Here is a 55,868-nt window from a genome sequence, read left to right as displayed (position 1 = left end):
ACGTCCAGCTGTCGTCGCTGCCGAACGTGTGGACCTGACCGTCCTCGGTGGTCACCTCGAGCTGAGCGAGGACGGCGAGCCGGCTGCCGTACACCTGGCTCTGGTCGCGGAAGCCGATCCGGCCGCGGAACCAAGCGTTGCCGAGCAGGAACTCCAGCTTGTTCTCACCCGCGCGAACAAGCTCGGTCACGTCGTACGTCTGGTAGCGCAGCCGGTACTGGTACGACGTCCAGCCGGGCGCGAGCTCCTCCGTACCGACGCGTTGTCCGTTGAGCTCCGGAAGGTAGATGCCGTGCGCAGTGGCGTACAGGCGTGCCTTCACGATCCCGTCCGGGAGATCGGCCGTACCGGCGACCAGGGGAGCGGGGGAGCCGTGCGGGTTGTCCCGCGGGCTGACGAAGCGAGCGGTCCAGTCGTCCGGCGCGAGCAGGCCGGCCTCGATGACAGCAGGCTCACTCCACGCGCTCCAGTCCTCGGCGCCACGGACGCGGACGCGCACCTGCGCGGACTCACGGGAGGTGAGCGCGTCACCCGGCCACGGGACCAGGACCTGTTCAGGGGACTCGACGGTGTAGCTCTGGGTGGTGTCGCGGGCGATCTCGATCTCGTACGCCGTCTGCGCGTAGCCGGCGTCCGCGGCCGGGACCTGCCAGGAGATCCGGGGGCTCGCGGTACCACCACCCAGAACGGGTGCGGTCCGGTGCTCGAAGCGGAGAGATGTGGGTGCGGCGAGTTCCGACATGAGACTCCAACCGAGTGAAACGATTCATTGGTTGCTCCGATCCTGCGACCGGGCGTCGCCGGCAGCTAGCCCGATGTGCACTCGCCCTAGCACGATCTGCACCTCGGCTCGTATCGTGAAGCATGGTCGACGAGCCGGTGACGACCCGTGGAACGGTCCTGCACTTCATCGAGGGAACGGTGGTGCACGCGGGTACGCACGTGCACGAGAAGGCGCATCCGCTGCACACGCACAGCTTCTTCGAGCTGGCGCTCGTCACCGGCGGTGAAGGCGTCCACCACAGCCTCGCGGGACGTCAGCGGATCGGCGCGGGCGACGCGATCCTGCTCCGTCCGGGCGTCTGGCACGAGTATCTCGAGTGCGACGCACTGGAGGTCTACAACTGCTGCTTCGCCGCCGACCTGGTGCGCCGCGAACTCGCGTGGGCGCGCGAGGATCCGTTACTGGGTTACCTGTTGTGGACTGGACCGTTCTCCGCTGACCGCCGCGGGATGCTCGCAACGCATCTTGATCCGGCGACCCTTCAGGAGGCGATCGGGCACCTCGACGGACTGCGCCAGCTGCGCAACCAGCCGTTGAGCCGCCATCGCGGAGAGGTGATCGGCTGGCTGTCGCTCTACCTGAGCTGTGTCGCGCGGACCGTGGCGGACCGAGATCAGCGCCGCGAGTACACGCATCCGGCGGTCGTCGACGCGATGCGGATGATGGAGGCCGACCCGGCCCGGCACTGGACGTTGACCGATCTGGCCGGCGAGCTGCATCTCGCGCCGGGCTACCTGGTCCGGCTGTTCAAGTCGGTCACCGGCCTGCCGCCGATGGCGTACCTGTCACGGCATCGCGTCGAGCTCGCGGCCGACCGGCTGCTGCACACCGACCTGCCGATCAACCGGATCGGCGAGTCGGTCGGTTGGCCCGACCAGAACTACTTCGCCCGCCGATTCAAATCGCACTACGGGCTGTCTGCGTCGATCTACCGACAACGTTTCAACGACCCGAGGCTGACGCCCTCCGGTCATTGATCAGCAGTTCCAGCCCGTCCAGGATCCGTTGCAGGCCGTACTCCAGGCCCTGGTTCTCGCTGCCCGCCGTCGTGCTCATCGCGGCCACCAGGTGCGGGAAGCGGGCCGCCTCGGTGCTGAGGATCTCCGCGAGCGACTGCTGCATGTCCTCCTCGGTGAGGCCGGTGCTGAGGCCCGGGTAGGTCGTGGACTGCTGCACGATGTTCCGTACGTGGCTGGTGATCACCAGCATCGAGTCCATTTGCTCGCCACCGCTCAGCCCGGTGCCGGCCAAGGAGCCGATGCCGCGCTCGATCCAGGCGAGCTCGTTCGGGCCGAGCAGGCGCCGGCCGATCGTCGACAGGACCAGCCACGGGTGGCGCAGGAAGCCCTCGTACAGATCGATGGCCCAGGTGTGCAGTACGTCGCGCCACGGCCCGTCGGGACGCTCCGGCGGACCGCCCATCGCCAGGTCGCTCATCACCGCGACCAGCTCGCTCTTGCCGGGGACGTACCGGTAGAGGGCCATCTTGGTGACCGGCAGCTCGCCGGCCACGCGCTGCATGGAGACCGCGTCGAGGCCCTCGGCGTCCGCGATCGAGATCGCGGCCTGCGCGATGGCGGCCAGCGTGATCGCGGGTTTGGGTCCGCGGCTCGGGGCCGGCTGGTTGCTCCAGAGGAGTTCGGTCATCCTTCGATCCTTTTCGAAATCTCTTGCACTGTGTCTACCATACACATTACTGTGTCCGGCAGACACAGTTACTTCGAAGGAGCTGAAAATGAAGGTTCTGGTTTCGGGTGCGAGCGTGGCGGGGCCGTCGGTGGCGCTCTGGCTCGGACGGGCGGGGCACGACGTGACGGTGGTCGAGATCGCACCGGCGTTGCGGCAGGGCGGGTACGCCGTGGACTTCCGTGGGGAGGTGTTCACCACGGTCCTCGAGCGGATGGGCGTGCTGGAGGAACTGCGCTCGCGGCAGACCGGCGGCAGCGCGATGCGGTTCGTCGACGCGTCGGGGCGCAAGCTGATGCGGCTGCCGGCCGAGTTCTCGGGCGGCGAGCTGGAGGTGCTGCGGGCCGATCTGTCCCGGGTGCTGTACGAGCACAGCTGCGCGCAGGCGACGTACCGGTTCGGTGACTCGATCGCTGCGCTGCACGAGCACGCCGACGGGGTGGACGTACGGTTCGAGAGCGGCATCGAGGAGACGTACGACCTCGTGATCGGTGCGGACGGGATGCATTCGGTTGTCCGGCGGCTGGCCTGGCCGAAGGAGCAGGTGCGGGAGAAGCACCTCAACTACTACGTCGCCGGCTGGGAGGTCCCCAACACGCGGGGCATCTCGGAGGACTCGTTGTTGTACAACGTGCCGGGCAAGGTCGCGAGCGTTGCACCGGACACGCGAGACCCGAAGCTGGCCCAGACGCTGTTCGTGTTCAAGGCGCCGGTGCTCGAGTACAACCGGCGGGACCTCGCTCAGCAGAAGGAGATCATCCGGCAGCACTTCGACGGCCTGGGGTGGTGGGTGCCGGAGCTGCTCGACGGGTTGCCGGCGGCAACCGAGTTGTACTTCGACTCGATCAGCCGGGTGCACGTGGATCGCTGGTCCACCAACCGGATCGTGCTGCTGGGCGACGCGGGGTACGGCGCGACGTTCGGTGCGCTAGGCACCGGTACAGCGGTTGTCGGCGCCTACGTACTGGCGGGGGAGCTGTCCCAGACGCCGGACCTGCGCACCGCGTTCGACCGGTACGAGGCACGGTTGCGCAAGTCGACGTCGACCACCCAGGACGGGGCCCGCGCAGGCACGTTCATGGCGCCGGCGACCCGGTTCGGGATCACGGCGCGGAACAAGATCCTCGACCGGCCGTTCTTCCTGAAGCAGATGCTGAAGCTGGCGCAGAACATGAGCGAGCTGATCGAGCTGCCGCCGTACTCAGTCAAGGAGGGGCAGTCTGTGCAGGAATGACTCCCACCCGTCGGGCAGCCAGCCCGGTACGCCGAGCAGGGCGAAGTAGAGCCAGATGCCGACGAGCACGCACAGGAACAGTGCGAGGGTCCCGAGGGCCTTCAGCCAGGCGGGCTGCTTGCCGGTCCAGGCAGTGAGTGCCTTCACCCACTCCTTGACCCGGTACAGCAGTCGCTGGGCCCACTCGAACTCGCTGGCCAGCACGGCCAGGCCCGCGATGAACAGCGGGATCCCGCCCGGCCCCGGCAGCCAGCCGGTGAGCGGTGCGGCGATGATGAGCAGCCCACCGAGCACGCCCACGCCGATCCGGTAGAAGAGCAGCTTCCGGGGGTTCTCCCGGATCCGCCGCCGCCACTCCCAGCGGTCGTCCGCAGCATCGAGCGTGATGTTGTCATCCGTGCGGTCGGGACTCTGTTTCTCGGCCACGCCCCCAGACTACCCAGACCGGTCAGGCGCTGGCCGGATTGCCGAACTCCCAGTGCCAGGGCTCTTCGCGGTTGCTGCCCTGTTCCGCCCAGGCGGGGTGCATCCAGCCGTACGAAGGGGCGTGCGCCTTCATCCACTGGTACTGCGCGGTGTTGTAGCGGTCGATGCCGCCGCAGAGGTCGACGGCTACGCCCCAGCCGTGGTTCGACGTACCAGGGAGGGCTGCCAGGGACGGCTTGCGCTGGTACAGGCTGACCTGAGACGTGTAGGAGCGGTACGAGTCGGTGATGCACAGGGTCTTGCCGAACTGAGCGCGGTAGGCCGTCGCGAGCTTCCCGTACGCGGCTGCGGCGTCGCAGCGGAGCATGTGGCCGGAGGCGATCGGGCAGAGCTTGTTCGCGGGGATCATGCCGTTGCTGTAGCCGCCCCAGCCGGTGCTGGCTGACCCGGTCGCGAGGAAGGGCATCGGGTTCACCGGCTCGCCGCCCAGGCGCACCTCGAAGTGCAGGTGCGGACCGGTGGAGTTGCCCTCCGTACCGACGGCACCGATCTGCTGACCCGCCTTGACCTGCTGACCGTCGACCACGTCGATGCGGCTCAGGTGCGCGTAGAGCGTCTCCAGGCCGTTCCCGTGGTCGATCCGGACCAGGTTGCCGGCCCAGGCCGGGTGCTCGATCCGTACGGCACCGGACGTGACGGCGCGCACCGGTGTGCCGACCTTGGCGGGGAAGTCCTGGCCGGTGTGCGAGCCGGTTGACCACATGGCGCCGGCCTGACCGAACGGCGTGCCGATCTCGTACGTGCCGTCCGGCAGCGGCCAGGTCCAGGAGTTCGAGCCGACGTCGTACGAGGTGGCGGTGTTGCCGCAGCGGAACGCGTACGCGTCACTCGTCGCCACAGGCGCGATCTGCGGCTTGGCCGGGGCGCCGAGCGTCGGGCGCAGGGCCGCGTACAGGTTGTCGGGGACCGTGGTGACGACGACCGCGCCCTTGGCCTCGTCGGCGGCGATCATCTCGCCGTTGTCGAGCGCGACGCCGATGTGGACCAGGCCGAGGGACTTGCTGCCCATCACGAGCAGGTCGCCGGGCTGGATCTGCGCGGTCGGGACGGCCTGGTAGTCCGGGTAGACCTTGCCGACCAGGTTCGGGAGGGTGGTGTACGGCTGCCACGCGACGCGGGCCGCGCCGAGGCATCCGTACTTGTCCGGGCCGGTTGCAGCGACACCGTACGGCTTGCCGACCAGGCTGAAGGCCTGGTTGACCGCCCGGATGGTCTCCGCAGACATCACCTTGACGGTGCGGCCGGCGGTCGTGGCGGACGCGACGCCGGGGACGGCGGCACCGCGGCGGGTCAGCGGCGCGAGACCGGCAGGAAGCTTGCTAGGGTTCTTGAGCAGGGCAGCGGCCGGGGGAGTGATCTTCGTGGTCGTGAGCTCGGCGAGGTACGTCTGCCAGCGGGCGAGCGCCTGCGCGTCACGGATGGTCTGGAGCTCCTTCGAGACTCCGGACGCCACATCGAGGTCAGCCGTCTGGTCCGCCGCCGCGGCCGCCGCGTCGGAGGCCTTCTGCTGGACCTGCTTGCTGAGCTCCTGCGCCTTGGCGGCGGCCTCGTTCGCTGCGGCGCGCTTGCCGGCCGCTTCGGACTTCAGCCGGTTCGACTCGGACTCGGCATTCATCGCGGCCTTGTACTGCGCGACCTGGGTGTTGCCGAGCTGGGTGATCGCGGTCTGCCGGTCGGCGATCTCCTGGAGGTTCTCGGCGACCGGGGCGAGCGACCAGAGGATCGACTCGGTGCCCATCACGGTCGGGATGCCGAGCTGGTACGCCTGGGCGGTGATCACCCCGAGGCGCCGGCGCTGCTCGTCGGCGCGGCCCCGCGACGTACTGGCCGTGGACTCCGCCTTCTTGGCGGCGGCCTCGGCGGCCTGCGCCTGCTTGAGAGCGTTCGTGTACGCGATCGTCGCCTTCGCGAAGTCGGCCTGGACGGCTGCGGCCTCGGCCTGGAGCTGCTCGAGCGAGCGGTTCACGTCGGTGACCGACGCGGGCGGCGGCTGGGACGTCGCGGGGGAGGGATCGTCGGCGTACGCGGGCAGCGCGACGACCGCCAGCAACGTGCCGAGTGCGGCGAATCGCAGCCCCCGGCGTCTCCCCAGATCCATCCGTCCCCCATGCGCATCTGTCCCGCGGCGCCTCACGCGCGTGCCCAGCGTAGGCGGCGTACGGTCCTTACGGAACCCCGGCTAGCATTCACTGCATGGCCTCGCACTTTGACGTTGTTGTCCTCGGCGCAGGCCCGGGTGGGTACGTCGCGGCGATCCGCGCCGCCCAGCTCGGGCTCAAGACCGCCATCATCGAGAAGAAGTACTGGGGCGGTGTCTGCCTGAACGTGGGCTGTATCCCGTCCAAGGCGCTGCTGCGGAACGCCGAGCTGTCGCACATCTTCCGCAAGGAGGCGAAGACCTTCGGCATCAGCGGTGAGGTCACCTTCGACTTCCCGACCGCGGTCCAGCGCAGCCGCAAGGTCGCCGACGGCCGGGTCAAGGGCGTTCACTTCCTGATGAAGAAGAACAACATCACCGAGCTCGACGGCTGGGGCTCGTTCACCGACGCGAACACCCTCGACGTCACGCTGAACGACGGGTCGTCCGAGACCGTCACCTTCGGCTCCTGCATCGTGGCGACCGGCGCGACCACCAAGCTGCTGCCGGGCACCCAGCTGAGCGAGCGCGTGGTGACGTACGAGGAGCAGATCCTCACCGAGGAGCTGCCGGGCTCGATCGTGATCGCCGGCGCCGGCGCGATCGGCGTCGAGTTCGCGTACGTCCTGGCCAACTACGGCGTCAAGGTGACGATCGTCGAGTTCCTGGACCGGATGGTCCCGCTGGAGGACCCCGAGGTCTCCAAGGAGCTCGCCAAGGCGTACAAGAAGCTCGGCGTCGACGTGCTGACCTCCACGCGCGTCGACTCGATCGACGACTCCGGCGCCTCGGTGAAGGTCACCGTGACCGGCAAGGACGGCGTCCAGCAGACGATCGAGGCCGACAAGGTCATGCAGGCGATCGGCTTCCAGCCGCGCGTCGACGGCTACGGCCTGGACAAGATCGGTGTCGCGCTGACCGAGCGTGGCGCGATCGGCATCGACGGCTTCTGCCGGACCAACGTGCCGAACATCTTCGCGATCGGCGACGTGACCGCGAAGCTGATGCTCGCGCACGCGGCCGAGGCGATGGGCGTGATCGCGGCCGAGACGATCGCGGGCCACGAGACGATGGAGCTCGACTACGCGATGATCCCGCGGGCGACGTTCTGCCAGCCGCAGATCGCCAGCTTCGGGTACACCGAGGAGGAGGCCCGCAAGCTGGGCCACGAGGTCAAGGTAGCCAAGTTCCCGTTCACCGCGAACGGCAAGGCACACGGCCTCGGCGACCCGACCGGCTTCGTCAAGGTGATCAGCTCCGCCAAGTACGGCGAACTGCTCGGCGCGCACCTGATCGGCCCCGAGGTCACCGAACTGCTCCCGGAGCTGACCCTGGCCCAGAAGTGGGACCTGACCACCAAGGAACTGGCCCGCAACGTGCACGCGCACCCGACGCTGAGCGAGGCCCTCCAGGAGGCCTTCCACGGCCTCGAAGGCCACATGATCAACTTCTGATCAGCTTGGGATCGGCTTTTGGGCGGTGGCGGACACTTTGTCTGCCACCGCCTGTCGATTTCTGGGGGGTTCGTCCGACGCTGGCGTATGACAAACCAGCGCAAGGTCGTCGCGGCCTACTTTCTGTCCCTTGACGGTGTCGCCGAGAAGGCGGACCAGTTCCTGACCGGATGGGACGACGAAACCGACGCCGCCGGATCGGACCTGATCGCGACGCAGGACACCGTGATCCTCGGTCGGCGGACGTACGACGAGTGGTCCGGCTACTGGCCGACGAGCGACGTCGAGCCGTTCGCATCGTTCGTGAACGCGGCCCCGAAGTACGTCGCCACGTCGACACCGCTCGACGACACGTGGGCCAACTCGCAGGCGATCACGGGCGACCTGACCGCGTTCGTTCGCGACCTGAAAGCCCAGTCCGGTGGCGACATCGGCATCCACGGCAGCATCTCGGTCACCCGCGCCCTCCTGACCGCCGGCCTGGTCGACGAACTCCACCTGGTCATCGTCCCCACCGTCGTCGGCACCGGCCAGCAACTCCTCACCACCCTCGGCCCGATCCGCCTTGAGACAATCCACGCCACAAAGACCCCCGCCGGGCACCTCCTCGCCAACTACCGCGTACTCCACTGATCTCCAGCCCTCGAAAGCCGGTCCGCCGGCCGGCTTTAGACCTGATCGCCGATTTGGTAACGGGATGATCACGGCGTAGAATCAAACACATGTTCGAAGGTGATCTGAGGGACCTCGCGACCGCGGAGCTACTGTCCGCGGCGTCGGAGTTCGCCCAGATCCAGGACCGTGCCGCCGTGCGCATTCTGGAGTCCGCTCTGACGTTCGCGGACCGTCATGCCGTCGTGCCCGGCTATGAATCATTGCCGGGGTATGAGCGGCTTCAGGTATACGGCGGTGACGGTTGTCCTGGGGTTGCGGAGTTCGCCCCGATCGAGTTCGGTGCGGTGCTGAGCATGTCGAGCGGCGCGGCTGCCGCCCTGATCGGTGAGGCCCTGGCGTTGCGGCACCGGCTGCCGCGGATCTGGGCGAAGGTGCTGGCCGGTGATGCGGTCGCCTGGCGTGCCCGTAAGGTCGCGCACGCCTGCCTGGCGTTGTCGCTGGAAGCGGCCGCGATCGTGGACCGGCGCGTGGCCCGGATCGTGAACACGGTCACTCCAGGTGCCCTGGGGAAGATCATTGCCGCGGCCGTGTGGGACGCCGATCCCGAGCAGGCCAGGGCCCAGGCAGAGGCGACCGCCCGCGAACGCGGCGTGTTCGTCGCCCCGTCCGACGACCACGGCACGAAGCGTTTCTGGGTCCGTGCCGCCGCCGGCGACGTGATCCGCTTCGACGCCACCATCGACGACCTCGCCCGCGCCCTCAAAACCCTCGGCGACACCGACTCCCTCAACGAACTCCGAGCCAAAGCCATCGGCTGGATAGCCGACCCCGCCGCAGCCCACCAACTCCTAGCAGTAGCCCGCCACCTCGCCCAAACTGCCCGGTCCACCCCCACACCCGCTCCCGCCGGCCCCGCTCCTGCTGGTCCGACGCCCGCCCGACCCGCACCTGTACGCCCAGTACCGGTACGCCCCGTGCCAGCCGACTCCGCCTCAGAGCGCGTCGAGCCAGCCGGCACCGAGCCCGACCACGCCGCACCCGACCACGCCGCACCGGACCACGCGGCGTCGGACCGCCCTGGGCCGGAGCCGGCGGGGGACTCGGATGATGGCCCGTCCCAGACGGAGCCGTCCTCCCCGTCGCGCGTCGAGCCAGACTCCGGCCGAAGGGTCGTACGCGACAGTGCCCAGGACGGACGATGCGCCGCCGGCGGAGCGGCTGACGAGGCCACGGAACCCGCCCACGACGACCGGCTGGACGACGGACTGGACGACGCCGGAGCGTGGGCAGGCGAGGGCGAATGGGCGCCGTCAGAGGACTCTGCCACGCAGGACTCTGCCAGGGCGGACCCGCCGGCTGCGAACGCTGCTGAGGTTGACGTGTTCACGCGGCGGATGCTTGCCGCCGAACTGCCTGCGCGGCTGGCCGCGATCAAGCAGGAGGCCTACCGCACCGGCCTCGGCCCGACCAGCACCGGCCGACAGACCCGACAGACCCGCCACACCCTGTACGTCCACCTCACCGACCGCACCCTCGCCACCGGCACCGGCGTGCTGCGCGTCGAAGAACTCGGCCCCCTCCTCGCCTCCCAACTCACCGAACTCCTCGGCCACGACCACATCACCATCAAGCCCGTCATCGACCTGCACGACCAGGTCAGCGTCCACGCCTACGAAATCCCCGACCGCATCCGCGAACGCGTCCGCCTCCGACACCCCGTCGACACGTTCCCGTACAGCGCCGCCGAAGCAACCGAACGCATGGACCAAGACCACATCACCCCCTACAACCACACCACCCCGAACGACCGCACCACCCCCTACGACCGCATCACCCCCTACGACCGCACCGGCCCACCCAACCCCACCGGCCCACCCGACCAACCGGGCCAAACCAGCACAAACAACCTCATACCCCTCACCCGACTCCACCACCGCGCCAAAACCTTCGGCGCCTGGCGCAACCGACGCCTGCCCGACGGAGCCATCGAATGGACCAGCCCCCACGGCTTCACCTTCATCGTCAACCACACCGGCACCCACCCAGCCCCCACCACCACTCACACCCCGCCAACGTGAAGCTCCACCCGCCCCACCGTGATCCACCCTCACCCGTCTCGCGTCAGTCATCGCGCCCAGACAAGTCCCGCGGCCACCGTCCTCACCAACCTCCACCCCAACTCGTGCCCACCCGACTCGTGCCTGACCTGCTCATGCCAGACCTGCTCATGCCGGACCTACTCATGCGGCTCGACCTGTGGCCGCTCTGTGCGCGCCCGACCTATCTGTGCCCGCTCCACCATGCGCAGCCCACCTGCGGTTGACTGTCTTCCGTCCATTCGGTGCCCAGTGCATCCGTGCCGAGTTCATTCATGCCTGGTCCATCCTGCAGAGGAGAAACTCGTGGCCCTTCCAGCACCTGTCCAGGATCTGTGTGACCGCTTCCTGCTGCTGGCCGAGCGGGAGCTGCCGTCGGGAATGCTGACCGGGCTCTATCTCCACGGCGGGGTGGTCTTCGGCGAGTGGGCACCACGCGAGTCCGACGTCGACTTCGTCGCCACGCTCACCCACCGGCCAGACCCAGCCGAGGTGGAAGCGCTGCGGGCCGTCCACCAACAGATGGTGGCGTACTCCAAGATCCGCTTCGACGGCCCGCACCTGCTCGCCACCGACCTGGCGTCCGACCCGCGCACCCTGCCGCCGCTGCCGGAGATGATCCCCACCAGGAAACTCGAGATTCTCGTCTCGCCCTCGCGGATGATCACCTGGCACGAACTGGCCCAGGCGGGGATCACGATCACCGGCCCAGAGCTGTCCACTCTTCAGATCTGGACCGACAAGCAGGCGCTGCGGGAGTACACGGTCGCCAATCTCGACAACTACTGGCGCCACAACGCCGAGGGCCTGGCCAACTCGACCCCCGCCGACCTTCCAACCGATCAGCGCGAACGCGACTATCTCCTCACGCACTGCATCCTCGCCTCAGCGCGACTCGACCACCTCCTGGTCACCGGCGAGATGACCTCGAAGTCCCGTGTCGGCCGCTGGGCACTGACCCACTACGACGAGCGCTGGCACCGGGTACTGACCGAAGGCCTACACCTACGCGACGGCAGCGACGCCACCGGCACGTCCGGCTACATCGACCAGGCCGATCTACTCGCCGACGTCCGAGACTTCCTCGCACACATCGTGGAAACCGCCACCGGCAGACCCGTGACCCCAACCAACGCCTGACAACGGTCCGCCTGGTACGCGACTCGACCCACCTTCCAAGATCCCTGGCACGCCGAATGGGTCCTCTGGCAACTTGACCCCTACGCCGAAGCCCTCGACCTCCCAGCCTCTACAGACCGCCCTCCACAGACGCGCGACAGCGAAGGCCACCCGCTACGAGTCAGCGGTCGGTGACGTCGCCTAGCACCGGTTTGACGTCGACGATTGGGGTGCCGTCCAGGGCTTCCAGATTGTTGACCCGCACCCGCAGACCTTCCACCGCGAGCACCGTCACCCGATGCAGACCGAGCGGATTGGGCCGGTCGGGCGACCGCGTGCTGAACACGCCGGTCGGCGGGCGCGACGCGTCGCCGCGCGGATGCACCTTCTGCACGCTCCGGTCCGCCCGATCGAACCAGCTGACCAGAATCACCTCATCACCGGCCGCAAGATCAGCAAGCGCATCCCGCACCGACCCGTCAAACACCACCCAAGCATCCGGCGCCCCTTCATCCCCCTGCCGAGGCGCATCCGCCCGCTCCCGCAACTCCGACTCCACCCACCCAACCACCCGCACCACAAGCTCATCCACCCACCAGACGGTACGCGCCGCGGCGGTGGGTTGACCTGGCGCGGAGGTTCCCGGACGGACCGCTAGGCCTACATGGCGGGGTAAGGGTGCCTTTGTGGAGCGTCTCAACGATCAGCGGGGGTATCTGTAGATCGTTTGGAGGGGTTCGTCGGCGGTGTAGGCGTGGAAGGCGAGGCCGGGGTGGGCCTGGGGGTCTACTACCGAGTCGATGGTGGGTTCGAAGGGGAGGGGGACGGTGGAGCGGATGCCGGGGGCGCCGACGACGGGGTGGCCGGCGAAGGTGCTGACGATGGCGTTGTGGACGTGGCCGGTCAGCAGGGCGGTGATGGGTTTGCCGGTCAGGACCTCGGCCAGGGCCTCGGGGTTCTGAAGCTTCCACTGGTCCATGACCGGGTGGTGCAGCTCGAACGGCGGGTGATGCATCGCGACGAAGAGCGGGCCGTCGGCCGGTCCGCTGAGAGTACGGTCGAGCCAGGCGAGCGACTCGTCGGAGAGCAGGCCGTGGTCCTCACCAGGGACTGTCGAGTCGACCAGTACGAAGCGGGCCGCACCGACGTGCCGGACCTGATGGACAGGATGGTTGACGCCGGGGGAGTCGACGAACGCGGACAGGCCGGCCCGGAGCGGCGCACTCACGTCGTGGTTGCCGGGTAACACCAGTACGGGTACGTCGAACGCCAACTCCCGCGCGATCTCCGCGTACTCCTCCGGCAGCCCGTGATCAGCAAGATCGCCACTGACCAACACAACATCGACCGCCGACGACCGCACGTACGCCGTGATCGTCCGCAACCGCGCCCGCGCCTCCTCGCCACCGTCGAGATGCGGGTCACTGAGGTGCGCGATCACATACATGCCCTGCAGATTAGCCGCAGAAGCCCGCCGGGAGGTCGCTGCAGGGGACGAGGCCGCCTCGTTCGAGTACTGGGCGGGCTTGGGTTGAGCGGACGTAGTCCAGGAAGGCGCCGGTAAGGGACTTCGAGTCGGGCGCTTTGTAGGTGTAGGCGTGCTCGACCTCCCAGAACCTGTACGAGTCGTCCGCCACCTTCGAGGTGTCCGGTACGACGCCGTCGATCGTGACCGCGACCAGGTCCGGGAACTTCCGGGCCCCGCCCAGCTCGGCGTAGCCGATCGCGCCGTCGATCTCGTTCACCCGGGTCAGGAGCTCCTCCGTCGTACCGACCTCGCAGCGGTGGTACTTCGCCGCAGCGGCGTCGTCGTCGCGACGGCAGTCGTCGGAGGTGATACCCAGCTCCTGCGCGCCGCCCAGCACCTTCTGCCGGAACACCCGCCGCGATCCGGAGTCCGGCCCGACCCGGCTGACCATCCGGATCGGGAGGTTCTTGCCGCCGAGCTGGTTCCAGTTGGTGGTCTTGCCGATGTAGATGTCGCGCAGCTGGTCCGTGGTCAGCCCTGTCACGCCGGCGGACCGGTTCACCGTGACTGCGAACATGACGACCGCGACGGCCTCGCCACTCAGGCTCGGAACGTCCTGCGCCGGACCGTCGGACATCGCGATCACCTTGCCCGCCGCGGTGGCGTCCTTCTTGCCGAGGTCGCTGAGGTCCTGCACACCGCGCAGGCTGCCGTTGGAGGCGATCATGATCTCGGCGCGCGAACACTCGCTCGCGTACGCGCTCCGCAGTTCGGTCATCGTCGGCTCGACCGCCGTGGATCCGGTCACCCGCACCTGCCCGGCCGCACAGTTGTCTGGCGGCCGCAGTACGTCGACCAGGAAGAACGCGACCAGCGCGCCGACGAGCACCAGCGTGGTCGCGCCGAAGATGAGGGTGCGGCGCCCCGGCCCGCGCGGCCGCGGCTCGTGGTGGACACCACCGTTGGACCCGCCGCCGGTCAGGTACCCGGAGTGTGTGATGCCCTTGCCCCGCCCGGACAGCACGAGCAGGAACTTGAAGTGGTCGCCGTGGTTGATGGAGAACTTGGGTACGACCAGGTGGTCCTCGTCGACGTACGTCAGCGGATCGAGACTCTCCTCGATCAGCGTGCCCGAGTCCGTGTGCGCCTCGACCACCTTCATCCGGACGATCCGGCGACCCGGGAACCCGAATCCCAGCTCCTTCTTCATGTCCGTGGCGTCGATGTCGGTGCCGGTGTTGTCCACCCGGAGCAGCACGATGCTCGGGTCCGGGACCACCTCGTTCTGGTGCCGGACCTCGACGTCGACCAGCTCGTGGGCCTGACCCTGGTGCGGATGGACACCGATCTGCGCATCCACCTGGACGCGGTACACCAGCCGTTTGCGCCGCCAGACGTACCGGTCGAGCAGCCACACGATCGACGTGCCGACCAGCGAGACGAGGGCGATGACGGTGCCCAGGTCGATGTTGCCGAAATCGAACAACTCTGTCCCCACTTCTCCGAGAACAGAACGCTAGGAGCCGGTGGTGAACGCCCGCTTACGACGCGATGACGCGCCGGGTGGCGACTTGGCCGGTCCGGGCCGGTCTGACAGATTGGCGCCATGGCTGAACAGGTTGACGTGGTCGTCGTCGGAGTCGGTGTGGGCGGGGAGGAGACGGCCGGGCGGCTGGCGCAGGCCGGGCTCCGGGTGGTCGGCATCGAGTCCCGGCTGGTCGGCGGCGAGTGCCCGTACTACGGCTGCATCCCGAGCAAGATGATGATCCGCGCCGCGAACCTGATCGCCGAGACCCGACGTGTCGACGGCCTTGCCGGTACGGCGACCGTGCAGCCGGACTGGGCGCCGGTGGCGAAGCGGATCCGCGAGGAGGCCACCGACACCTGGAACGACCAGGTCGCGGTCGACCGCCTGGTGAACAAGGGCGCGACCATCGTCAAGGACACCGCGACGATCACCGGACCGAACACGGTGCGCGCCGGCGACCGCGAGTTCGAGGCGGCCCGCGGCATCGTGATCGCGACCGGGACGATCCCGTCCGTCCCGCCGGTCGACGGCCTGGACGGTACGCCGTACTGGACGAATCGTGAGGCGATCGAGGTCGAGACGCTGCCGGCCTCGCTGGTGGTCCTCGGCGGCGGCGCGATCGGTATGGAACTGGCGCAGGTGTTCGCGCGCTTCGGCGTCCAGGTCACCGTCGTCGAGGGCGCCCCGGAGGTGCTGGCGATGGAGGAGCCTGAGTCGGGCGTACTGGCGCGCGAAGCGCTGGAGCGCGACGGCGTCACCTTCCGCCTCGGTGCCCATGCCAAGCAGGTCGAGTATGCCGGTGACACCTTCACCGTGACGCTCGCGGACGGCACCACGGCCCGCGCCGAGAAGTTGCTGGTGGCAACGGGCCGGCGGGTGGCCACCGCGGACCTCGGGCTCGAGAAGCTCGGTCTGGACCCGTCCGCGCGCCGGATCGAGGTCGACGAGCACGTCCGGGCCGGCGACAAGGTCTGGGCGATCGGCGACGTCACCGGGGTCGGCGTATTCACCCACAACGCCATGTACCAGGCCGACATCGCGGTCCGCGACATCCTGCAGGAGCCGGACGCACCGACGGCGAGCTACCACGCGATGCCGCGGGTGACGTTCACCGACCCGGAGATCGGCGCGGTCGGGCTGACCGAGCGGCAGGCCCGGGACGCGGGCCTGAACGTACGTACCGCGTCGACCCAGATCCCGGCGTCGACGCGCGGCTGGATCCACAAGGCCGGCAATGAGGGCTTCATCAAGGTCGTACTGGACTCGGACCGCGGCGTACTGGTCGGCGCGACGAGCGCGGGTCCGACGGGTGGCGAGGTGCTGAGCGCGCTGGCGGTCGCGGTGCACGCCGCCGTACCGGTGAAAACGCTGCGGCAGATGATCTTCGCGTACCCGACGTTCCACCGGGCGATCGGTGCGGCACTGAACGAGTTGTGAGATCCCTTGTTGCGAATCGGTCGCAACTAGATCAAGAATGTCGACGTGCATGTTCCTGACGGCTTCTTCAACGCGCCCACCTCTGTCGCCACCGGCCTGATCGCGGCCGGGGCGGTCGGCTTCAGTCTGCAGCGGGCGAACCGCGAGCTCCGCGAGACCGGTCCGGCACTCGCCGGGCTGACCGCGGCTTTCGTCTTCGCGGTGCAGATGGTGAACTTCCCGGTCGGCGCCGGCACCAGCGGCCACCTGCTCGGAGGCGCGCTCGCGGCCGCACTGGTCGGGCCGTGGACCGCCGTACTGGTGATGGCCACGGTCCTGCTGGTGCAAGGGCTGCTGTTCGCGGACGGCGGTCTCACCGCGCTCGGCACGAACATCACGTTGATGGGCCTGATCACGGTCCTCGTCGGGTACTTCCTGACCCGTACGCTGCTGAAGGTGCTGCCACGCAAGGTGAGCAGTGTCGTACCGGCGACGACCGTCGGCGCGCTGGTGTCGGTCCCGGTGGCGGCGCTGGCGTTCACCGGGCTCTACGCGATCGGCGGCGCCGTCGACATCCCGCTCGGCAAGCTGGCGACCGCCATGGTCGGCTGGCACATCCTGGTCGGTATCGGCGAGGCGGTGATCACCGCTGCCGTACTGAGCGCGGTGGTCGCGACCCGGCCGGACCTCGTGTACGCGGCCCGGCACCTGCAGCAGGATCTCGTTCTCGTCGATGCCGACGGCAACACCTCGACGGTCTCGCCGGACAAGCCGATCGCCGCGAAGCCCGCCGGCCGGTCGCTGGGCGTCGGCGTCGCCGTGACCCTGGTGGTCGCGGGCGGCGTCAGCTTGTTCGCGAGCGCTCACCCGGACGGGCTGGAGTTCGTCGGCGCGAAGCTCGGCTTCGAGGGCGCGGCGAAGAGCTCGCCGACCGCGAGCAGCCCGCTGGCCGACTACGGCGTCCACGGGATCGGCAACGCGCAGGTCTCCGGTGCCCTCGCCGGCATCATCGGCGTCCTGGCGACGATCGTGCTCGGCCTCGCGATCGCGAAGCTCGCGTCCCTCCGGGCGAACAAGGCGTCATGAGTGGCGACGGCCTGCTCGTCGCGGTGGACAGTCCGGTCCACCGGATCCCCGCGCAGGTGAAGCTGGTCGCACTGTTCGTCTTCGTGCTCGCGGTCGTCTCGACACCGGCCGCGGTCTTCTGGGCCTTCGGTGTGTACGCCGTGATGCTGATCAGTGCTGTAGCGGCCGCGAGGTTGCCGGCCACGGTGGTGTCGCGGCGGCTCGCGGTGGAGACGCCGTTCATCGTGTTCGCGTTGCTGCTCCCGTTCGTCGCCACCGGGTCGAAGGTCGACGTACTCGGGCTGCAGCTGTCCGAGTCCGGCGTCCTCGGAGCGTGGAACGTGCTCGCGAAGGGCACCCTCGGTGTGGTCGCCGCGATCCTGCTCTCGGCGACCACCTCGCCCCGCGACCTGCTCGCCGGGCTCGAGCGGCTGCGGCTGCCGGCGACGCTGGTCGCGATCCTCTCGTTCATGGTTCGGTACCTGAGCGTGGTCTCCGACGATCTGCACCGGATGCGGGTCGCGCGCGAGTCGCGTGGCTACACCGGTGGCCGGGTCGGTCATCTGAAGGCGGTCGCCGGGGGAGTGGGTGCGCTGTTCGTCCGCAGCTTCGAGCGCGGGGAGCGCGTGCATCTCGCGATGCGGTCGCGCGGGTACACGGGCCGGATGCCACTGCTCAGCGTGCAGGGCGCCTCGGGCGCGCAGTGGACCGAGGGCCTGGCGATCTCCCTGCTCGCCGTGGCGATCGCGGTCGCGGCTAGGGTGGTGGCCTTGTGAGCGGTCCAGCGATTCAGGTCGAGCGGCTGGTGTTCGCGTACCCCGATGGGCGTCAGGCGCTGTACGGCGTCGACTTTACCGTCGAGCACGGCGAACGGGTCGCACTCCTCGGCCCGAACGGTGCCGGCAAGACCACTCTCGTCCTGCATCTCAACGGCATCCTCGGCTCGGTTGCCGGCGGGACCGGCAGCGGCCGGATCCAGATCGGCGGCACCGGTGTCCATCGAGAGCACCTGACCGCGATCCGGCGCAAGGTCGGGCTGGTCTTCCAGGATCCGGACGACCAGCTGTTCATGCCGACGGTCCGCGACGACGTCGCTTTCGGCCCGGCGAACCTCGGGCTGCGCGGCGCCGAGCTGGACGAACGCGTGCACGAGGCGCTCGTCCAGGTCGGGATGCAGGATCACGCGGACCTGGCACCGCACCACCTCTCGTTCGGCCAGCGCCGCCGGGTGGCAGTCGCCACGGTGCTCGCGATGCGCCCCGAAGTCCTGGTCCTCGACGAGCCGTCCAGCAACCTCGATCCGGCCGCGCGGCGCGAGCTCGCGGACATCCTCGAGGAGCTGGACGTCACCTTGCTGATGATCACGCACGACCTCCCGTACGCGCTCCAGCTCTGCGAGCGCAGCCTGCTGATGGACGGCGGCCGGATCGTCGCGGACGGCAAGACCCGCGACCTGCTCGGCGACGCCGACCTGATGACCGCGCACCGGCTCGAGTTGCCGTACGGGTTCGACCCGCTGTCCGTCCCAGGCCCGGAGCGTTCATGAAGATCACCGCTGTCACCGTCGACGTCACCTCGGAGGCCAAGGCGCATCCGGTCCGGGACGCGATCCAGTTGCTCGACCGCAACGGGGTGACCCGGGTGCGGATCGACACCGACGAGGGCATCAGCGGCGAGAGCACGACGTACTTCGGTCGCGTCGAGGCCTCGCCGGCCGTGCTGGCGAAGATCGTCAGCGAGCAACTAGCGCCCGCGATCGTCGGCGAGGACCCGACGGTGATCCGCGGCATCCGGCGCAAGCTCCAGGTCCTCACCGACTACCAGGGCACCGCGGGTCTCTCGTCGTACGGGATCTCGGCGATCGACCAGGCGTTGTGGGACCTGCTCGGCAAGTCGCTGGGCGTCCCGGTCTGGAAGCTGCTCGGCGCGCAGCAGACCGCGATCCCGTCGTACGCGATGGTCGGCTGGCTCGAGCTCGACGTCGCCGGCCTCGAGCGGGTCTCGGCGCAGGCGATGGAGCAGGGCTTCCGCGGCGTGAAGATGAAGGTCGGCGGCGGTCCGCTGACCGAGGACGTGCAGCGGATCAAGGCGGTCCGCAACGTCATCGGCCCGGACGCGGCGCTGATGGTCGACGCGAACCAGGCGTTCGGGTACGCGGAGGCGCTGCGCCGCGGGCGTGTGTACGAGGAGCTGGACTGCCGGTGGTACGAGGAGCCGCTGCCGGCGGGCGACACCGACGGGCACGTACGGCTGGCCGAGAAGCTGGACATCCCGATCGCGACCGGCGAGAACCGGTACGGGCAGGCGGCGTTCCGGGACCTGATTGCCCGCGGGGGCGTTGGCGTGATCCAGCCGGATCTGCGCCGGGCGGGCGGGCTGACCGACTGCCTGGAGATCGGGCTGATGGCGGCCGGGTTCGGCGTTCCGTACGCGTCGCACGGCGGCGGGGCGCACATCCACGTACTGGCCGCGCTGCCGAACACGATCTATCTGGAGAGCGGGCTGCTGCCGAGCGGTGTTCAGCTGGTCGACGGCTGCTATCCGTTGCCGACCGCCCCGGGACTGTCAGCTAGTTGATGACCGTCACCGCGAATCCACGGTGAATTTGTTACCAAGCCCTTGTGAGTTACTCGCCAGTCGGAGATGGTGACGTTGAGTACTTCAGTCGCCACCCCTCGCTCACAAAGGCGGTCCGCCCATGAAGTCCATCGCCAGTTTGCTGTCCGCCGCGGCGCTCGGAGCCGCGGCCCTGCTCACCCCCGGAGTCGCCCATGCGGCGGCTCCCAACTACGTCGCGCTCGGTGACTCGTACGCCTCCGGTGTCGGGACCCGCACCTATATCTCCGGCAGCGGTTCGTGCCAGCGTTCCACCAAGGCCTACGCGTATATCGACGCCGGCCGGCTCGGCGCGAACCTGACGTTCGTGGCGTGCTCCGGCGCCAAGGTCGCCGATGTCACCGCGAACCAACTGCCGTCCGTGACCAGCTCGGCGAGCATCGTGTCCGTACAGGTCGGCGGGAACGACGCCGGCTTCTCGTCGGTGATCACCGAGTGCGCGAAGCCGTCCTGGCTCGGCGACTGCTCCGGCGCGGTCGCGAACGCACAGACGATCATCAACAACACGCTGCCCGGCCGGCTGAACAGCCTGTACTCGTCGATCAAGAGCCGCGCATCGTCGGCGCGGGTCGTCGTGGTCGGGTACCCGCGGCTGTTCAACGGCACCGACTGCAACGCCGGTACGTTCTTCAGCCCGGACGAGATGACCAAGCTGAACGCGACCGCCGACCTGCTGAACTCCAAGATCTCGGCCTCCGCCGGCGCGGCCGGGTTCGCGTTCGTGAACCCGACGTCGGCGTTCATCGGCCACTCGGTCTGCGGCAGCCCGGAGTGGATCAACGGCCTGTCGGACCCGATCAGCGAGTCCTACCACCCGAACGTCACCGGCCAGGCGGCGCTCGCGAACCTCGTCCAGCCCGCCATCTGACAAGCCTCCCGCAGCTGCCGTCCGGATGTCCCGGGCGGCAGTTGTGCTTTTGGAGATGCGGAACTGGCCGGTTCGTGGTCTCATGCAGAGGTGGCGCAGAGGTCCATCGACTGGCTGCTGGCGGCCAGGATGCAGGCCAATTGCCTAGCGCGTCCGGTGAACGAGGCCGGCCCCGGAGGGGTGGCCGACGTCGTACGCCGGACGGGGGGACTCCAGGCGCAGACGTGGCGAGGAGCCGCATACGCCGTCCGCGCCCGCTCCACCGCCACCACGCTCGCCGACGTGACGCAGGCCCAGGTGGCCAACCGCTCGGTCGTCCGCGGCTGGTTCATGCGCGGCACGCTGCAACTCGTCGCGGCCGAGGACGCCGGCCCGCTGCTCGGCCTGCTCGGCACGAAGCTGATCAAGGACAGTGAGCGCCGGTACGGCGAGTTGGGCCTGCCGGAGCGCACTCGGGCCGCCGCGGCCGACGTACTCGAGGAGCACGTCCTTGCCCACGGCCCGTCAACGCGCGCGGAGCTGGCCGACGTACTCGTACGGGCCGGGCTGATCGCGGAGCCGAAGGGCCAGGCGGTGTATGCGCTGATCCGGTACGCCGGTCTGCTCGGCCGCCTCTGCTACGGGCCCGGTGAGACGTGGGTCGCCGTAGGGGACTGGCTAGGCAAGCCGCTTGACCTCGACGGTGACGTGGAGGCGCTCGCGCACCGGTACCTGTCGGCGTACGGCCCGGCGACCGCCCGCGATTTCGCCACCTGGTCGGGTCTGCCGGTGCCGGCTGCCCGGCGCGCGATCACGTCGGTGGCCACGGCCTCCTTCGAGGTCGAGGCCACCGACCTGTTCGCGGTCGCGGACCTGCCGGGCTGCGAGGAGGTCCGCATGCTCGGCGAGTTCGACGCGTACCTGCTCGGCTATCAGAACCGCTTCCAGGACCTGCCCAAGTCGATCTTCCGAGGCGGCGGGATGCTCAGCCCGGCCGTCGTCACCGCCGGCCGGGCCACCGGCGCCTGGCGCCACGCGGACCTGTCGGTGGACCTGTTCGAACCCGCGGACCTCACCGACGAACTGGCAGACCTAACTCGCTTCGGCGGCGACTGAGCGCGGGGACGGTTTGCGGGCTACGCGGGTGACTTCGTCGAGCAGTTCCTGGAGTTGGGCGGCCAGTTGCGTGCGTCCGCCGGGGGACAGGGATGCGACCAGTTCGGACTCACGCGTCAGTACCTGGTCGACCGTCCGCTCGATCAGCTCGTGACCGGCTTCAGTGAGCGCGACGACCACAGCGCGGCTCCCGTCGTCGGCCGGGCGTCGGGTGACCAGGCCGCTGTCCTCGGCGCGGGCGACGCGCTGGGAGATGGCGCCGGCGGTGACGAGGGTGCGGCGGGCCAGTTCGCGCGTACTGAGCTCGTACGGCGAGCCCGCGCGCCGCAGCACGCTGAGCAGGTCGAGCGTGGCCGGATCGACGCCCGCGTCTGCGAGCACCCGGCGGCGGTCGTCGGCGAACAGCTTCGCGAGCCGCCACAGCGGAGTGACGATCTCGATCGAGTCGGTCGGCGTCCCGGGACGCTCCCGCTGCCAGGCGTGCGCGATCTCCGAGGCTGGGTACGGACTCGGGGCGTCGAGCGGGTAGTTGTCGGTCACGATCTCCATGCTACGTTTAGACCTAAACATTTAGACCTAAACGTGAGGATCGAGATGCGAACGATCGTGGTGACCGGGGGAGCGACCGGGATCGGGAGGGCGACCGCGGAGCGGTTCCGGGCCGACGGGGACGACGTGGTGATCACCGGTCGGCGCGCCGACGTACTGGAGAAGGCTGCCGCCGATCTGGGAGCCAGGGGAGTGGTGTGCGATGCGACCGACCCGGCGCAGGTCGAGCGACTGCTCGGCGAGCTGCCCGCGGAGGTCGACGTCCTGGTCAACAATGCCGGCGGGAACACCGACTTCGGCCGGCCGGACGGAGGGCTCGCCGAATTGAAGGCGAACTGGCTGGCCAACCTCGAGGCGAACCTGATCAGTGCAGTGCTCACGACCACGGCACTCGCGCCCCGCCTGACCGCCTCCGTCGTCCACCTCGGCTCGATCGCGGGCGTCCGCGGCGCGGGTTCGTACGGCGCCTCGAAGGCAGCGCTGGCGCTCTGGAACACCGAGGTTGCCGCCGACCTCGGAGCGCAGGGCGTCACGTCGAACGTCGTCGCGCCGGGCTTCACCGCGGACACCGAGTTCTTCCAGGGACGCCTGACCGGCGAGCGCCGCAGTACGTTGCTGCAGGCAACCTTGACCAAGCGCGAAGGGCAGGTCGGCGACATCGCCGGCACCATCCACTTCCTCGCGTCGCCGGCGGCCCGGCACCTCACCGGCCAGGTGCTGCACGTGAACGGTGGGGCCCTCACCACCCGCTGATCACCCGCTGAACCGGTGACAACGTGCGCCAGATGTGACAATGGGCGACATGCGTCCCACCGTCAAAGATGTCGCCAAGCTCGCCGGGGTGTCGCCGAAGACGGTGTCGAACGTGATCAACGGCGTCGTGTTCGTACGCCCCGAGACCCGCGCCCGGGTGGAGAGCGCGCTCGCCGAGCTCGACTACGTGCCGAACATGAGCGCCCGCGGCCTGCGCAACGGCCGGTCCGGGATGATCGCGCTGGCGCTGCCCGACCTGCTCCGGCCGTACTCCGCGGAGATCGTGCACCTGGTTGTTGAGCTCGCCCACGAGCGCGGCTGGGCGGTGCAGATCGAGCAGACCGCGGCCGAGCCGAAGCGTGAGTTCGAGCTGCTGTCCAAGGCCCGTGCGTACCTGGTCGACGGCCTGATCCTGAACCCGGTGAACCTCGACGACAGCGCGGTGATGTCGGCCGGCCCGCTGCCGCCTGTGGTCCTGATCGGTGACGTCGACCAGGACGTCGTCAGCCAGGTCGCGATCGACAACGTCGCGGCCGCGCGGGACATGACCAACCATCTGCTCAGCCGTGGTTGCCGCCGCATCGCCACGGTCGGTACGCCGGAGGTCCCGCGCGGGTCCAGCGGCGCCGGTGTCCTCGGCGGATCCGCAGAGTCCCCGGGCAGCGCGGCGTCGCGACTCCGTACGATCGGCTATCGCGAGGCGCTCGCGGACGCCGGCGTACCGTTCGATCCGGCGCTCGAGATCAGTCTGGACCGGTGGAGCCCGGAGGGCGCCTCGATCGTGGTCGGGAAGTACCTGACCGACCACGAGTTGCCGGACGCGTTCTTCTGCTTCACCGACTCGATCGCCTCCGGTGCGTTGTCGGCGCTGTGGAGCGCCGGTATCGACGTGCCGAAGCAGACGCTGGTGGCCGGGTTCGACAACATCGGCGAGAGCCAGTTCATGATCCCGCCGCTCACCACGGTCGATTTCGACCGCCGGGTGTTCGCCGGGGCAGCGCTGGATCTGCTCGCCGACCGGATGGCGGACCGGACCGCGCCGGCACGCAGGGTGATCGTTCCGCACCGCGTTGTCGAGCGTGTCAGCACCGCACGATAACGGGCACGATTCCACAAAAACCCACATCTGAGGCTTGTGTGGGCGATTCTAACGATGTAATTTTCGGTCCGCCCCAGAAGGAGACCGAATGAGTGAAGATTTCTCGCGGCGCAGCCTGCTCAAGGCCGTGACCTCGATGGCCGCACTGGCCGGTGGCGGCGGACTGCTCGCCGGGTGCGCGTCCGGTACGTCGCGCTCGACGACCGACCTGAGCTACTGGCACCTGCTGACCGGTGGAGACGGGACTGTGATGGCGGGCATGGTGGACGCCGTCAACGCAGCGAACCTGGGCTTCCACACGACCCAGACCGTGCTGGCCTGGGGCGCGCCGTACTACACGAAGCTCGCGATGGCCTCGGCCGGCGGCCGCGCTCCGGACGTGGCGATCATGCACGCGTCCCGGATCGCCGGGTACGCGCCCGGCGGGCTGCTCGAGCCGTGGGACCTGGACCTGCTCGCCGAGGCCGGCGTCCACGAGAGCGACTTCCCGGCCCGTGTCTGGGAGAAGTGCCAGTACGACGGGAAGCTCTACGCGATCGCGCTCGACACGCACCCGTTCGTGCTCTACTACAACACCGATCACGCCGAGAAGGCCGGTGTCACCGACGCGCTGCACTCGATGAAGACTCCCGAGGAGTTCACCGAGGTCGCGACGAAGCTGCAGCAGACCACCGGCAAGCACGGCCTGTCCTACGGCTACCTCGGTGACGGCGCCCAGATGTGGCGGCTGTTCTACACCTTCTACCGGCAGACCGGCGCGGACATGAAGCTCGTCCCCGGTCAGAAGGCAGAGGTCGACAAGGACGCCGCCGTGAAGGCGCTGACGTTCATCCGCTCGCTGCTGAACGACAAGATCGCCTCCCGCAGCGGGGACGGAGGGACCGCGACCAGCGAGTTCCTGCACGGCGAGAGCGGCATGTTCTTCGGCGGGGTCTGGGAGTTGCCCGTGCTGAAGGACGCGAAGATGCCGGTCGACGCGCTGCCGATCCCGACGCTGTTCGGCACCCAGGCCGCGTACGCGGACTCGCACACATTCGTGCTGCCACGGCAGTCGAAGGTGTCGCCGGAGCGCCGCAAGCACGTGTACACGATGGTGGCCGAGGTCCTGAAGCGATCGGCGAAATGGGCGGCCGGCGGCCACATTCCGGCGTACCAACCGGTCGCGACGGGCGCCGAGTACCAGGCGCTCAAGCCGCAGTCGAACTACGCGGGCATCCCGGCGTACGTGAACTACGACCCGGACGTGTGGTTCAGCGGCGCCGGCAGCGACTTCCAGAACTACTTCGCCGAGAACGTGCAGAGCGTGTACCTCGGCAGCGGTGATCCAGGCGCCGGATTCGACGGTTTCGTCGCCCGGCTCAACAAGCTGCTCGACCGTCCGCAGCCGGTGTGAGAGGAGAGAACCAGATGTCGACTGCAATTGACACTCCGCCCGCGGCAACGGCGGAAGCGACGGCTCAGGGCAAGGCCCGGGCCAAGCGCGGCGAGACACTCACCGGCTGGGCCTTCGCGGCGCCGTTCGCCGTCCTGTTCGTGCTGTTTCTCGTCGTGCCCGCGATCTACGGGCTGTACCTCAGCTTCACCGGCGAGACGCTGACCGGTGCCGGCAGCGGCCTGGTCGGCTTCGCCAACTACGGCGAGGCTCTGACCGACCCGGACATGTGGAAGTCGCTCGGGAACACCCTGTGGTTCACCGTGCTGAGCACGATCCCGCTCGTGGTTCTGTCGCTCGCGCTGGCGCTACTGGTCAACCTCGGCCTGCCCGGCCGCTGGTTGTGGCGACTGTCGTTCTTCCTGCCGTACCTGCTCGCGTCGACCGTCGTCGTGATGTTCTGGTCCTGGATGTACAACCCGACGCTCGGGCTGATCAACGGCGTACTGGCGAAGTTCGGAGCCGCTCCGGTGGCGTGGCTGCAGGACCCGAAGGTCGCGATGATCTCGGTCGTGATCACCACGCTGTGGTGGACGATCGGGTTCAACTTCCTGCTCTACCTGGCGGCATTGCAGAACATCCCCGAGCAGCAGTTCGAGGCGGCCGCGATCGACGGCGCCGGCAAGTGGCGGCAGCTGTTCTCGATCGTGATCCCGCAACTGGCCCCGACCACCGCACTGCTCCTGACGCTGCAGGTGCTCGCCTCGCTGAAGGTCTTCGACCAGATCTACATGCTCACCAACGGCGGCCCGGCCGGGAAGACCCGGTCGATCGTGCAGTACATCTACGAGTCCGGCTTCACCGGCTACCGGTTCGGCTACTCGTCGGCCATCTCGTACCTGTTCTTCGCGCTCATCGTCCTGGTGTCGCTGGCGCAGTACAAGCTGATCAACCGCAGGAGCGCCGCATGAGCACGTACACGTTGAGCCGAGGGATCCAGGGCCGCCGGATCAAGCAGACGCACAAGCCGGGCGAGAACCCGTGGAGCATCGCGCGGATCGGCGCGCTGCTCGTACTTGCGGTCCTGGCCGTTTCCTGGCTGGTGCCCTTCGCGTGGGCGGTCGTCACGTCACTGAAGAGCGAGGCGGACGCGGGGGCCTCGCAGATCACGATCAACCCGCCGGACGGGTTCAGCTTCGAGGCGTACCGCAAGGTGCTGTCCGCAGGTGACATCCCTGCCTGGGCGTGGAACAGCCTGATCACGTCGGTCGCCATCACGCTGATCACGGTGGCGACGTCGGCGCTGGCCGGCTACGCGTTCTCGCGGGTCAACTTCAAGGGCAAACGACTGTTGTACGCGGCGATCATCGCGGCGATCATCATCCCGCCGCAGTTGCTGATCGTGCCGCTGTTCCGGCAGATGCTGGCCTTCAACCTGGTCGACACCTACTGGGGCATCATCCTGCCGCAGGCGTTCGCGCCCGCGATGGTGCTGATTCTCAAGCGTTTCTTCGATCAGATCCCGATGGAGCTGGAGGAGGCCGCCCGGGTGGACGGCGCGAGCCGGTTGCGGGTGTTCTGGTCGATCGTGCTGCCGTTGTCGCGGCCGATCCTGGCGGCGGTGGCGATCTTCGTGTTCATCGGCGCCTGGAACAACTTCCTGTGGCCGTTCATCGTGACCACCGACGCGCACCTGATGACGCTGCCCGTCGGCCTGCAGACGGTGAAGAGCGCCTACGGCCTGCAGTACGCGCAGAACATGGCCTCCGCCATCCTCGCCGCGTTGCCCCTGGTCGTGGTCTTCCTGTTCTTCCAGCGCCAGATCATCAAGGGCATTGCTACCACCGGCTTCGGTGGTCAGTAGGTTTCCCGGGTTTCCTGAGAAAACCGTTCCTGGACAGTCGTTCCGGAACGCGGGATTCCGGTCACGATCCCTTGAAATCATGATCACTCTCAGCGAGGGTTGCCTGATCGGCTGTGCCGTCATGAGGTGCCGGCGCGGCCGTGTCCGCCCATCACTCGGGGGCAGTACATGAGGAAAAGAAGGGGGAAGTGTGTCAGCGATGAGTAGGCTCGCCGAGCAGTGCCGTGGTGTGAGGAGTCACGGCAACGCGGGGCTCGGCCGGGCTTCGATCCAACCGGCGGTGTGTACCGGCATCCACGAGGTGACCTCGTCGATTCCGTCGGTGCGACCGCGACGCGTGGCCGTGCTGAGGTTGAGCAACGGTATGACGACCACGCTCCGACTCGGGTCCGGTGCGGAATCACCGGCGCCCGGGACCACTGTCTACGTCCAAGGTGGCCGGGGCATGGGTGACCAACCCGCTTCAGGTGGGGTCATCCTCGCGGCCGGCGACCGGACGTCGATGGTCTGAGTCAGTGACTCGCCGGTCTCAGGTGTCCAACGCCCAGCTGAGGCCGGCAAGTCCCTGGACAGGCACTAACTCTGCATCGGATCGGTGAACTCGCGGATCTCGATCGGCGAGTACGGCGCCTCGGGCAGCCGCGCGGCGATCTCCGTCGCGCGGTCCAGGCCCGCACAGTCGACGACGTAGTACCCGGCCAGTACTTCCTTGGCCTCGGTGAACGGTCCGTCGGTGACCGCCGCGACGCCGTCGTGCAGCCTGACCACGCGGGCGTTCACGGTGGTCAGGCCGACTCCGTCCACGAGCTCACCGCTCGCCTTCAGCTCGTCGCTGAGGACGCGGTGCTGATCGAGCACCCCGTCGATACCCTGCTCGTGCAGCGTTTCCCAGGTCTCTTCGTTCCCGTAGATCAGCAGCATGTATTTCATTGGTTCACGGTAGCGACTACCAGGTAGCGCCGGCCGGCTGGCGCACCGTCGTGTTGAGGCGGTTGAACAGGTTGGTCAGCGCGATCATCAAGATCACGGCGGACAGCTGCTTCTCGTCGAAGTGCTCGCTCGCCGCCGCCCACATCTCGTCGCTGACCGCGTTCGGGTTGTCCGCGAGCCGGGTCGCGGCCTCGGTCATCTCCAGCGCGGCCCGTTCGGCAGCGGTGAACAGGTCCGAGTCGCGCCAGGCCGCGACCTGGTGCAGCCGCTCGTCGGTCTCGCCGTTCTTCAGCGCCGACTTGATGCCGCCGAACACGCACGGCGAGCAGCCGTTGATCTGGCTGGCCCGCAGGTGCACGAGCTCGAGAGTCTTGCCGTCGGCGCCGGACTGCCCGATCGCCTTGTAGATGTTCTGGATGCCCTTGGTGGCGTCCGGCAGGATCATCGCGGGGTTGGTCATCCGTGCTTGCATGATTGGCTTCTCCATCAGTGTCAGGGTGTTGAACTCACCCCCTTGACGGATGCTGCGCGGCCGATGTGACAGCGAACCGCAGATCTCTTGCCAGCCGTTCCTCGACCGGTACGCCCGCATCGGAGTACTGCGCGGTCAGGCAGATCGGACCGTCGTAGCCGAGCTGCTGCAGCGCCGCGAACACAGCGGGCCAGTCGGACAACCCGTCCTCGGCCTCGACGAAGTTCGTCTTCCACCCGGCGTCGCCGCGGACGTAGTGCACGTTCTTGAGGTTCACGATCCCGAGCCGATCGGCGCCGAGCGGCAGCGTCACCGCGGGTTGATCGCCCGCGAGCGCGTCGTGCGCCGCGTCCCAGACCAGCTTGAACTGCTCGGGAAGCCCGTCCAGCAGCTGCAGTACGCCGAGCGTCGACGACACGTACCGCCCGTGATGCGGCTGCACCCCGACCTGGACGTCGTACCGCTGCGTCAGTACGGCAGCCTGTTCGAGCAGCTCGCGGTTGTGCCGTACGGACGCGGCGTACCCGTCGGGACCGAGGTCGGCCATGATCCTGATCATCGGTACGCCGGCCTCGGCGCACGCGGCGAACACCGGTTCGGACAGGTCGCTCGCGACGCTGATCGGTTCGATGCCCTCGGCCCGTAACTGGGCGGTGAACTTCGGCAGCTCGGCCTCGGCGTTCGACGGCGTCACGTACGCCGTGTCGCGCACCGGCACCTCGGCGCCGCCGAACCCGATCCCGGCGATCAGCCGGCCGAGCTCGGCACCGGGCAGCGCCGCCCAGGGCTTGGTGAAGACGGACCACAGACAGGACATCAACGGCCTCCCAGCCCACTCATGGTGATTCCTCGGACGAACCAGCGTTGCGTGAGGAAGAACAGCACGATCAACGGGATCGTGGTGACGGTCGCCGCCATCAGCAGCAGGTTCCACTGCGTGCCGTTGGTGTCCTGGAACACCTGCAGCCCGACCGACGCGGTGCGGGTCGCGTCGGTGTTCGAGATCACCAGCGGCCACAGCAGGTTGTTCCACTGCCCGATGAACTTGAACACGGCCAGCGTCGCGATCGCGGGAACGGCGAGCGGGATGATCACCCGTACGAACGCCTGCCAGCGGTTCGCCCCGTCGAGCCGCGCGGCCTCCTCGTAGTCGCGCGGGATGCCGAGGAAGAACTGCCGGAGCAGGAACACCCCGAGTGCGGTGAAGGCGTGCGGCAGGATCATGCCCGGCCAGGTGTCGATCCCGTGCAGCTTCGCGACCAGTACGAACTGCGGGATCAGCGTCACCTGCGACGGGATCATCAGCGTCGCGAGGTAGATCCCGAACAGCCAGCTGCGGCCGGGGAAGTTCAGCCGCGCGAACGCGTACGCGGCGAGCGCGGCGGTGACGGTCTCGAGAATTGTGGTCCCGGCGGCGAAGTAGATGGTGTTCAGCAGGTACTTGCCGAGCGGGACCAGGTCGAACGCTCGGGTCAGGTTCTCGGGATGCCAACTGCTCGGCCAGAACGTCGGCTTCGCGGCCATCGACTCGGCATCGGACTGGAACGCGACGAGCACCATCATGACGACCGGGATCAGCGTGACGCCGGTGACCACGAAGCACGCGAAGACGACGAGTTTGCGCCTGATCTCAGTTGTCATAGTGGACCAGCCTCCGCTGGAACAGGAACTGCGTGGTGGTGATCAGGACGATGAACGCGAACAGGACGAGCGACTGCGCCGCCGCGTACCCCTGGTCGTAGTTCTCGAAGCCGGTCCGGTAGATGTACATGACCAGCGTGGTGGTGCGGGTGCCTGGACCACCGTTCGTCATGATCAGCGCCTGGTCGAAGACCTGGAACGAGCCGATCACCGACGTGACGATCACGAAGAACAGCGCGGGGGAGAGCATCGGCAGTGTGATGTGCCGGAAGCTGTTCCACGGTGACGTACCGTCCACCCGCCCGGCCTCGTAGAGCTGTTGCGGAATCGCCTGCAGCCCGGCGAGGAACACCACCATGCCGAACCCGAAGCTCCTCCAGACGCTCATCAGGATCAGCGCCGGCATCGCCCAGTTGTCCGAGATCAGCCAGGACGGCCCGCCGATGCCGAACCATCCGAGCACGGCGTTCACCAGGCCGTCGTGCGGGATGTAGAGCCAGATCCAGACGAATGCCACCGCGACCGTGATCGTTGCGTACGGCAACAGCAGCAGGCTGCGGAAGACCGCGATCCGCTTCAGTCCCTGATTGAGCAGCAGGGCGAGCGTGAGGCTGACCAGGATTGTGAGCGGGACGCTGACCAGGGTGAAGTACGCCGTGTTGCCGAGCGCCGCCCAGAACGTCGGGTCCGGTCCGAGGCGGGCGAAGTTGTGCAGACCGGCCCAGGTCGGTGCGCTGAACAGGTTCCAGTTCAGCAGCGAGATCACGCCCGCGGCGACGACCGGTCCGGCGGTGAAGATCAGGAACCCGATCAGGCTGGGCAGGATGAACAGCCACGCGGTGAGCGCCTCCCGGCTGCGCCAGCGCGGAGGAGGTGCCTGCTTGGGCACGACCCGGGCTGCACTGACCGGAGCGGTGTCTGCGGTTGAGATGGCCATCGTGATCACCCCTTCCTGGCGGCGGCTTGGCGGGAGGTGTCGAGATGCTGACGCATCAGTACGTCGAGACGCGGCGTCAGACCGCTGATCGCATCCGCGACCGTGACCTGGCCGAGGAACGTCCGCGGCAGATCCTGACCGAGCAACTGCTTGACCTGGTTCCAGTTCGTGGTGACGTCGAACGCGTGCCCGCCGGCAAGCTTCCCGGCGAGGATCTCCTGGACGATGCCGAGATTGTCCGGCGGCGGCTGGAACGCACTGCCGGCGCTGAGCCGGGCCGGGTTGTTGCGGCCGGCCTTCGCGTAGATGTCGAGCGCGCCGGTGCTCGTCAGCGTCTTGAGCAGCTTCCACGCGAGGTCGAGTTGCGCGCCCTCGCGTACCCCCGATGGAATCGCGAAGCTGGAGCCCGAGACGCGCGGTGTGCTGCCCTTGGCCCCGGCCGGGAACGGGATGATGTCCCAGTCGAACTTCGCCTTCCGGGCGTTCACCACCTGCCACGGCCCGTTCTGCATGAACGCGACGTTGCCCTGCAGGAAGTTGGACAGCGAGCTCTCGGTGACCAGGTTCTTGATCGGCGGCGTCACCCGGTCCTTCACGAACAGGTCGATGACGTACTGCAGCGCCTCCATCGCCTCCGGATCGCCGAGCGCGCTGCGACTCGCGTCCGTGCTCATCACGTTGCCGCCGGCGCAGTAGATCCACGACACCAGGTCGTCGATCGACGGCGCGCACGTGAAGCCGTACTGCTCGCCGGGCTTCGTCAGCTGCTTGGCCAGGTCGCGGAACGTTGCCCAGGACATCGGTTCGGTACGGGACGGGAGCGGGATGCCCTGCTTGTTCAGCAGGTCCTTGTTGTAGTACATGACGGTCGGCGCGACATCGAAGCCGATCGCGTACGTCTTGTTGTTGAAGCTCGAGATCTTCCGGCTGGTCTCGTAGAAGTCGTCCAGCTGGAAGTCGGGGTCGGCGGCGATCAGGTCGTCGAGCGGCCGGTGCGCGCCGCGGGCGGCGTAGGTCGGGATCAGCGTGCCGTTCAGCGCGGTGACCAGGCTCGCCGTACCGCTGACGAGCTGCAGGTCGAGCTTGGTCGGGTAGCCGCTCGACGGTGTCAGCGTGGCGACCGAGGGTACGCCGAGCTGTTTCTCGACGTACGTACCGAAGTCGTCCCACACCTTCTTCTCGGCGGCGCTGCTGGACCACATGGCCCAGGTGGCCGTACCGGCCGACGGTCCGGACGAACATCCGGCCGCGACCGCGCCGATCCCGGCCAGGCCGCTCAGCTGCAGGAACCTGCGGCGGGACAGGTTGCTCCTCATGGTTCTCCTCACCGGTAGAGCAGGTCGATCGACTCGGCGCGGATCCGCTCCTCGTCGACCTCGACGCCCAGTCCAGGGGCGGTGGGGACCGTTGCGACGGCCTTGGTGATGCTCAGCCCCTCGACGTACAGATCGGTCAGCAGCTCCGGCCCGTTGAGCTCGGCGGGGAGGGCGAGCTCGAGCTGACTGAACAGGTGCAGCGCGGCGGCGAACGCGACGCCGCAGTCGGTGAGCCCGCTGGCGAGCAGCTCCACCCCGCCGGCGAGCGCGGTCTGCGCGGTCTTCAGGGCGTTGCGCAGCCCGCCGGACTTGCAGACCTTGATCACGACCAGGTCCGCGGCGTCCAGCCGGATCGCGCGGGCCAGGTCCGGCGCGGAGAAACTGCCCTCGTCGATCGCGATCGGCAGGTCGATCAGCCCACGCAAGCGCTGCATCGCGAGCGTGTCGGTGCTCGGCACCGGTTGCTCGACACAGTGGATCGTGCGGATGTGCCGGGTCCGGTCGAGCAACTGCTTGAGGGCGGCCGGACGGTACGACTGGTTCGCGTCCAGCCAGAGAGGCTTGCCGTCGGCAACTTCCGCGACGGTCTCGATCGCGGCCGTGTCGGCGTCCAGGTCGCCACCGATCTTGACCTTGTACGCGGCATAGTCCGACGACTGGATCGCGTGGTCGCGGACCGCGTCCTGGTCCCCGACCCCGATCGCCGAGCAGAGCGGGATCTCGTCGTACACCTTGCCGCCGAGCAGCGCGTGCACCGGTACGCCGGCCAGCTTGCCGGCCGCGTCGTGCATCGCGACGTCGACGGCCGCGCGGGCGAACGGGAAGCCGTTCGAGACCGCGGGGCTGAGGCGCTTGGCGGCGCGCTGGTGGAACAGCTCGACGTCGAACGGCGTCAGCTCGAGCAGGATCGGCGCGAGGTGGCGGCGGATGACGACCGCCATCGTCTCGGCGGTCTCGTAGCTCCAGCTCGGCAGGGCCCGCTGCTCACCCCACCCGACGACGCCGTCCTCGGTCGTGAGCTTCACGAACACGACGGCGCCGGCCTGGTCGGGTGCGGCGTCGGGGGCACCGACGGCACCGCTGCCCAGGACGAATCTGCGGGCGAACGGCACCGCGACCGGAAAGACCTCGACCTGCGCGATCCGGCTCATGCTGCGATCGACCAGACTGCTGGGTCTACGAAGCTCGGTCCGCGCGTACCGTCCGCGAGCCACTGCAGCGCGTCCTTCAGCACGTAGCCGGCGAGCGCGAGGTGGCCCTCGGCGGTGTCGCCTGCGACGTGTGGCGTGAGCAGCAGATTGGGCGAGGCGAGGACGTTCGCCTCGAACGTCGGCGGCTCCGGGTCGTAGACGTCCAGGGCGGCGTAGATCCGGCCGTCGAGCGCGTGGTGGAGCAACGCGCCCTGGTCGATCGCCGGACCGCGGGACGAGTTCACCACGACCGCGCCGTCCGGCAGGTTCTCGATCAGCGCACGGGTGATCAGGCCCTTGGTCTCCGGAACGTTCGGGACGTGGACGGTCAGGAACGGTGCGCTCGCGGCGTCCTCCAGCGACGTCGTCCGGACGCCGAGTTCCTGGGCGCGGTCGTCCTTCAGGTACGGGTCGTAGACCGCGATGTCGCAGCCGAACGGTTTGAGCATCGTGATCAGTGCGCGGGCGGTGCTGCTCGCGCCGATGATGCCGACCTTCGCGCCGGCCAGTTCGTGGCCGCGGTACTCGGTCTGCTTCCAGCCGCCGGCGCGGATCGCGCCGTCGAAGCGGGGCAGTCGGCGGGCCAGGGTCAGCATCGCGCCGAGGCAGTACTCACCGACCGACCACGCGATCCGCGGGCCGGCCGAGAAGACACCGACGCCCTGGTCGAGGATCGCCGGGTCGATCAGGTTCTTGACCGTGCCGGCCGCATGCGCCACGACTTTGGGGCCGTTGCCCTCCGCCCACAGCTCCTTGCCCAGCCGCGGCGTACCCCAGCTGGTCAGCAGTATGTCCGCGCCGGCGGCCAGCTCGGGTACGGCGGCCGGGTCGAGCGCGGGCGGCTTCGCGAGGGATCCGGTGCCGGTGGTGTGTTCGGCGGTTGCCCAGCTGATCTCGAACCGTTCCTCGAGCAGCTGACGGGTGGCGGCGTCGATCACGTCGGCGGCACGTTCGGGGGAGATCAGGGCGGCAAGTCTGGGCACAAGATTCGGCACTGCATTCGGCACCGGGAGGCTCCTTCGCTGGGTGGTGCCTCGACGGTAGGCGCTTTCCGTTATGCGGGTCCAAGCCCATTTACGTATGGACCGATACCGTGCTTGCATGGGCGGCGTGGACCTGTCGCTGCAGCAACTGCGTGGATTCGTCGCCGTCGCCGAGGAACTGCATTACGGCCGCGCGGCCCAGCGCCTGAACCTGACCCAGCCGCCGCTGACCCGTCAGATCCAGGGCCTGGAGCGGACGCTGGACGTACGACTGTTCGACCGCACCGGCCGCGGGGTCCGGCTGACGGCGGCCGGCGGAGTGTTCCTCGAGCACGCCCGACGTGTCCTCGCCCTGCTCGAAGTGGCGCCCGAGGCGACCCGGCGCGCAGCGGACGGGACGACCGGGACGTTGCGGCTGGCGTTCACCGCGATCGGCGCGTACGCCGTACTCGCCGACTTCCTGACCATGGTCGGGAAACGGACGCCGGGGGTGACCGCCGAGTTGACCGAGCTGGTCAGTCCGGCGCAGTTCGAGGCTTTGGCGAACCTGGAGATCGACCTCGGCCTGGTGCGCCCGCCGATCCCGGCGCAGTTCGAGTCGCTGCTGGTGCACTCCGAGGACCTGGTGCTCGCCGTACCCGCCAGCCATCCGCTCGCACCGGGCGGGAGGCTCGGGGCGCCGGTCTCGCTGGGGGACGTGACAGACGACTACATCGGCTACAGCCCGGAAGGTTCGCAGTACCTGCACGACATCTGTGCGGCGATGATCGGCATGGACCGGTACGCGGTCAGCCAGCTCGCCTCGCAGGTGCCGACCATGCTCGCGCTGGTACGCGCGGGGCTGGGGTGTGCACTGATTCCGCGCTCGATCATGGCGATGGGCGTCGAGGGGGTCCGGTACCGCGAGCTGGAGGCGGCCGACGCGCACTCGGTGACGCTGCACGCCTGCTGGAGCCCGGACAACCCGAACCCGGCGCTGCAACGGCTCGCCGAATCGCTGCGCGCGGATCCGCAGCTCGGGACTTGACCTGGCGATCGTCACCGGTGGCTACTCCGGTCTCGGTCTGGAGACCACGAAGGCGCTGACCGGCGCGGGTGCGCAGGTCGTCGTACCGGCCCGGCGTCCGGACGCGGCGCGGGAGGCACTCGGCGACCTGGCCGAGATCGACGAACTGGATCTCGGGTCGCTGGACAGCGTGCAGGCGTTCGCGGACCGGTTCCTGGCCTCGGGGCGATCGGTGGACATCGTGATCGACAACGCCGCGATCATGGCCGCGCCGGAGACGCGGGTCGGGCCCGGCTGGGAGGCGCAGTTCGCGACCAACCACCTTGGTCATTTCGCGCTCGTGAACCGGTTGTGGCCGGCGATCGCGGCGGACGGCGGCGGCCGGGTCGTGTCGGTGTCGTCGACCGGTCACCGGCGCTCGGACATCCGCTGGGACGACCTGGAGTTCCGGCGCGGGTACGACAAGTGGGAGGCGTACGGGCAGGCGAAGACCGCGAACGTACTGTTCGCCGTCCAGCTCGATGCCCTCGGCAAGGATTCCGGGGTGCGGGCGTTCGCGCTGCATCCGGGCGGCATCCTGACGCCGTTGCAGCGGCATCTGCCGCGCGAGGAGATGGTGGCGTTCGGGTGGATCGACGAGGACGGGAATCCGCTGAACCCTGGGTTCAAGTCGCCGGAGCAGGGTGCGGCGACGCAGGTGTGGGCGGCAACGTCTCCGCAGCTCGACGGGCTTGGCGGGGTGTTCTGCGAGGACTGCGAGGTCGCTGAGGTGTCGACCGACGACGCGCCGGGGGTTCGGCCGTACGCGGTGGATCCGGCGTCGGCAGCGCGGCTGTGGACTGTGTCGGCTGAGCTCACCGGGGTGAACGCGCTCAGGTAGGCTCTCTCGCTCGTGGCTGCTTCTGCTGTTCCGCTCGGGCCGATTGTGCAGCGCCTGCGGGCGTCCGGGTGCGTGTTCGCCGAGGACGAGGCAGCGTTGATCGTCGAGAGCGCGCGCGATGCGGCCGAGGTCGAGGTCATGGTCGAGCAGCGGGCCGGCGGGGCGCCGTTGGAGTACGTGGTCGGCTGGGCGTCGTTCTGCGGGTTGCGGATCGCGGTGGAGCCGGGGGTGTTCATCCCACGGCGCCGGACCGAGTTCCTGGTCGCGCAGGCGCTGCGGGTGGTTCGCGACGGAGCGGTGGTCGTCGATCTGGGCTGCGGCTCCGGCGCACTCGGCGCTGCGGTTGCGGCGCAACAGTCCGTCTCGGTCTGTGCCGCAGACATCGAGCCCGTCGCTGTGCGGTGTGCGCGGCGGAACCTGGAGCCGTTCGGCGGGACCGTGTACGAGGGCGATCTGTTCGACGCCCTGCCGGTACGACTGCGCGGCGCCGTCGACGTACTGCTGTCGAACGTCCCGTACGTACCGACCGACGAGATCCGCCTGCTGCCGCCGGAGGCGCGTCTGTACGAACCGCGCGTGACGCTGGACGGCGGGCCCGACGGACTCGCCACCCTGCGCCGCGTGGTCGCCGGCGCAGGGGAGTGGCTGCGGCCCGGCGGTCATCTGTACGTCGAGATGAGCGACCGCCAGGCCGCGCTCGCCCGGGACGTGATGGTCGCGGCCGGGCTGAGCGCCGAGATCGTCACCGACGACGACCTCGGCGCCAACGTGGTGCACGGCCGAACTGCCGGCTAGACGCGCCGCTGCACGTGCAGCAGGTACTCCCGGCGATTGCGCGGATCGTGGTCGGTCCGCGGCCGGTCGGGGACCTGGCCGGTCACCGGTTGGTACCGCTCGAATGCCGACTCCAGTACGCCTTCGCCGCGGGTGAGGGCGGGCAGCTGCTGCTCCAGCTCGTACACGGCCGCCGCGGGGATTTCTCCTTCCAGGGTTGAGGTTTCCGCGGCCAGCGCCGGCACCTGCGGGATCGCCCGGAGTCGGGACAAGGCCGCGAGGACCGTACGGGTGGTGTCGGTCGGGATCTCCAGCTGGAACCGGTGCATCGGCTCGTGCACGGTCGTACCTGCCTGCTGGAGGGCCGTGATCAGGACCAGCGGAGTGAGGAGCCTGAAGTCCCCGGCCGTGCTCGACATGCTCTTGTCGAACACAGCGTGCGCGTGGCTCTGGCGGGCCGAGTACCCCGAGTGGGTCATCACGACCCGCGCATCAGGGATCTGCCAGCCGTGCAGGCCCTGGTTCAGGGTCTCGCGGACGGTCTCCTCGACGGCCTTGATGAACGCGTATGGCATCGAGCCGAGCTCGACCGCGAGCTCGAACGTGACGCCGGCGTCCACCGGTGCCGGCTCGACGCGCAAGCCGACCGTGGCCAGGAACGGGTTCGCGTCCTTCTTGTTGAACTCGACCGCCGCACCGGAGCCGACGATCCGCTCGACACAGATCGTGGTGGTCTCGCGGAAGTCGACGTCGATCCCGTACTCGGTGGCCAGCGTCGTTTCGATGACCTCCTTCTGCACTTCGCCGTACAGCGACACGTACGTCTCCTGGCGGAGGTCGTCCTGCCGCAGGTTGATGAGCGGATCCTGCTCGGCCAGCTGCGTCAACGCGACGCGGAGATTGCCCCGGTCGGAGAGCCTGCGCGGCGCGACGACGGTTTCGAGCGTCGGCGGCGCGAACCTTGCCTTCAGCCGGTGTGGAGCGATCGCCTGCCCGGGCTCGGTGATGGTGTCGCCGATCTTGATGTCCGCCAGGCCCCAGAGCCTCCCGATCCGGCCGGCGTGCAGTACGTCGCCCTCGCCGTACACCTCGAGCGCGGTGATCTTCCCGTCGGTGTCGCCGTACCGCACACGGTCCCGGACCGCAGCCGTACCGGAGAACATCCGGACGTAGGCGATCTTCTCGCCGGCCGGTCCGCGTTCGACCTTGAACACGCTGCCGTTGAAGGGGCCGTCCGTCGTACCGGCACGGGGGAGCAGGTCGCGGATGCCGTCGGCCAAGGCGTCCGTGCCGGCGCCGGTGATCGCCGAGCCGAAGTACACCGGGTGCACGATCGCCTGCCGGGTCTGCGCGGCAAGCACCTCGGGCAGTACGAGCGGTGCACCGTCGACGTACCGCTGGAGGAGCTCGTCGTCGTGCTCGGTGAGTAGGTCGAGCAGTACGTCGTCCTGCACGATCGGCTTGAACGCCGCCTCCGGCGTACCGAGACCCGTGACTTCGCCCATCGCGACGATCGCCGGCGTGAGCCTGGCGGCGATCTGCCGGAGCACGCCGTCGTACTGTGCACCCGGCCGGTCGAGCTTGTTCACGAAGATCAGGGTCGGGATGCGCAGGCGTTGCAAGGTGCGCATCAGCACCCGCGTCTGCGCCTGGACGCCCTCCACCGCGGAGATCACCAGGACCGCGCCGTCGAGCACGCTCAGCGCCCGCTCCACCTCGGCGATGAAGTCCGGGTGGCCGGGAGTGTCGATCAGGTTGACGAACAGGTCGCCGAGGGTGAACGCGGCGACCGCGGTCTTGATCGTGATCCCGCGCTGCCGTTCGAGCGCGAGCGAGTCGGTCTGGGTGTTGCCGTCGTCGACACTGCCGACCTCGTCGATGACACCGGCGGCGTACAGCAGCCGCTCGGTCAGGCTGGTCTTTCCGGCGTCAACATGCGCCAGGATCCCAAGATTGAGTACTTCCACGCAGCTTCATGTCCTTCGAACAGGTGTGGTCCGTTTCCATGCCAGACATGAAGCGAGGTCGCATGACGGACTCCTTCTCGATCACCTGTTCGGTCACTGCTGCGTACCGGTCGAGTACACCAACTTCTCTCGGGGTCGGACAAACCATTTAGCTCGGAGCTACAGGTCAGTTGATCAGGGTGCCCACCGCGGTGCCGGTCGCGATCGTGGTCGCGGCGTGCGGGCGGTCGATGTCGAAGACGTGCAGTGGCAGGTGGTGGTCGCGGGCGAGGATGAACGCGGTCTGGTCCATCACGCCGAGACCCCGGTCGATCACCTCCTGGTAGTTCAGGTGGTCGAAGCGCCGGGCGTCCGGGTGCCGGTTCGGGTCCGCGTCGTACACGCCGTCGGTGCCGTTCTTCGCGACCAGCAACGCGTCCGCCTCGAGTTCGATCGCGCGCTGCACCGACGGGTAGTCGGTGGTGGTGAACGGCTGACCGTTGCCGCAGGCAAGCAGCACGATCGAGCCCTTCTCCAGGTGCCGGAGCGCCCGCAGCCGGATGTACGGCTCGGCGAGGTTGTCGATCGGGACCGCCGTCATCAGCCGGACCCCGTGCGCGCCGAGTGCGGCCAGCCGGCCGCGGAGCAGCGCCGCGTTGATCACGGTGCCGAGCATGCCGATGTTGTCGGCCTCGACCCGGTCGATCCCCCAGTCGTCGGCCCGGTTCCCGCGGAACACGTTCCCGCCGCCGACCACGACCGCGACCTGGACACCGGTCGCCCGCAGCGAGATCACCTCGTTCGCGAGGTGCGTGAGCCGCCCGCTGTCGAATCCGAACTCGTTCGGGCCGGCGATCGCCTGACCCGAGAGCTTGAGTACGAGCCTGCGATACATACCGCTCCGTTCGGTCGACACCCCTGATCCGGCGACAGGTCTATCACGAACTGTCGGTAGCTGGATCTAGGGTCTGGGCAGGAGGTGGACAGGGTGTCCGAGATCGAGTTGCGGGACTGGCGGAAGCTGGCGCAGGCGTTGCATGCGCGGTTCGGGACGAAGTCGCTGGCCGAGGGGGCGCGGTTCGTCCAAGCGGTGGGGGAGGCATGCTCGGATGCGGATGTCGTACCGGAGTTGCGGCTCGGTGCGACGTTCGTCGACGTGGCGAGCCGGGATGCGGCGCTGGCGGAGCGGATCAGTGGGATCGCGATGGAGTACGGGCTGACGGCCGACCCGTTGGCGGTGGCGCAGCTCGAGGTCGGGCTGGACACGTGGGACCTGGCCGCGATCGGGCCGTTCTGGGCGGCGGTGCTGACCGGCAGCACGGACTCGTTCAAGGGGAACGACATCCTCGACCCGACCCGGCGGGTGGCGAATCTGTGGTTCCAGGGCACGACACCGCACGAGACGCCGCGCCAGCGCTTCCACCTCGACCTGTGGCTGCCGTCCGAGGTGGTCCCGTCCCGGATCGAGGCCGCGATCGCCGCCGGCGGCAAGGTCGTGTACGACGAGGAGGCGCCGGCGTTCATCGTGCTCGCGGACCCGCAGGGCAACAAGGTCTGTTTATGCACGGCGGAGGGACGCTGACTTCTGCTACCGTCGAGGTGACTCGAGGAGGTGTGTGATGGCCAGGAAGGTTCTCCGGTTCCGCGCCATTCCCTCCTCGACCGCTGTCCGCTGACAGCAATCCTCAAACCGGAGATTTCCCATGTCCTCCGTGGACACCCAACTTCATGCTGTCCTCACGCGGGCGCTGCGCGGCGTACCGCACCACGAACTGCGGCGGTCGACCGTCATGTTGACGGGGCCGTCACGACCCACCTGGATCTCGGAGGTGGGACCGGCGCGGCCGCCTGGGCGGCCTTGGCTCGCTGGCCGGGCCTCGGCGCTGTCGAGATCGTCGAACGGCGGGCGGCCGCGGTTGGTCTTGGGCAACAGCTTGCTGCGGGCAACCGCTGGCGGTGGACGACGGCCGACCTCAGGCACTGGAGCCCGCCCGGGCCGGTGGATCTTGTGACGATCGGCTACGTGCTGAGCGAGCTGACCGTCGAGGCCCGGGCCGCGCTGATCCACACCGCTGTACGGTGCGCGCAGACGGTCGTGGTCGTCGAGCCTGGCACCCCGCGCGGGCACCATCGGATCCTCGCGGTCCGTGAGTTGCTGATCGAGCACGGCTTCCGGATCGCGGCGCCGTGTCCGCATGCGGGTCCGTGTCCGGTCGACTGGTGCCACTTCGCGACCCGCCTGCCGCGTACCGAGCTGCATCGGCTTCTGAAGGACGGCACGCGCAACTTCGAGGACGAGAAGTTCGCGTACGTCGTCGCAACCAGCCGCCCCATCCGCCCGCCGCAGGCCCGGGTGATCGCGCGTCCGGTCCGTCCGAAGAACCGGGTCGTACTGGACCTCTGCACGTCCACGGGCGCAGCGGAGCGCGTCGTGGTACCCAAGTCGAACGCCGGCTATCGCGCCGCCCGCATCACAACCTGGGGTGACACCTGGCCGTAGCCTGCAACCGGTTGCAGCTTAAGGAGCCGGCGCAGTAGTCGCGCGGATGATGAGGGAGGTGTCCAAGAGGACCCGGCGGTCGGGGCTGTCCGGGTTCTCGAGGCGCTGGACCAGGAGATCGACCGCGGCGGCTCCTGCGTCGGCTGCGTGGGCCGAGACGGTGGTCAGGGGCGGGTAGACCTGCGCCTGGAGTACGTCGTCGCAGCCGACCAGGCTGATGTCGCCCGGCACCGAGACGCCTCGCTGTGCAAGGCCGGCCATGACGCCGTGCGCGAGGACGTCGTCGAACGCGACCGCAGCGGTGACCTGGCTCTCCAGCAGCGTCGGCGCCGCCTTCATGCCGGCTTCGTAGCTCGACACCTGGCCGGGCAGCATCACGGCCTCGACGCCGATCCGTTCGGCGGCGCGCTTGACCGCCTTCTTGCGCTGCCCGTTCGCCCACGATCGTGACGGCCCGGCCAGGTAGGCGATCCGGGTGTGCCCCAGTTCGGCAAGATGCTCGACCGCCGCGCGGACGCCGTCCGCGCTGTCGACGAGAACACGGGAGATGCCGGCGACGTCGCGGTTCACGAGCACGACCGGACGGCGGGCGGCCAGGTCGCGGATCTGCCGCTGGCTCATCCGGCTCGCGGCGAGCACGAAGCCGTCGGCCTGCAGCGTCAGCCGGCCGACCATCGTGTGTTCGCGCGCCGGGTCCTCGTCGGTGTTGCCGAGCAGCAGCGCGAGCCCGGCGGTCTCCGCACGGCCCTGTGCGGCGCCGATCATCGGCGGGAAGAACGGGTTCGCGATGTCCGGAACGATCATCGCCAGCAGTCCGTGCCGCCCGGTCGAGAGCGCCTGCGCCGTCGGATTGGGTACGTATCCAAGGTCGGCCGCGATGGCGCGGACCCGCGCGACCGTGTCCGGACGCAGCACGCCGGGATTGCCGAACGCCCGGGAGACCGTGGCCCGCGAGACGCCCGCGAGCGCCGCGACGTTGGTGATCGTCGGCGCCGCGGGGTCACTGGGGGACATGCTGCGCAGCCTAACCGCCCGGACAGCTGTCGAGCGAGGTCCGTACGCAACCGGTTGCAGAATCAGAGCTCGTAGCCGCCCGAGGCCTCGACGGTCTGCGCGGTGATCCAGGCGGCGTCGGGCGAGCCGAGGAACGCGATCACCCTGCCGAGGTCGTCGGCCTCACCGATCCGGCCGAGGGCGGTGCGTTCGGCGATCGGCGGGATCAGTTCGGGGTACTGGGCGAACGCGTCGTCGCCGAGACGGGTCCGGGTGACGCCCGGCGCGACCGCGTTGACGCGGATCCCGCGAACGCTCAGCTCCTTCGCGAGGTACCGGGTGAGAACGACCTGCGCGCCCTTCACGCTCGCGTAGACGGAGTAGCCGGGCGTCGGGCGCGCCGACTCGAGTGCCGACGTACTGGTCGTGAAGACGACGGCGCCGTTGTCTTCGAGCAAGGGGACAAGCGCCTGCGTCAGGAAGTACGGGCCTTTGAGATGCACGTCGACCATCTGGTCGAAGAGGTCCTCGGTGGTGTCCTCGAACATCACCGGCGGCTGGCCGACCCCGGCGTTGCTGACCAGAACGTCGAACGTCGTCCGGTCCCATTGCCGCAGTACGTCGGTGAGCGCCTCGCGGAACGCCGCGAAGCTGTCCGTCCGCGCGACGTCCAGCGGTAGCGCGGTCGCCGTACCGCCGTCCTTCTCGATCCGCCGCACCGTCTCCAGGGCCCGCTCACGACCGCCCCGGTACGTGAGGACGACGGCGGTGCCGCGCTTCGCGAGCTCGAACGCCGCGCCCTGACCGATGCCGGAACTTCCGCCGGTGATGACTGCTACCTGCATGATCGTGCACAACTCCTTCAGAGCCAGGAACAAGGACTTCTCCAGTACACGTTCCTGGGCGGGAGATGTGTTAGATCAATGCTCGCGAGGACTTGCCTGATCCTGCTCGATCGAGGCTCGGCGGCGTACCGAACTCGCGACGGTACTCGCGGCTGAACTGGGACGGGCTGTCGTACCCGACTGCGTACCCGGCACTGGTCACGTCCTCGCCGAGCCCCACCACCCGCAGCCGCGCTTCCTGCAGGCGGATCTTCTTCTGGAACTGGATCGGCGTCAGCTCGGTCACCGTCCGGAAGTGCCGGTGGAACGCCGACGTACTGAGGCCGGCCATCTCGGCGAGGTCCTCGACGCGGAAGGGTTCGGTGTAGTGGTCGCGGATCCAGCCGATCACGCGGGCGACGTGCGACAGGCTGCTGTCGGCGAGACCGATGTCGCGAACGGCGGCTCCCTGCGGACTGCGCAACAGCCGCCAGAGGATCTCGCGCTGGACGAGCGGCGCAAGGACGCGGGCGTCGTCGGGAGAGTCGACGAGCCGGAGCAGGCGGATGACCGCGTCGACCAGGTCGGCCGAGGCGCGGCTCACGACCAGGCCACGGACCGGGGCGCCGGGCTTCTCGGCCGCGTCGAGCAGCAGCGCGGCGATCGGTTCCGGACGCAGTTCGAGTCCGACGCCGAGGCAGGGCGCTTCCTTGGACGCCTCGACGAAATGCCCGGTCACCGGAAGGTCGACCGAGACGACGAGGTAGTCGCCGGCGCCGTACTCGAAGACCTGGTCCCCGAGCGCGAGCCGTTTGCGTCCCTGCGCCACCAACGCGAACGTCGGCGAGGCCAGGCCGGCGGTCGGCGGCGTCGGCGCATCGACCACCGACAGCAGCAGCCCGTCGATCGACTGCTCACGACCGACCGCGCCGACAATCAGCCGCCGCACCTCCGCCAACGCATCCATGACGGGTTCAGGTTAGGCCGGATGGCTGACGTACGCGGTCTTCTCGCCGGGATCGAACCCGCAGCGCCGGTAGAACGCGTGCGTCGACTCCCGCCGCGAACCGGTCTGCAGCATGACCTTGTAGCACCCGGCGTCCCAGGCCGCCTGCAGCGTGCTCGCCATGATCTGCTTCCCCAGCCCGGTCCCGCGCCGTGCCTCGTCGACCACGACGTTCTCGATCACGCCGTACGGCGATCCACCGCGGGTGAGGTTCGGAACCAGATTGAGGTACGTCGTCGCCACGATCGCGCCCTCGTCCTCGAGCACGAACAGCTGCAGCCCCGGTGTCGTGAGGATCGCCCCGAACACGCCAGGCGCATCCCGCACCGGCGGATCAGCCGGATGCAGCTGCCCGTACAGCGCGAGGATCCCGTCCAGGTCGCCGGACCCGGCCTCACGAAACTCGATCATGCTTGTCCTACCAGCAGGCAGAACGGGTGACCGGCCGGATCGGCCAGGACGTAGAGCGGTTCGCCCGCGTCGGCCGTCCGGTCGTACAGGAGTTTGGCGCCGAGCTCCTCCGCATGGCGCCGGTGGTGTTCGAGTTCGTCGACCGACGCTACGGCGTAGTCGATGTGCATCTGGGACGGCACGTCGTGCGACGGCCAGGTGGACTGCTTGAGTTCGTCGACCTGCTGGATCGCGAGCTGACGGTTGCCGTCGGCGTCGACCAGGACGAGCCAGTCGGCGTCAGGGGTCGGCTCGTCACCCGGCCGGTACTGCAGTCCGAGCAACTGCCGGTAGAACTCGGCCAGCCCGGCCGCATCGGTGGTGTCCAACGCTGTGTGCATCCGGCGCGGGTACGAGAGCTCGAAGCGGACGATGACGAGCTCGTCGGTCGGCTTCAGGTCCGGGTAGTAGCTGCTCAGGCCGGGGACGATGTCGTGCGCTCCGGCGAAGCCGTCCTCGAGTGCTTCCGCCTCGGTCACCTGGTCGGCGCGCTTGGCGACCGTCGACAGGATTCGTCCGGGGAGCCGGATCTCCTCGTCGAACTCGAAGACGAGCATGGCCGGCCCGACCTCGACGGGATCGTTGTACCGCATGGTGATCCGCTTCGTACCGGCGCGGACCGCGGCGAGGTGCGTCGCCCGGAAGCGAAGTTCCTGGAGGCTCATGGTGGTCGAGCCTACGGGCTGCGGAACGACTGCCGGTAGGTGTTCGGGGGTACGCCGACGACGCGCTGGAAGTGCCGCCGCAGCGTGGTGGCGGTACCGAGGCCGGTCGCAACGGCCACCTGCTCGATGCCCTCGTCGGTGGACTCGAGGAGCTGTTGCGCGCGCCGAACCCGTTGCGTCAGCAGCCACTGCAGCGGGGTCTGACCGGTGATCGAACGGAACTGCCGGCCGAGGTGCCGCGGGCTCGTGCTCGCCTGCCGCGCGAGGTCGGTGACCGTCAACGGCTGGTCGAGACGCTCCTCGGCCCAGGTCAGCAACTGCGCGAGTGAGTGATCCCCGCTCGTCGGCAGCGGCGTCGACACGAACTGCGCCTGGCCGCCGGCCCGGTGGGGCGGTACGACGAGCCGCCGCGCGACGGTGTTCGCGATCGTCGCCCCGTGATCGAGGTGCACCAGGTGCAGGCACAGATCCACCGCCGCCGCCTTCCCGGCCGCGGTCAGGACGTTCCCGTTGTCCGTGTACAGCACGTCGGCATCGACCTCGGCGTCCGGATACCGCTCGCTCAACGCCGCGGCATGCCCCCAGTGGGTCGTCGCGCGGCGCCCGTCGAGCAAGCCGGCCGCCCCGAGGACGAACGCCCCTGTGCACAGCGACGCGATCCGCGCTCCGGAGTCGTACGCCGCCCGAACGGCGGCTACCAACGCGGCCGGCGGCGGCTCGTCGATGTCCGCGAGCGCCGGCACGAGCACCGTGTCGGCGGTCGCGAGCCGGTCCAGCCCGTCCGACGGCTCCACCACGAACGGCCCGACCTGTGCGGGGCCTGGCCCGCACAGGCGCACGTCGTACCACTCCGCGACCTCGAGCGGTGGGTTGCCGAAGATCTCGTACGCGATGCCGAGCTCGAAGTGCAGCAGGTGCCCGGCGGTCGCCAGCGCGACGGTGTGCATGTCCGAAAGTGTACGGATGCTGTCGTTCCGGACTCTCACGCAGGGTGCCGACCGGCACCGAGACTGGTCGTATGAACGCAATCGTCGTGTACGGCGCCACCGGTCACACCGGCCGCTTCGTCGTCCAGGAACTCCTCCGCCAGGACCTCCCGGTCATCGCCGCCGGGCGCAACGCCGCCGCTCTCGAGGAGCAATGGGGACACCTTGACGTACGGCCGGCTGCCGTCGACGACCCGCAGTCCCTGGACCTGGCCCTGAAGAATGCCGCCGCGGTGATCAACGCTGCCGGGCCGTTCGTGAACACCGCCGAACCGCTGATCGACGCAGCAGCGCGGCAGCGGATCCCGTACGTCGACGTGGCGGCCGAGATCGAGGTCAACACCGAGAGCCTCGCCCGGCGCAGCGATCTCCCGGTCGTTCCGGCGATGGCGTTCTACGGCGGGATCGGCGACCTGCTGACGACCGCCCTGCTGGGGGAGCGGACCACGGCGGACTCGGTGCAGGTCGCGTACGGACTGAGCAGTTGGCATCCCACGCCCGGGACCCGTGCCGCCGGGAAGGTCTGGCACGACCGGCGCAACGGGCGGCGGGTGCGGTTCGCGGACGGCCGACTGCAGTACCACGACGATCCTCCGGTGCAGGAGGACTGGACCTTCCCGGAGCCGGTGGGTGAGCGCCGGGTGCTGGCCGAGTTCAGCATGGCCGACATCGTCACGATCCCCAGCCATCTGGACGTCCGTGAGGTGCGGACGTACATGACGCTCGCGGCCGCGGGAGATTTGTTCGACGCGGACACCCCGGCACCGGCGGCGGTCGACGATGAAGGGCGTTCGGACCAGACGTTCGTGGTTGATGTGCGGGTCGACGGGCTCCGGGCGTCGGCGTCCGGGCAGGACATCTATGCGATCTCGGCGCCGTTGGCAGTCGGTGCGGTCAGGCGGATCTTGGGCGGCGAGACGCGGTCTGGCGGCGTCGCGTCGGCGGGGGCGATGTTCGACGCGGTCGAGTTCCTCAAGGATTTACCACTGACGCTCGACCTGCCGTAAATCGATTCCCTGCGGGAAACTGGCCTGCACTGGATATCGCCCAGTCTTTCCAGGAGGCCGCCCATGCCCGAGATCCGTCCGTCCCGCCGCACTCTCATCCAACTGACGGCCGCTGGCGCGGTGGCCGGTGCTGTCGGAGCTTCACCGGCGTACGCCGAGGGCGTCGACTACACCGCGCGTCGGACGTTCGACGACTGGGACCGGCTCTTCCAGGAAGGCGGTCCCGGTCAGCCGGATCAGCCGAACGACAACACCAATCGCGACGGCCGCTCCGGCATGCTCGCGTGGAGCCAGTCGTACGTGCTGCTCGGCCTGATCCGGATGTACGAGACGTACCGGGACACGTACTACCTCGACCGGCTGATCGACAACGTCGACCAGGTCCTCGAGGTTCGCGACAGCGCCCGCGGCGTCACCGACTACCGCGGGCTCTCGCTGCCTGCCTGGCGCGCCGACCATCCGTACACCACCGGCTACGCGACCCTTGCCGACAGCAACGGTCAGCCGCTGCTCGACCTCCGCGAGGCGCTCTCGTACGCCGAGGACACCACGATCACGGTCTCCGCGGGGACGCGGGCCGACACGTTCTCCGTCCAGCTCGTCAACACCTTCGTGAACCGCACGGTCACGCTCACCGACCTGTCGCTCGACCCCGCCAGCCCCGACTATGCGGTCGCCCGGATCTACGCGGCCGCGCCCGGCCCGCTGCAGCTCACGGCCGAGGACCGGCGGACGGCCCCGCACGCCGGCGACCTGCCGAAGTTCGGCAGCTACCAGATGCACTGCAAGCCGGTGATCTTCGCCGTGCACACCGGCATGATCACGTACCCGATCGCAAGCTTCGTACGGATCGTCGCCGGCTCGCCGGTGCTGCGCCGGCGCTACCAGCGGAAGGCTGCCGAGTATCTGCAGGCGTGCCGGGAGGCGGTCGCCGTTCACGACTGGGAGTACCGGAGCGACCATCTGATCTGGCCGAAGGGGCAGCCGCTCCCGTACGACGGGTGTGAGCAGCCGATCAACCAGTCGGTCGGGCTCGGTCAGACGCTGGTGGAGCTGGCGCTCGTCACCGGTGATCGCGGGTACCGGCAGAAGGTCGCCGCGCTCGGCCGGATGCTCGCGAACCAGCTCGTCGCCGACACCGGCGATGCGTACCAGTGGCATTACTGGCCGATGGGCGGTCACATCTACGAAGGGTTCACCAAGACCGGTGACCCGGCGACCGATCTCTCGATCTTCACGCCGTCCGGCGGCCCGGCGCGGCAGTTCGAGGACATCAGCCACGGCGCGATCGACGTCGAGTTCGCGGTCCGGGCGTTCCGCGCCAAACTCGCGTTCACCGGCCGCGACATGGAACGGATCGCGCGCACCTTCACCCAGAACGTCGCCTTCACCGACCCCGGCGGACTGCCCGCCATCCACACGACCGTGGCCGGCGGAGCGACCGGTGCGGCGTCGGTCGCGGCCCAGGCACCGCGCTGGATGCAGGCCACGCCGTGGGACCCGCAGGTCCATGCCCACTGCCTGGCCCTCTACAACCGCTACCAGCCGACCCCCGAGCGGGACGGCCGGCAGGCCATCGGTTTCGGCTGGCTCCTCGCCAACGTCGCCTACCTGAACTGGGGCGCCAGATGAGCACCACCTACCTGATGACGTCGACCCTGAACGGGTTCGTCGCCGGCCCGAACCACGAACTGGACTGGCTGTACGACCTCCCACCCGGCGACCGCGACTTCACCACGTTCCTCGACGGCGTCGGCGCGGTCGCGATGGGCGCATCGACGTACGAGGCGATCCTCCGCGACGCCGACCTCCTCCAGCACCCCGAACGCTGGCACCAGGCCCACGGCGACCGCCCGGTCTGGGTCTTCACTCATCGCTCGGACCTCCCGAAGGTGCCGGGCGCGAACTTGCGGTTCGCCACCGACGTCGCGGCGGAGCATCCGGCGATGGTCCAGGCGGCGGGTGCCAAGGACGTGTTCGTCGCAGGCGGCGGCGGGCTCGCCGCCGCGTTTGCGGAGGCGGGGGTGCTGGATCGGATCGTCATCGGGATCACGCCGGTGCTGCTCGCGGGTGGGAAGGCACTCTTCCCGGCCGACGCCCGGCTGAGACTGACCGAGGTGGAGCGGAAGGGACAGGTCGTCTTTGTTTCCTATCAGGTTCTGTGACATAGCCTGGTGAGGTGGAGGGGGAGCCGCTGGTGCGGCGGTCCATGGGCATCGGGATCGCCGCGTTGTTGCCGTGGGTGTGGTTCGTGCTGCGTGATCGGCTCGGGGTGGTCACCGACGTGGCAGCGATCGTGCTGCCGCTGCTCGTGGTCGTCGTCGCGGTCGTCGTGGGGATCGTCGGCGTGCTCGGACGGCGCCGCTGGGCTGCTGTGGCGTTCGCGGTGTCGACGTTGCTCGTCGGGATCGTCGCCACGTTCGGGCCGTGGATCCCGCACGGCACCGGTACGGTCGATCCGGGTCGCACCGTACGGTTCGCGGCAGCGAATATCGGGGTCGGGGAGATCGAAGGCGCGGACAGCCTGCTGGCACTCAAGGCCGACGTCCTCGTGGTGTCGGAGATCGGTGAGCCACTGACCGATCGGCTGGCCGAGGCGTACCCGAACCATGTCGCCGACTGGACCGGCCCGTCGGTCGGGATCTTCAGCCGGTGGCCGCTGACCGTCGTCGAGAAGCCGGGTCCCGATCTGCCCGGGTACGTCCTGCGCGTGCACGCGCCGTCGGGTGAGTTCGACGTGATCGCGGCGCACGTGCCCCGGCCGTGGTGGACGTCGGGCGGATCGACGTACAACCAGTCGACCGACGACGGACAGCCGTACCAGACAACCGTCGCCGAGCATCACCGGCTGATCGAGCAGCTCGCCGCCCGGGCGGCGCGTGACGATCGCCCCGTGGTGGTGGCCGGTGACCTGAACACCACCGACCGCGGCCGTGACTACCGCGTCCTCACCAAGCACCTGGACGACGCAATGCTCGACAGCTGGGGTCGCCCGTCGCAGATCGGAAAGTGGGCCGCGCTCCTCGTCCGCATCGACCACCTGTTCGTGAAACCGGGCTGGTGCTCCGACGGCACGAACTGGTACCCGATCCCGAAGTCGGACCACCACGGCCTCATCTCGACGATCGGACCCTGCGCCTGAGTGACTTCGGTTGGTTGAGGTGGGAGGATTCCTACCGTGAGTAGCGGGGCGACGGACGAGCAGCGGCTGCGGGATCTGGCGTTGCTGCGGCGGGTGAAGGACCGGATCGACCGGGAGTACGCGCAGCCGCTGGACGTGGAGGCGCTGGCCCGGGGGGTGCACATGTCGTCCGGGCACCTGAGCCGCGAGTTCAAGCGTGCTTACGGAGAGTCGCCGTACGGGTATCTGATGACGCGCCGGATCGAGCGCGCGATGATGCTGCTGCGGCGCGGCGGGATGAGCGTCACCGATGTCTGTTTCGAGGTCGGCTGCCAGTCGCTGGGGACGTTCAGCACCCGGTTCACGGAGCTGGTCGGGATGCCGCCGAGCGTCTACCGGCAGCGCGCGGCCGACGCCACGGTCGGGATCCCGTCGTGTGTCGCGAAACAGGTGACGCGACCGATCAGGAATCGAGAAGCATCTCCCGCATCCGGCACGTAGCGTGACCCCCATGGACAACGCACCGGGCCTGAAGATTCAGAACAGCTTCCTCCCGCACACCGACCCGGAGGCGTCGCTGGCGTTCTACCGGGACCTGCTCGGCTTCGAGGTGCGGATGGACGTCGGGTACGAGGGCATGCGCTGGATCACGATCGGCCCGCCCGGCCAGCCCGACACCGCGATCGTGCTCAGCCCGGCCGCCGTCGACCCGGCGATCACCGACGACGAGCGCCGGATGATCCAGGAGATGATGGCGAAGGGCACGTACGCCACCGTGGTGCTCCGGACCGACGACCTGGACGGGCTGTTCGAGCGCCTGCAGGCCAGCGACGCGGAGGTCATCCAGGAGCCGGTGGACCAGCCGTACGGGGTCCGCGACTGTGCGTTCCGCGACCCGGCCGGCAACCACGTCCGGATCAACCAGGCCTCCTGACACCCACTTCTTGGAGAAGACGCGCATGGACCACGTTGCCGACAGCCACGACATGATCCGGGTGACCGGCGCCCGGGTGAACAACCTCAAGGACGTCAGCGTCGAGATCCCGAAGCGCCGGCTGACCGCGTTCACCGGGGTCTCCGGGTCGGGGAAGAGCTCGCTCGTGTTCGGCACCATCGCCGCGGAGTCGCAGCGGCTGATCAACGAGACGTACAGCGCGTTCGTCCAGGGGTTCATGCCGACGCTGGCCCGCCCGGAGGTCGACGTACTGAACGGTCTGACCACCGCGATCCTCGTCGACCAGGAGCGGATGGGCGCCAACCCGCGGTCCACCGTCGGTACAGCGACCGACGCGAACGCGATGCTCCGGATCCTGTTCAGCCGGATCGCCCAGCCGAACCTCGGCCCGCCGACGGCGTACTCGTTCAACGTCCCGAAGCGCACCGCGAGTGGCTCGATGACGGCCGACAAGGGCGCCGGTGAGAAGAAGGTCGTCCGCGAGCAGGTGTACGCCGGCGGCATGTGCCCGCGCTGTGAGGGCATGGGCTCGGTCACCGACTTCGACCTGACCGCGCTGTACGACGCCGAGAAGTCGCTGAACGAGGGCGCGCTGACGATCCCCGGCTACAGCATGGACGGCTGGTACGGGCGGATCTTCCGCGGCGCCGGGTACTTCAACCCGGACAAGCCGATCAAGAAGTACACCAAGAAGGAACTGCACGACCTGCTGCACCGGGAGCCGACCAAGATCAAGGTCGAGGGCATCAACCTCACCTACACCGGCATCATCCCGGCGATCCAGCGGTCGTTCCTGTCCAAGGACGTGGACGCGATGCAGCCGCACATCCGCGCGTTCGTGGAGCGTGCGGTGACGTTCACGACCTGCCCGGACTGCGACGGCACCCGGCTCAGCGCGGAGGCGCTGTCCTCGAAGATCAACGGCAAGAACATCGCGGACCTGACCGCGATGCAGATCACCGACCTGGCGGCCTGGATCCGGAAGCTCAAGGAGCCGTCGGTCGCACCGCTGCTCAAGGCGCTCGGCGCCGCACTGCAGGCGTTCGTCGACATCGGGCTCGGCTACCTGTCGCTGGACCGGCCGGCCGGCACCCTGTCCGGGGGCGAGGCGCAGCGGACCAAGATGATCCGGCATCTCGGGTCGTCGCTGACCGACGTGACGTACGTGTTCGACGAGCCGACCATCGGTCTGCACCCGCACGACATCCAGCGGATGAACGAACTGCTGCTGCAACTGCGGGACAAGGGCAACACGGTGCTCGTCGTCGAGCACAAGCCGGAGACGATCGCGATCGCCGACCATGTGATCGACCTCGGACCCGGCGCGGGGACCGGTGGCGGCGAGGTCGTGTTCGAGGGGACGCTGGAGAAGCTGCGGACCAGCGGGACGCTCACCGGGCGGCACTTCGACGACCGTGCTTCGCTGAAGGAGTCGGTCCGATCGGCGTCGTCGGTGATGGAGGTGCGCGGGGCTTCGTTGAACAACTTGCAGGATGTCGACGTCGACGTACCGCTCGGCGTACTGACTGTCGTGACCGGGGTCGCCGGGTCCGGGAAGAGCTCGCTGATCCACGGGTCGATCGCGGACCGCGACGGCGTGGTGGCGATCGGCCAGGGTGCGATCCGCGGGTCGCGGCGGAGCAATCCGGCGACGTACACAGGTCTGCTGGAGCCGATCCGGAAGGCGTTCGCGAAGGCGAACGGCGTGAAGCCTGCGCTGTTCAGCGCCAACTCGGAGGGTGCCTGCCCGGCGTGCAAGGGCGCGGGCGTGATCTACACCGAGCTCGGCGTGATGGCGACCGTCGAGTCCACGTGTGAGGAGTGCGAAGGGCGCCGGTTCCAGGCGGCCGTACTGGAGTACACGTTCGGCGGGAAGAACATCGCCGATGTGCTCGCGATGCCGGTGTCGGAGGCGTTGCCGTACTTCGCGGACGGTGCGGCGCGGGTCCCGGCGGCGGAGAAGATCCTGGAGCGGCTGGCGGACGTCGGTCTCGGGTACCTGTCGCTCGGGCAGCCGCTGACGACGTTGTCCGGCGGTGAGCGGCAGCGGCTGAAGCTCGCGACGCACATGGGGGAGAAGGGCGGCGTCTACGTCCTCGACGAGCCGACGACCGGGCTGCACCTCGCCGACGTCGAGCAGCTCCTGGGCCTCCTGGACCGGCTGGTCGACTCCGGCAAGTCGGTGATCGTGATCGAGCACCACCAGGCCGTGATGGCGCACGCCGACTGGATCATCGACCTCGGCCCCGGAGCCGGCCACGACGGCGGCAAGGTCGTCTTCGAAGGCACCCCCGCAGACCTCATCAAGAAGCCCAAAACCCTGACCGGCAAACACCTGGCGGAGTACGTCAACTGAGACCTTCGAGGCGGGTGACTCCGCTCGCCCGACGCTCGCGGAGGAGATCGCCTCCGACCGTGTACGGCACACAAGCAAGCGAACAACAACTCGCCGTCGCACGCCAGGCCGTCCCGCTCCGCGATGCCCCGAGGAATCGGCGTGATCTCGCCAACCGATCAGGAATCGAGAAGCAACCGGTGGGGGTGGCGAAATAGCTTGGAGGTGTTGGAACTGACGGGCTCCGGCCCACGACGACGGAGATGATGAGATGACCAGCACGCAAGGTGTCCAGACGATCCTGCACCCGGTGACCGACCTCGAGAAGGCCAAGCCGGTGTACGCGGCGCTGCTCGGCGTCGAGCCGGTTGCGGACTCGCCGTACTACGTCGGGTTCGAGGCCGCCGGCCAGCAGATCGGCCTGGTCCCGAACAGTGACATGACCGCGCCGGTGGCGCACTGGCACGTGACCGACATCGAGGACCGCCTCAAGGCGATCGTCGAGGCCGGCGGCACCGTCCTGTCGGCCCCGAAGGACGTGTCCAACGGCCGCCTCGTCGCCACGGTGACCGACCCCGACGGCAACGTCCTCGGCCTGCTGCAAGATCCCGCCTGACCATGTGCAACCTCCCGCCGGAGGTTCGCGCCGCCCTGTACGGCGAGCGGTCGGGCATGATCTGGTGCATGAGTGAGCGCACCTACGTCCGTCTGCAGGTCGGCTATCGCGGGCGGCTGGGGGTCGAGGTCGGCCTGTTCGTCGCAGTGGATCATCTGCGGCGAGCGGGCCGGCTGACCGCGGCCGAGGAAGCGCAGTACCTCGACATCGACGACTGGTTCCTGGCCGAGCTGCCGAATCCGGACTTCTATGCCGACGGCAACAGTGTCGGCGCGGTGACCTGGTTCAAGGACCCGCTGCCGGAGCCGATGCGGTCGCGGGTGGAGACGTTGTGCGCGATCCTGACCGCGCACGACGTCGCCTGGTCACGGGTCACGTCGAGTGATCCCGGGACCGTGATCTACGAAGACGAGTTCCAGGTCGGCATCGTCCCGTACGAGCGCAGTGAGCCGACACCGCTGCCGGCCGGGACCGTGCTGACGCCGACCTCGGGTGGTTCCAAGCGTGCGGTCGCCGGGTCGAAGGTGCGGCACGTGCTGTTCGACGCCGACGGCGTACTGCAGGATCTGCCCGGCGGGTGGTACACCGCCATGGAGCCGTACCTCGGCGACCGCGCGCGGGAGTTCCTGCACGAGACGTGGTCCGACGAGTTGCCCATGCTCGCCGGGCGCGGTGACTACCTTCCGTTGCTGGCGGCGTCGCTGGAGCGTTTCGGCGTACGGACGCCGGTGACCGAGGTGTACGACGCGGTGTGGAAGAACATCGTGCTGATCGAGGAGTCCCTCGACATCGTGCGGACGCTGCGGCGCAACGGGTACGGCGTCCACCTCGGGACGAACCAGGAGATGTACCGCGGCGCGCACATGCGGACGGCGCTCGGGTACGACGAATTGTTCGACGTCAGCTGCTACTCGTGCGACCTCGGTGTGGCGAAGCCGGATCCGGGCTTCTTCACCCGGGCGGCCGAGCTGATCGGCGCCGCGCCCGACACCATCTTGTTCATCGACGACACCGCGCGGAACATCACGGGC

Annotated in this window: 56 protein-coding genes (2 of these 56 only partly in view); 32 read left to right on the top strand and 24 right to left on the bottom strand. The window is 68.8% G+C overall.

The features are described 5' to 3' along the window. Positions 1 to 742: the start of a family 78 glycoside hydrolase catalytic domain gene (locus tag ACGFI6_RS24265; RefSeq protein WP_393122153.1), read on the bottom strand. Its footprint begins 2,033 nt before the window's first position; only the first 742 of its 2,775 coding nucleotides appear in the window; its start codon is at positions 740 to 742; its stop codon lies off the left edge, out of view. Between the two features lie 122 nt (positions 743 to 864). Here ACGFI6_RS24265 and ACGFI6_RS24260 point away from each other — a divergent pair, with 122 nt between their 5' ends. Further along, entirely contained in the window at positions 865 to 1,761 is an 897-nt protein-coding gene (locus ACGFI6_RS24260; protein ID WP_393122151.1) for an AraC family transcriptional regulator, read from the top strand. On the opposite strand, the gene ACGFI6_RS24255 is transcribed toward ACGFI6_RS24260, so the two are convergent. Then, positions 1,727 to 2,431 (bottom strand): TetR/AcrR family transcriptional regulator, encoded by a 705-nt coding sequence (locus ACGFI6_RS24255; RefSeq protein ID WP_393122149.1) that lies wholly within the window; start codon positions 2,429 to 2,431, stop codon positions 1,727 to 1,729. The two genes, ACGFI6_RS24260 and ACGFI6_RS24255, sit on opposite strands and share 35 nt — an antisense overlap. A gap of 88 nt (positions 2,432 to 2,519) precedes the next feature. On the opposite strand from ACGFI6_RS24255, the gene ACGFI6_RS24250 reads away from it, so the two are divergent. Next, positions 2,520 to 3,704, top strand: coding sequence for an FAD-dependent monooxygenase (locus tag ACGFI6_RS24250; RefSeq protein WP_393122147.1), 1,185 nt, complete (start codon positions 2,520 to 2,522; stop codon positions 3,702 to 3,704). Here the strand turns inward: ACGFI6_RS24250 and ACGFI6_RS24245 are convergent. Next, on the bottom strand, positions 3,672 to 4,130 hold the full coding sequence (locus tag ACGFI6_RS24245; RefSeq protein ID WP_393122146.1) for a PGPGW domain-containing protein: 459 nt from the start codon (positions 4,128 to 4,130) through the stop codon (positions 3,672 to 3,674). The two genes, ACGFI6_RS24250 and ACGFI6_RS24245, sit on opposite strands and share 33 nt — an antisense overlap. Before the next feature lie 22 nt (positions 4,131 to 4,152). Beyond that, positions 4,153 to 6,288, bottom strand: coding sequence for a peptidoglycan DD-metalloendopeptidase family protein (locus tag ACGFI6_RS24240; RefSeq protein ID WP_393122144.1), 2,136 nt, complete (start codon positions 6,286 to 6,288; stop codon positions 4,153 to 4,155). A gap of 95 nt (positions 6,289 to 6,383) precedes the next feature. On the opposite strand from ACGFI6_RS24240, the gene lpdA reads away from it, so the two are divergent. From lpdA to ACGFI6_RS24220, 4 genes are all read left to right on the top strand, one after another. Continuing rightward, entirely contained in the window at positions 6,384 to 7,781 is a 1,398-nt protein-coding gene (lpdA, locus tag ACGFI6_RS24235; protein WP_393122142.1) for a dihydrolipoyl dehydrogenase, read from the top strand. Between the two features lie 87 nt (positions 7,782 to 7,868). Further along, the gene (locus ACGFI6_RS24230) at positions 7,869 to 8,414 is read left to right on the top strand and encodes a dihydrofolate reductase family protein (protein WP_393122140.1); all 546 of its coding nucleotides are present in this window, start codon (positions 7,869 to 7,871) and stop codon (positions 8,412 to 8,414) included. 89 nt (positions 8,415 to 8,503) lie between these two features. Next, a complete protein-coding gene (locus ACGFI6_RS24225) occupies positions 8,504 to 10,474 on the top strand; it encodes a hypothetical protein (RefSeq protein ID WP_393122138.1) in 1,971 nt (656 codons plus the stop codon). A 324-nt stretch (positions 10,475 to 10,798) separates the two neighbouring features. Then, a complete protein-coding gene (locus ACGFI6_RS24220; protein ID WP_393122136.1) occupies positions 10,799 to 11,632 on the top strand; it encodes a hypothetical protein in 834 nt (277 codons plus the stop codon). 160 nt (positions 11,633 to 11,792) lie between these two features. Here the strand turns inward: ACGFI6_RS24220 and tsaA are convergent, their stop codons facing one another. The 3 genes from tsaA to ACGFI6_RS24205 all read right to left on the bottom strand — a co-directional run bounded on the left by tsaA (position 11,793) and on the right by ACGFI6_RS24205 (position 14,577). Further along, entirely contained in the window at positions 11,793 to 12,203 is a 411-nt protein-coding gene (gene tsaA / locus ACGFI6_RS24215; RefSeq protein ID WP_393122135.1) for a tRNA (N6-threonylcarbamoyladenosine(37)-N6)-methyltransferase TrmO, read from the bottom strand. A 111-nt stretch (positions 12,204 to 12,314) separates the two neighbouring features. Further along, positions 12,315 to 13,058 (bottom strand): metallophosphoesterase, encoded by a 744-nt coding sequence (locus ACGFI6_RS24210; RefSeq protein ID WP_393122133.1) that lies wholly within the window; start codon positions 13,056 to 13,058, stop codon positions 12,315 to 12,317. 10 nt (positions 13,059 to 13,068) lie between these two features. Next, a complete protein-coding gene (locus tag ACGFI6_RS24205; protein WP_393122131.1) occupies positions 13,069 to 14,577 on the bottom strand; it encodes a PstS family phosphate ABC transporter substrate-binding protein in 1,509 nt (502 codons plus the stop codon). A gap of 108 nt (positions 14,578 to 14,685) precedes the next feature. Between ACGFI6_RS24205 and ACGFI6_RS24200 the strand changes: the two genes are divergently transcribed. The 7 genes from ACGFI6_RS24200 to ACGFI6_RS24170 all read left to right on the top strand — a co-directional run bounded on the left by ACGFI6_RS24200 (position 14,686) and on the right by ACGFI6_RS24170 (position 21,667). After that, a complete protein-coding gene (locus tag ACGFI6_RS24200) occupies positions 14,686 to 16,044 on the top strand; it encodes a dihydrolipoyl dehydrogenase family protein (RefSeq protein WP_393122129.1) in 1,359 nt (452 codons plus the stop codon). Between the two features lie 45 nt (positions 16,045 to 16,089). Further along, complete coding sequence (locus ACGFI6_RS24195; protein WP_393122127.1) at positions 16,090 to 17,109, top strand: energy-coupling factor ABC transporter permease; 1,020 nt, start codon at positions 16,090 to 16,092, stop codon at positions 17,107 to 17,109. Beyond that, positions 17,106 to 17,864 (top strand): cobalt ECF transporter T component CbiQ, encoded by a 759-nt coding sequence (gene cbiQ / locus ACGFI6_RS24190; protein ID WP_393122125.1) that lies wholly within the window; start codon positions 17,106 to 17,108, stop codon positions 17,862 to 17,864. The genes ACGFI6_RS24195 and cbiQ overlap by 4 nt, the downstream gene beginning before the upstream one ends. Next, entirely contained in the window at positions 17,861 to 18,634 is a 774-nt protein-coding gene (locus ACGFI6_RS24185) for an energy-coupling factor ABC transporter ATP-binding protein (protein WP_393122123.1), read from the top strand. The genes cbiQ and ACGFI6_RS24185 overlap by 4 nt, the downstream gene beginning before the upstream one ends. Then, a complete protein-coding gene (locus tag ACGFI6_RS24180) occupies positions 18,631 to 19,665 on the top strand; it encodes a mandelate racemase/muconate lactonizing enzyme family protein (RefSeq protein ID WP_393122121.1) in 1,035 nt (344 codons plus the stop codon). Before ACGFI6_RS24185 ends, ACGFI6_RS24180 begins: the two co-directional genes overlap by 4 nt. 121 nt (positions 19,666 to 19,786) lie before the next feature. After that, positions 19,787 to 20,572 carry an SGNH/GDSL hydrolase family protein gene (locus ACGFI6_RS24175; RefSeq protein ID WP_393122119.1) on the top strand — a complete coding sequence of 262 codons (786 nt, stop codon included), beginning with the start codon at positions 19,787 to 19,789 and terminating at the stop codon, positions 20,570 to 20,572. Positions 20,573 to 20,662: 90 nt separating this feature from the next. Beyond that, on the top strand, positions 20,663 to 21,667 hold the full coding sequence (locus tag ACGFI6_RS24170) for a winged helix DNA-binding domain-containing protein (protein WP_393122117.1): 1,005 nt from the start codon (positions 20,663 to 20,665) through the stop codon (positions 21,665 to 21,667). Here the strand turns inward: ACGFI6_RS24170 and ACGFI6_RS24165 are convergent. Then, entirely contained in the window at positions 21,644 to 22,207 is a 564-nt protein-coding gene (locus ACGFI6_RS24165; protein WP_393122115.1) for a MarR family winged helix-turn-helix transcriptional regulator, read from the bottom strand. The two genes, ACGFI6_RS24170 and ACGFI6_RS24165, sit on opposite strands and share 24 nt — an antisense overlap. A 54-nt stretch (positions 22,208 to 22,261) precedes the next feature. Here ACGFI6_RS24165 and ACGFI6_RS24160 point away from each other — a divergent pair, with 54 nt between their 5' ends. The 5 genes from ACGFI6_RS24160 to ACGFI6_RS24140 all read left to right on the top strand — a co-directional run bounded on the left by ACGFI6_RS24160 (position 22,262) and on the right by ACGFI6_RS24140 (position 27,304). After that, the gene (locus ACGFI6_RS24160) at positions 22,262 to 22,969 is read left to right on the top strand and encodes an SDR family NAD(P)-dependent oxidoreductase (protein ID WP_393122113.1); all 708 of its coding nucleotides are present in this window, start codon (positions 22,262 to 22,264) and stop codon (positions 22,967 to 22,969) included. A 49-nt stretch (positions 22,970 to 23,018) separates the two neighbouring features. Continuing rightward, positions 23,019 to 24,068 carry a LacI family DNA-binding transcriptional regulator gene (locus ACGFI6_RS24155; RefSeq protein ID WP_393122111.1) on the top strand — a complete coding sequence of 350 codons (1,050 nt, stop codon included), beginning with the start codon at positions 23,019 to 23,021 and terminating at the stop codon, positions 24,066 to 24,068. A gap of 88 nt (positions 24,069 to 24,156) precedes the next feature. Then, positions 24,157 to 25,461, top strand: coding sequence for an extracellular solute-binding protein (locus ACGFI6_RS24150; RefSeq protein ID WP_393122109.1), 1,305 nt, complete (start codon positions 24,157 to 24,159; stop codon positions 25,459 to 25,461). Positions 25,462 to 25,475: 14 nt separating this feature from the next. Further along, entirely contained in the window at positions 25,476 to 26,411 is a 936-nt protein-coding gene (locus tag ACGFI6_RS24145) for a carbohydrate ABC transporter permease (RefSeq protein WP_393122107.1), read from the top strand. After that, positions 26,408 to 27,304, top strand: coding sequence for a carbohydrate ABC transporter permease (locus tag ACGFI6_RS24140; RefSeq protein WP_393122105.1), 897 nt, complete (start codon positions 26,408 to 26,410; stop codon positions 27,302 to 27,304). The genes ACGFI6_RS24145 and ACGFI6_RS24140 overlap by 4 nt, the downstream gene beginning before the upstream one ends. Positions 27,305 to 27,880: 576 nt before the next feature. Here ACGFI6_RS24140 and ACGFI6_RS24135 read toward each other — a convergent pair. Genes ACGFI6_RS24135 through ACGFI6_RS24100 form a run of 8 tightly spaced genes read right to left on the bottom strand, consistent with a single transcriptional unit; the run spans position 27,881 to position 34,797 of the window. Then, complete coding sequence (locus ACGFI6_RS24135) at positions 27,881 to 28,234, bottom strand: YciI family protein (protein WP_393122103.1); 354 nt, start codon at positions 28,232 to 28,234, stop codon at positions 27,881 to 27,883. Positions 28,235 to 28,250: 16 nt separating this feature from the next. Next, a complete protein-coding gene (locus tag ACGFI6_RS24130; RefSeq protein ID WP_393122101.1) occupies positions 28,251 to 28,721 on the bottom strand; it encodes a carboxymuconolactone decarboxylase family protein in 471 nt (156 codons plus the stop codon). Between the two features lie 19 nt (positions 28,722 to 28,740). Further along, the gene (locus tag ACGFI6_RS24125) at positions 28,741 to 29,523 is read right to left on the bottom strand and encodes a sugar phosphate isomerase/epimerase family protein (protein ID WP_393122099.1); all 783 of its coding nucleotides are present in this window, start codon (positions 29,521 to 29,523) and stop codon (positions 28,741 to 28,743) included. After that, positions 29,523 to 30,347 carry a carbohydrate ABC transporter permease gene (locus ACGFI6_RS24120; RefSeq protein WP_393122097.1) on the bottom strand — a complete coding sequence of 275 codons (825 nt, stop codon included), beginning with the start codon at positions 30,345 to 30,347 and terminating at the stop codon, positions 29,523 to 29,525. Before ACGFI6_RS24120 ends, ACGFI6_RS24125 begins: the two co-directional genes overlap by 1 nt. Beyond that, complete coding sequence (locus ACGFI6_RS24115; protein WP_393122095.1) at positions 30,337 to 31,284, bottom strand: carbohydrate ABC transporter permease; 948 nt, start codon at positions 31,282 to 31,284, stop codon at positions 30,337 to 30,339. The genes ACGFI6_RS24120 and ACGFI6_RS24115 overlap by 11 nt, the downstream gene beginning before the upstream one ends. Positions 31,285 to 31,289: 5 nt before the next feature. Beyond that, positions 31,290 to 32,600 (bottom strand): ABC transporter substrate-binding protein, encoded by a 1,311-nt coding sequence (locus tag ACGFI6_RS24110; protein ID WP_393122093.1) that lies wholly within the window; start codon positions 32,598 to 32,600, stop codon positions 31,290 to 31,292. Between the two features lie 8 nt (positions 32,601 to 32,608). Beyond that, positions 32,609 to 33,751 carry a mandelate racemase/muconate lactonizing enzyme family protein gene (locus ACGFI6_RS24105; RefSeq protein WP_393122091.1) on the bottom strand — a complete coding sequence of 381 codons (1,143 nt, stop codon included), beginning with the start codon at positions 33,749 to 33,751 and terminating at the stop codon, positions 32,609 to 32,611. Next, on the bottom strand, positions 33,748 to 34,797 hold the full coding sequence (locus ACGFI6_RS24100; protein ID WP_393122089.1) for a hydroxyacid dehydrogenase: 1,050 nt from the start codon (positions 34,795 to 34,797) through the stop codon (positions 33,748 to 33,750). The genes ACGFI6_RS24105 and ACGFI6_RS24100 overlap by 4 nt, the downstream gene beginning before the upstream one ends. Before the next feature lie 94 nt (positions 34,798 to 34,891). On the opposite strand from ACGFI6_RS24100, the gene ACGFI6_RS24095 reads away from it, so the two are divergent. From ACGFI6_RS24095 to ACGFI6_RS24085, 3 genes are read left to right on the top strand one after another with little or no spacing between them, the layout of a single operon-like run. After that, positions 34,892 to 35,800 (top strand): LysR family transcriptional regulator, encoded by a 909-nt coding sequence (locus ACGFI6_RS24095; protein WP_393122087.1) that lies wholly within the window; start codon positions 34,892 to 34,894, stop codon positions 35,798 to 35,800. Continuing rightward, positions 35,781 to 36,659, top strand: coding sequence for an SDR family NAD(P)-dependent oxidoreductase (locus ACGFI6_RS24090; RefSeq protein ID WP_393122536.1), 879 nt, complete (start codon positions 35,781 to 35,783; stop codon positions 36,657 to 36,659). Before ACGFI6_RS24095 ends, ACGFI6_RS24090 begins: the two co-directional genes overlap by 20 nt. Positions 36,660 to 36,671: 12 nt before the next feature. Continuing rightward, the gene (locus ACGFI6_RS24085; RefSeq protein WP_393122085.1) at positions 36,672 to 37,454 is read left to right on the top strand and encodes a putative protein N(5)-glutamine methyltransferase; all 783 of its coding nucleotides are present in this window, start codon (positions 36,672 to 36,674) and stop codon (positions 37,452 to 37,454) included. On the opposite strand, the gene ACGFI6_RS24080 is transcribed toward ACGFI6_RS24085, so the two are convergent. Beyond that, positions 37,451 to 39,400: a GTP-binding protein gene (locus tag ACGFI6_RS24080; protein WP_393122083.1), complete on the bottom strand. Its 1,950-nt coding sequence runs from the start codon at positions 39,398 to 39,400 to the stop codon at positions 37,451 to 37,453. The genes ACGFI6_RS24085 and ACGFI6_RS24080 overlap by 4 nt on opposite strands. 166 nt (positions 39,401 to 39,566) lie before the next feature. Next, positions 39,567 to 40,274: a UMP kinase gene (gene pyrH, locus ACGFI6_RS24075; RefSeq protein ID WP_393122081.1), complete on the bottom strand. Its 708-nt coding sequence runs from the start codon at positions 40,272 to 40,274 to the stop codon at positions 39,567 to 39,569. A 93-nt stretch (positions 40,275 to 40,367) separates the two neighbouring features. On the opposite strand from pyrH, the gene ACGFI6_RS24070 reads away from it, so the two are divergent. Beyond that, positions 40,368 to 40,961: a VOC family protein gene (locus ACGFI6_RS24070; protein WP_393122079.1), complete on the top strand. Its 594-nt coding sequence runs from the start codon at positions 40,368 to 40,370 to the stop codon at positions 40,959 to 40,961. Between the two features lie 30 nt (positions 40,962 to 40,991). After that, positions 40,992 to 41,879 (top strand): small ribosomal subunit Rsm22 family protein, encoded by an 888-nt coding sequence (locus ACGFI6_RS24065; RefSeq protein ID WP_393122077.1) that lies wholly within the window; start codon positions 40,992 to 40,994, stop codon positions 41,877 to 41,879. Positions 41,880 to 41,897: 18 nt separating this feature from the next. Here ACGFI6_RS24065 and ACGFI6_RS24060 read toward each other — a convergent pair whose 3' ends face one another. The 6 genes from ACGFI6_RS24060 to ACGFI6_RS24035 form a co-directional block, all read right to left on the bottom strand. Then, positions 41,898 to 42,893, bottom strand: a complete 996-nt coding sequence (locus ACGFI6_RS24060; protein ID WP_393122075.1) for a LacI family DNA-binding transcriptional regulator — start codon at positions 42,891 to 42,893, stop codon at positions 41,898 to 41,900. Between the two features lie 62 nt (positions 42,894 to 42,955). Beyond that, positions 42,956 to 43,717: an SDR family NAD(P)-dependent oxidoreductase gene (locus tag ACGFI6_RS24055; protein ID WP_393122073.1), complete on the bottom strand. Its 762-nt coding sequence runs from the start codon at positions 43,715 to 43,717 to the stop codon at positions 42,956 to 42,958. A gap of 70 nt (positions 43,718 to 43,787) precedes the next feature. Further along, positions 43,788 to 44,663 carry an AraC family transcriptional regulator N-terminal domain-containing protein gene (locus ACGFI6_RS24050; RefSeq protein ID WP_393122071.1) on the bottom strand — a complete coding sequence of 292 codons (876 nt, stop codon included), beginning with the start codon at positions 44,661 to 44,663 and terminating at the stop codon, positions 43,788 to 43,790. 12 nt (positions 44,664 to 44,675) lie between these two features. Further along, a complete protein-coding gene (locus ACGFI6_RS24045) occupies positions 44,676 to 45,113 on the bottom strand; it encodes a GNAT family N-acetyltransferase (RefSeq protein WP_393122070.1) in 438 nt (145 codons plus the stop codon). Next, on the bottom strand, positions 45,110 to 45,817 hold the full coding sequence (locus ACGFI6_RS24040; protein WP_393122068.1) for a VOC family protein: 708 nt from the start codon (positions 45,815 to 45,817) through the stop codon (positions 45,110 to 45,112). Before ACGFI6_RS24040 ends, ACGFI6_RS24045 begins: the two co-directional genes overlap by 4 nt. 11 nt (positions 45,818 to 45,828) lie before the next feature. Next, positions 45,829 to 46,764, bottom strand: coding sequence for a helix-turn-helix domain-containing protein (locus ACGFI6_RS24035; protein ID WP_393122066.1), 936 nt, complete (start codon positions 46,762 to 46,764; stop codon positions 45,829 to 45,831). Between the two features lie 71 nt (positions 46,765 to 46,835). On the opposite strand from ACGFI6_RS24035, the gene ACGFI6_RS24030 reads away from it, so the two are divergent. The 9 genes from ACGFI6_RS24030 to ACGFI6_RS23990 all read left to right on the top strand — a co-directional run. Continuing rightward, positions 46,836 to 47,810, top strand: coding sequence for an NAD(P)H-binding protein (locus ACGFI6_RS24030; protein WP_393122064.1), 975 nt, complete (start codon positions 46,836 to 46,838; stop codon positions 47,808 to 47,810). A gap of 63 nt (positions 47,811 to 47,873) precedes the next feature. Then, the gene (locus ACGFI6_RS24025) at positions 47,874 to 49,442 is read left to right on the top strand and encodes a hypothetical protein (protein ID WP_393122062.1); all 1,569 of its coding nucleotides are present in this window, start codon (positions 47,874 to 47,876) and stop codon (positions 49,440 to 49,442) included. Beyond that, on the top strand, positions 49,439 to 49,975 hold the full coding sequence (locus ACGFI6_RS24020; RefSeq protein WP_393122060.1) for a dihydrofolate reductase family protein: 537 nt from the start codon (positions 49,439 to 49,441) through the stop codon (positions 49,973 to 49,975). Before ACGFI6_RS24025 ends, ACGFI6_RS24020 begins: the two co-directional genes overlap by 4 nt. 14 nt (positions 49,976 to 49,989) lie before the next feature. Beyond that, positions 49,990 to 50,952: an endonuclease/exonuclease/phosphatase family protein gene (locus ACGFI6_RS24015; RefSeq protein WP_393122058.1), complete on the top strand. Its 963-nt coding sequence runs from the start codon at positions 49,990 to 49,992 to the stop codon at positions 50,950 to 50,952. A gap of 36 nt (positions 50,953 to 50,988) precedes the next feature. Beyond that, on the top strand, positions 50,989 to 51,432 hold the full coding sequence (locus ACGFI6_RS24010; RefSeq protein ID WP_393122056.1) for a helix-turn-helix transcriptional regulator: 444 nt from the start codon (positions 50,989 to 50,991) through the stop codon (positions 51,430 to 51,432). Positions 51,433 to 51,442: 10 nt separating this feature from the next. After that, the gene (locus ACGFI6_RS24005; protein WP_393122054.1) at positions 51,443 to 51,865 is read left to right on the top strand and encodes a VOC family protein; all 423 of its coding nucleotides are present in this window, start codon (positions 51,443 to 51,445) and stop codon (positions 51,863 to 51,865) included. A gap of 25 nt (positions 51,866 to 51,890) precedes the next feature. Further along, entirely contained in the window at positions 51,891 to 54,242 is a 2,352-nt protein-coding gene (locus ACGFI6_RS24000; RefSeq protein WP_393122052.1) for an ATP-binding cassette domain-containing protein, read from the top strand. Between the two features lie 250 nt (positions 54,243 to 54,492). After that, positions 54,493 to 54,837: a VOC family protein gene (locus ACGFI6_RS23995; protein ID WP_393122050.1), complete on the top strand. Its 345-nt coding sequence runs from the start codon at positions 54,493 to 54,495 to the stop codon at positions 54,835 to 54,837. 68 nt (positions 54,838 to 54,905) lie between these two features. Next, positions 54,906 to 55,868, top strand: partial view of an HAD family hydrolase gene (locus ACGFI6_RS23990; RefSeq protein ID WP_393122048.1) — the 5' portion only. 111 nt of this gene lie beyond the right edge of the window; only the first 963 of its 1,074 coding nucleotides appear in the window; its start codon is at positions 54,906 to 54,908; its stop codon lies off the right edge, out of view.

This window comes from Kribbella sp. NPDC048928, assembly GCF_043197975.1.
Classification (GTDB): domain Bacteria; phylum Actinomycetota; class Actinomycetes; order Propionibacteriales; family Kribbellaceae; genus Kribbella.
This window is presented reverse-complemented; position numbering and strand designations above follow the sequence as displayed.

What these genes read in the sequence shown, in the direction of transcription:
- ACGFI6_RS24050 (WP_393122071.1), bottom strand. Translation starts at nt 44,663, where the DNA reads ATGGATGCGTTGGCGGAGGTGCGGCGGCTGATTGTCGGCGCGGTCGGT.
- ACGFI6_RS24175 (WP_393122119.1), top strand. Translation starts at nt 19,787, where the DNA reads ATGAAGTCCATCGCCAGTTTGCTGTCCGCCGCGGCGCTCGGAGCCGCG.
- ACGFI6_RS24125 (WP_393122099.1), bottom strand. Translation starts at nt 29,523, where the DNA reads ATGTCCTGTCTGTGGTCCGTCTTCACCAAGCCCTGGGCGGCGCTGCCC.
- ACGFI6_RS24230 (WP_393122140.1), top strand. Translation starts at nt 7,869, where the DNA reads ATGACAAACCAGCGCAAGGTCGTCGCGGCCTACTTTCTGTCCCTTGAC.
- ACGFI6_RS24105 (WP_393122091.1), bottom strand. Translation starts at nt 33,751, where the DNA reads ATGAGCCGGATCGCGCAGGTCGAGGTCTTTCCGGTCGCGGTGCCGTTC.
- ACGFI6_RS24135 (WP_393122103.1), bottom strand. Translation starts at nt 28,234, where the DNA reads ATGAAATACATGCTGCTGATCTACGGGAACGAAGAGACCTGGGAAACG.
- ACGFI6_RS24240 (WP_393122144.1), bottom strand. Translation starts at nt 6,288, where the DNA reads ATGGATCTGGGGAGACGCCGGGGGCTGCGATTCGCCGCACTCGGCACG.
- ACGFI6_RS24060 (WP_393122075.1), bottom strand. Translation starts at nt 42,893, where the DNA reads ATGTCCCCCAGTGACCCCGCGGCGCCGACGATCACCAACGTCGCGGCG.
- ACGFI6_RS24200 (WP_393122129.1), top strand. Translation starts at nt 14,686, where the DNA reads ATGGCTGAACAGGTTGACGTGGTCGTCGTCGGAGTCGGTGTGGGCGGG.
- lpdA (WP_393122142.1), top strand. Translation starts at nt 6,384, where the DNA reads ATGGCCTCGCACTTTGACGTTGTTGTCCTCGGCGCAGGCCCGGGTGGG.
- ACGFI6_RS24005 (WP_393122054.1), top strand. Translation starts at nt 51,443, where the DNA reads ATGGACAACGCACCGGGCCTGAAGATTCAGAACAGCTTCCTCCCGCAC.
- ACGFI6_RS24260 (WP_393122151.1), top strand. Translation starts at nt 865, where the DNA reads ATGGTCGACGAGCCGGTGACGACCCGTGGAACGGTCCTGCACTTCATC.
- ACGFI6_RS24250 (WP_393122147.1), top strand. Translation starts at nt 2,520, where the DNA reads ATGAAGGTTCTGGTTTCGGGTGCGAGCGTGGCGGGGCCGTCGGTGGCG.
- ACGFI6_RS24110 (WP_393122093.1), bottom strand. Translation starts at nt 32,600, where the DNA reads ATGAGGAGCAACCTGTCCCGCCGCAGGTTCCTGCAGCTGAGCGGCCTG.
- ACGFI6_RS24225 (WP_393122138.1), top strand. Translation starts at nt 8,504, where the DNA reads ATGTTCGAAGGTGATCTGAGGGACCTCGCGACCGCGGAGCTACTGTCC.
- ACGFI6_RS23995 (WP_393122050.1), top strand. Translation starts at nt 54,493, where the DNA reads ATGACCAGCACGCAAGGTGTCCAGACGATCCTGCACCCGGTGACCGAC.
- ACGFI6_RS24180 (WP_393122121.1), top strand. Translation starts at nt 18,631, where the DNA reads ATGAAGATCACCGCTGTCACCGTCGACGTCACCTCGGAGGCCAAGGCG.
- ACGFI6_RS24160 (WP_393122113.1), top strand. Translation starts at nt 22,262, where the DNA reads ATGCGAACGATCGTGGTGACCGGGGGAGCGACCGGGATCGGGAGGGCG.
- ACGFI6_RS24115 (WP_393122095.1), bottom strand. Translation starts at nt 31,284, where the DNA reads ATGGCCATCTCAACCGCAGACACCGCTCCGGTCAGTGCAGCCCGGGTC.
- cbiQ (WP_393122125.1), top strand. Translation starts at nt 17,106, where the DNA reads ATGAGTGGCGACGGCCTGCTCGTCGCGGTGGACAGTCCGGTCCACCGG.
- ACGFI6_RS24055 (WP_393122073.1), bottom strand. Translation starts at nt 43,717, where the DNA reads ATGCAGGTAGCAGTCATCACCGGCGGAAGTTCCGGCATCGGTCAGGGC.
- ACGFI6_RS24025 (WP_393122062.1), top strand. Translation starts at nt 47,874, where the DNA reads ATGCCCGAGATCCGTCCGTCCCGCCGCACTCTCATCCAACTGACGGCC.
- ACGFI6_RS24155 (WP_393122111.1), top strand. Translation starts at nt 23,019, where the DNA reads ATGCGTCCCACCGTCAAAGATGTCGCCAAGCTCGCCGGGGTGTCGCCG.
- ACGFI6_RS24210 (WP_393122133.1), bottom strand. Translation starts at nt 13,058, where the DNA reads ATGTATGTGATCGCGCACCTCAGTGACCCGCATCTCGACGGTGGCGAG.
- ACGFI6_RS24145 (WP_393122107.1), top strand. Translation starts at nt 25,476, where the DNA reads ATGTCGACTGCAATTGACACTCCGCCCGCGGCAACGGCGGAAGCGACG.
- ACGFI6_RS24120 (WP_393122097.1), bottom strand. Translation starts at nt 30,347, where the DNA reads ATGACAACTGAGATCAGGCGCAAACTCGTCGTCTTCGCGTGCTTCGTG.
- ACGFI6_RS24030 (WP_393122064.1), top strand. Translation starts at nt 46,836, where the DNA reads ATGAACGCAATCGTCGTGTACGGCGCCACCGGTCACACCGGCCGCTTC.
- ACGFI6_RS24150 (WP_393122109.1), top strand. Translation starts at nt 24,157, where the DNA reads ATGAGTGAAGATTTCTCGCGGCGCAGCCTGCTCAAGGCCGTGACCTCG.
- ACGFI6_RS24130 (WP_393122101.1), bottom strand. Translation starts at nt 28,721, where the DNA reads ATGGAGAAGCCAATCATGCAAGCACGGATGACCAACCCCGCGATGATC.
- ACGFI6_RS24040 (WP_393122068.1), bottom strand. Translation starts at nt 45,817, where the DNA reads ATGAGCCTCCAGGAACTTCGCTTCCGGGCGACGCACCTCGCCGCGGTC.
- ACGFI6_RS24035 (WP_393122066.1), bottom strand. Translation starts at nt 46,764, where the DNA reads ATGCACACCGTCGCGCTGGCGACCGCCGGGCACCTGCTGCACTTCGAG.
- ACGFI6_RS24095 (WP_393122087.1), top strand. Translation starts at nt 34,892, where the DNA reads ATGGGCGGCGTGGACCTGTCGCTGCAGCAACTGCGTGGATTCGTCGCC.
- ACGFI6_RS24000 (WP_393122052.1), top strand. Translation starts at nt 51,891, where the DNA reads ATGGACCACGTTGCCGACAGCCACGACATGATCCGGGTGACCGGCGCC.
- ACGFI6_RS24140 (WP_393122105.1), top strand. Translation starts at nt 26,408, where the DNA reads ATGAGCACGTACACGTTGAGCCGAGGGATCCAGGGCCGCCGGATCAAG.
- pyrH (WP_393122081.1), bottom strand. Translation starts at nt 40,274, where the DNA reads ATGTATCGCAGGCTCGTACTCAAGCTCTCGGGTCAGGCGATCGCCGGC.
- ACGFI6_RS24020 (WP_393122060.1), top strand. Translation starts at nt 49,439, where the DNA reads ATGAGCACCACCTACCTGATGACGTCGACCCTGAACGGGTTCGTCGCC.
- ACGFI6_RS24255 (WP_393122149.1), bottom strand. Translation starts at nt 2,431, where the DNA reads ATGACCGAACTCCTCTGGAGCAACCAGCCGGCCCCGAGCCGCGGACCC.
- ACGFI6_RS24045 (WP_393122070.1), bottom strand. Translation starts at nt 45,113, where the DNA reads ATGATCGAGTTTCGTGAGGCCGGGTCCGGCGACCTGGACGGGATCCTC.